The sequence below is a fragment of the Thauera sp. 28 genome (assembly GCF_000310145.2).
Classification (GTDB): Bacteria; Pseudomonadota; Gammaproteobacteria; order Burkholderiales; family Rhodocyclaceae; genus Thauera; species Thauera mechernichensis.
On the sequence record NZ_AMXA01000013.1, the window covers coordinates 1 to 57127 of the forward strand.

General features: G+C 66.8%; 48 protein-coding genes, 1 pseudogene and 2 riboswitches (1 of these 51 cut by a window edge). Of the genes and pseudogenes, 24 read left to right on the forward strand and 25 right to left on the reverse strand.

Annotated elements, in window-relative coordinates:
• Nucleotides 1-289: pseudogene (locus C662_RS10830) on the forward strand (ABC transporter ATP-binding protein); the annotation flags it as partial.
• A 13-nt stretch (nucleotides 290-302) separates the two neighbouring features.
• Here the strand turns inward: C662_RS10830 and C662_RS10835 are convergent.
• Nucleotides 303-1517 (reverse strand): HD-GYP domain-containing protein, encoded by a 1215-nt coding sequence (locus C662_RS10835; protein ID WP_037984489.1) that lies wholly within the window; start codon nucleotides 1515-1517, stop codon nucleotides 303-305.
• A 199-nt stretch (nucleotides 1518-1716) separates the two neighbouring features.
• On the opposite strand from C662_RS10835, the gene thrH reads away from it, so the two are divergent.
• The 6 genes from thrH to C662_RS10865 all read left to right on the forward strand — a co-directional run bounded on the left by thrH (nucleotide 1717) and on the right by C662_RS10865 (nucleotide 7683).
• On the forward strand, nucleotides 1717-2328 hold the full coding sequence (gene thrH, locus C662_RS10840; protein WP_002928719.1) for a bifunctional phosphoserine phosphatase/homoserine phosphotransferase ThrH: 612 nt from the start codon (nucleotides 1717-1719) through the stop codon (nucleotides 2326-2328).
• A 14-nt stretch (nucleotides 2329-2342) separates the two neighbouring features.
• Nucleotides 2343-3218, forward strand: a complete 876-nt coding sequence (purU, locus tag C662_RS10845) for a formyltetrahydrofolate deformylase (protein ID WP_002928722.1) — start codon at nucleotides 2343-2345, stop codon at nucleotides 3216-3218.
• A 110-nt stretch (nucleotides 3219-3328) separates the two neighbouring features.
• On the forward strand, nucleotides 3329-4750 hold the full coding sequence (locus C662_RS10850) for an aspartate kinase (RefSeq protein WP_002928724.1): 1422 nt from the start codon (nucleotides 3329-3331) through the stop codon (nucleotides 4748-4750).
• A 228-nt stretch (nucleotides 4751-4978) separates the two neighbouring features.
• A complete protein-coding gene (locus tag C662_RS10855; protein ID WP_002928725.1) occupies nucleotides 4979-6775 on the forward strand; it encodes an acyl-CoA dehydrogenase C-terminal domain-containing protein in 1797 nt (598 codons plus the stop codon).
• 63 nt (nucleotides 6776-6838) lie between these two features.
• Nucleotides 6839-7330, forward strand: a complete 492-nt coding sequence (locus C662_RS10860) for a thioesterase family protein (RefSeq protein WP_002928727.1) — start codon at nucleotides 6839-6841, stop codon at nucleotides 7328-7330.
• Nucleotides 7331-7338: 8 nt separating this feature from the next.
• Complete coding sequence (locus C662_RS10865; RefSeq protein WP_002928731.1) at nucleotides 7339-7683, forward strand: cupin domain-containing protein; 345 nt, start codon at nucleotides 7339-7341, stop codon at nucleotides 7681-7683.
• 72 nt (nucleotides 7684-7755) lie between these two features.
• On the opposite strand, the gene atzF is transcribed toward C662_RS10865, so the two are convergent.
• The 12 genes from atzF to C662_RS10925 all read right to left on the reverse strand — a co-directional run bounded on the left by atzF (nucleotide 7756) and on the right by C662_RS10925 (nucleotide 22319).
• Nucleotides 7756-9615, reverse strand: coding sequence for an allophanate hydrolase (gene atzF / locus C662_RS10870; protein WP_002928733.1), 1860 nt, complete (start codon nucleotides 9613-9615; stop codon nucleotides 7756-7758).
• A complete protein-coding gene (uca, locus tag C662_RS10875) occupies nucleotides 9612-13214 on the reverse strand; it encodes an urea carboxylase (RefSeq protein WP_002928735.1) in 3603 nt (1200 codons plus the stop codon). The genes atzF and uca overlap by 4 nt, the downstream gene beginning before the upstream one ends.
• A 95-nt stretch (nucleotides 13215-13309) precedes the next feature.
• Nucleotides 13310-13960 carry an urea amidolyase associated protein UAAP2 gene (locus C662_RS10880; RefSeq protein ID WP_002928736.1) on the reverse strand — a complete coding sequence of 217 codons (651 nt, stop codon included), beginning with the start codon at nucleotides 13958-13960 and terminating at the stop codon, nucleotides 13310-13312.
• An 11-nt stretch (nucleotides 13961-13971) separates the two neighbouring features.
• Nucleotides 13972-14715 (reverse strand): urea amidolyase associated protein UAAP1, encoded by a 744-nt coding sequence (locus C662_RS10885; RefSeq protein ID WP_002928741.1) that lies wholly within the window; start codon nucleotides 14713-14715, stop codon nucleotides 13972-13974.
• Between the two features lie 10 nt (nucleotides 14716-14725).
• On the reverse strand, nucleotides 14726-15514 hold the full coding sequence (locus C662_RS10890) for an ABC transporter ATP-binding protein (protein WP_002928743.1): 789 nt from the start codon (nucleotides 15512-15514) through the stop codon (nucleotides 14726-14728).
• The gene (locus C662_RS10895) at nucleotides 15511-16326 is read right to left on the reverse strand and encodes an ABC transporter permease (protein WP_002928749.1); all 816 of its coding nucleotides are present in this window, start codon (nucleotides 16324-16326) and stop codon (nucleotides 15511-15513) included. Before C662_RS10895 ends, C662_RS10890 begins: the two co-directional genes overlap by 4 nt.
• Before the next feature lie 97 nt (nucleotides 16327-16423).
• The gene (locus C662_RS10900) at nucleotides 16424-17500 is read right to left on the reverse strand and encodes a putative urea ABC transporter substrate-binding protein (RefSeq protein ID WP_002928753.1); all 1077 of its coding nucleotides are present in this window, start codon (nucleotides 17498-17500) and stop codon (nucleotides 16424-16426) included.
• Between the two features lie 59 nt (nucleotides 17501-17559).
• Nucleotides 17560-17659: riboswitch (guanidine-I (ykkC/yxkD leader) on the reverse strand.
• A 352-nt stretch (nucleotides 17660-18011) separates the two neighbouring features.
• Complete coding sequence (locus C662_RS10905; RefSeq protein WP_002928755.1) at nucleotides 18012-19238, reverse strand: ammonium transporter; 1227 nt, start codon at nucleotides 19236-19238, stop codon at nucleotides 18012-18014.
• Between the two features lie 117 nt (nucleotides 19239-19355).
• Nucleotides 19356-19694, reverse strand: coding sequence for a P-II family nitrogen regulator (glnK, locus tag C662_RS10910; RefSeq protein ID WP_002928757.1), 339 nt, complete (start codon nucleotides 19692-19694; stop codon nucleotides 19356-19358).
• A gap of 98 nt (nucleotides 19695-19792) precedes the next feature.
• On the reverse strand, nucleotides 19793-21142 hold the full coding sequence (locus C662_RS10915; protein WP_002928761.1) for an ammonium transporter: 1350 nt from the start codon (nucleotides 21140-21142) through the stop codon (nucleotides 19793-19795).
• Nucleotides 21143-21155: 13 nt separating this feature from the next.
• Nucleotides 21156-21494 (reverse strand): P-II family nitrogen regulator, encoded by a 339-nt coding sequence (gene glnK / locus C662_RS10920; RefSeq protein ID WP_002928762.1) that lies wholly within the window; start codon nucleotides 21492-21494, stop codon nucleotides 21156-21158.
• A gap of 63 nt (nucleotides 21495-21557) precedes the next feature.
• Complete coding sequence (locus tag C662_RS10925; RefSeq protein WP_002928768.1) at nucleotides 21558-22319, reverse strand: TorF family putative porin; 762 nt, start codon at nucleotides 22317-22319, stop codon at nucleotides 21558-21560.
• Nucleotides 22320-22590: 271 nt separating this feature from the next.
• On the opposite strand from C662_RS10925, the gene C662_RS10930 reads away from it, so the two are divergent.
• From C662_RS10930 to C662_RS10940, 3 genes are all read left to right on the forward strand, one after another.
• Nucleotides 22591-22848, forward strand: coding sequence for an accessory factor UbiK family protein (locus C662_RS10930; RefSeq protein ID WP_002928770.1), 258 nt, complete (start codon nucleotides 22591-22593; stop codon nucleotides 22846-22848).
• An 89-nt stretch (nucleotides 22849-22937) separates the two neighbouring features.
• Nucleotides 22938-24440 carry a YifB family Mg chelatase-like AAA ATPase gene (locus tag C662_RS10935; RefSeq protein ID WP_002928771.1) on the forward strand — a complete coding sequence of 501 codons (1503 nt, stop codon included), beginning with the start codon at nucleotides 22938-22940 and terminating at the stop codon, nucleotides 24438-24440.
• A 125-nt stretch (nucleotides 24441-24565) separates the two neighbouring features.
• Entirely contained in the window at nucleotides 24566-25759 is a 1194-nt protein-coding gene (locus C662_RS10940; protein ID WP_002928772.1) for a multidrug effflux MFS transporter, read from the forward strand.
• Between the two features lie 15 nt (nucleotides 25760-25774).
• On the opposite strand, the gene C662_RS10945 is transcribed toward C662_RS10940, so the two are convergent.
• From C662_RS10945 to C662_RS10955, 3 genes are all read right to left on the reverse strand, one after another.
• Entirely contained in the window at nucleotides 25775-26167 is a 393-nt protein-coding gene (locus C662_RS10945) for a rhodanese-like domain-containing protein (RefSeq protein WP_002928773.1), read from the reverse strand.
• A 78-nt stretch (nucleotides 26168-26245) separates the two neighbouring features.
• Complete coding sequence (locus tag C662_RS10950) at nucleotides 26246-26971, reverse strand: ABC transporter ATP-binding protein (RefSeq protein WP_002928774.1); 726 nt, start codon at nucleotides 26969-26971, stop codon at nucleotides 26246-26248.
• Complete coding sequence (locus tag C662_RS10955) at nucleotides 26961-27728, reverse strand: ABC transporter ATP-binding protein (protein ID WP_002928775.1); 768 nt, start codon at nucleotides 27726-27728, stop codon at nucleotides 26961-26963. Before C662_RS10955 ends, C662_RS10950 begins: the two co-directional genes overlap by 11 nt.
• Nucleotides 27729-28050: 322 nt before the next feature.
• Between C662_RS10955 and C662_RS10960 the strand changes: the two genes are divergently transcribed.
• From C662_RS10960 to C662_RS10980, 5 genes are all read left to right on the forward strand, one after another.
• Entirely contained in the window at nucleotides 28051-28896 is an 846-nt protein-coding gene (locus C662_RS10960; protein ID WP_232431560.1) for an ABC transporter ATP-binding protein, read from the forward strand.
• Nucleotides 28896-29600 (forward strand): ABC transporter ATP-binding protein, encoded by a 705-nt coding sequence (locus C662_RS10965; RefSeq protein ID WP_002928777.1) that lies wholly within the window; start codon nucleotides 28896-28898, stop codon nucleotides 29598-29600. Before C662_RS10960 ends, C662_RS10965 begins: the two co-directional genes overlap by 1 nt.
• An 11-nt stretch (nucleotides 29601-29611) precedes the next feature.
• Nucleotides 29612-30481, forward strand: a complete 870-nt coding sequence (locus C662_RS10970; RefSeq protein ID WP_002928778.1) for a branched-chain amino acid ABC transporter permease — start codon at nucleotides 29612-29614, stop codon at nucleotides 30479-30481.
• Entirely contained in the window at nucleotides 30481-31428 is a 948-nt protein-coding gene (locus C662_RS10975) for a branched-chain amino acid ABC transporter permease (protein WP_002928779.1), read from the forward strand. Before C662_RS10970 ends, C662_RS10975 begins: the two co-directional genes overlap by 1 nt.
• Before the next feature lie 114 nt (nucleotides 31429-31542).
• Nucleotides 31543-32748: an ABC transporter substrate-binding protein gene (locus C662_RS10980; RefSeq protein ID WP_002928780.1), complete on the forward strand. Its 1206-nt coding sequence runs from the start codon at nucleotides 31543-31545 to the stop codon at nucleotides 32746-32748.
• Nucleotides 32749-32843: 95 nt separating this feature from the next.
• Here the strand turns inward: C662_RS10980 and C662_RS10985 are convergent, their stop codons facing one another.
• The 4 genes from C662_RS10985 to C662_RS11000 form a co-directional block, all read right to left on the reverse strand.
• The gene (locus tag C662_RS10985; protein ID WP_002928783.1) at nucleotides 32844-33572 is read right to left on the reverse strand and encodes an amino acid ABC transporter ATP-binding protein; all 729 of its coding nucleotides are present in this window, start codon (nucleotides 33570-33572) and stop codon (nucleotides 32844-32846) included.
• Between the two features lie 54 nt (nucleotides 33573-33626).
• A complete protein-coding gene (locus tag C662_RS10990; RefSeq protein ID WP_002928785.1) occupies nucleotides 33627-34724 on the reverse strand; it encodes an amino acid ABC transporter permease in 1098 nt (365 codons plus the stop codon).
• Nucleotides 34725-34739: 15 nt separating this feature from the next.
• The gene (locus C662_RS10995; RefSeq protein WP_037982510.1) at nucleotides 34740-35924 is read right to left on the reverse strand and encodes an amino acid ABC transporter permease; all 1185 of its coding nucleotides are present in this window, start codon (nucleotides 35922-35924) and stop codon (nucleotides 34740-34742) included.
• A gap of 89 nt (nucleotides 35925-36013) precedes the next feature.
• The gene (locus C662_RS11000; RefSeq protein ID WP_002928790.1) at nucleotides 36014-37042 is read right to left on the reverse strand and encodes an amino acid ABC transporter substrate-binding protein; all 1029 of its coding nucleotides are present in this window, start codon (nucleotides 37040-37042) and stop codon (nucleotides 36014-36016) included.
• A 509-nt stretch (nucleotides 37043-37551) separates the two neighbouring features.
• On the opposite strand from C662_RS11000, the gene C662_RS11005 reads away from it, so the two are divergent.
• The 3 genes from C662_RS11005 (at nucleotide 37552) to metH (ending at nucleotide 42918) form a co-directional block, all read left to right on the forward strand.
• Nucleotides 37552-38046, forward strand: coding sequence for a hypothetical protein (locus C662_RS11005; RefSeq protein ID WP_002928792.1), 495 nt, complete (start codon nucleotides 37552-37554; stop codon nucleotides 38044-38046).
• An 18-nt stretch (nucleotides 38047-38064) separates the two neighbouring features.
• Nucleotides 38065-38721, forward strand: a complete 657-nt coding sequence (locus C662_RS11010; RefSeq protein ID WP_002928797.1) for a hypothetical protein — start codon at nucleotides 38065-38067, stop codon at nucleotides 38719-38721.
• A gap of 296 nt (nucleotides 38722-39017) precedes the next feature.
• Nucleotides 39018-39092: riboswitch (S-adenosyl-L-homocysteine riboswitch) on the forward strand.
• Between the two features lie 76 nt (nucleotides 39093-39168).
• Nucleotides 39169-42918, forward strand: coding sequence for a methionine synthase (gene metH / locus C662_RS11015; protein ID WP_002928798.1), 3750 nt, complete (start codon nucleotides 39169-39171; stop codon nucleotides 42916-42918).
• A 24-nt stretch (nucleotides 42919-42942) separates the two neighbouring features.
• On the opposite strand, the gene C662_RS11020 is transcribed toward metH, so the two are convergent.
• The gene (locus C662_RS11020) at nucleotides 42943-45558 is read right to left on the reverse strand and encodes a bifunctional diguanylate cyclase/phosphodiesterase (RefSeq protein WP_002928799.1); all 2616 of its coding nucleotides are present in this window, start codon (nucleotides 45556-45558) and stop codon (nucleotides 42943-42945) included.
• 232 nt (nucleotides 45559-45790) lie between these two features.
• Here C662_RS11020 and trxA point away from each other — a divergent pair, with 232 nt between their 5' ends.
• Complete coding sequence (gene trxA / locus C662_RS11025; RefSeq protein WP_002928802.1) at nucleotides 45791-46168, forward strand: thioredoxin; 378 nt, start codon at nucleotides 45791-45793, stop codon at nucleotides 46166-46168.
• On the opposite strand, the gene C662_RS11030 is transcribed toward trxA, so the two are convergent.
• Nucleotides 46159-47091: a LysR family transcriptional regulator gene (locus C662_RS11030; protein ID WP_002928803.1), complete on the reverse strand. Its 933-nt coding sequence runs from the start codon at nucleotides 47089-47091 to the stop codon at nucleotides 46159-46161. The two genes, trxA and C662_RS11030, sit on opposite strands and share 10 nt — an antisense overlap.
• A gap of 157 nt (nucleotides 47092-47248) precedes the next feature.
• Between C662_RS11030 and C662_RS11035 the strand changes: the two genes are divergently transcribed.
• Entirely contained in the window at nucleotides 47249-47656 is a 408-nt protein-coding gene (locus tag C662_RS11035; RefSeq protein WP_002928806.1) for a hypothetical protein, read from the forward strand.
• A gap of 72 nt (nucleotides 47657-47728) precedes the next feature.
• Nucleotides 47729-48202: a phosphate-starvation-inducible PsiE family protein gene (locus C662_RS11040; RefSeq protein WP_002928808.1), complete on the forward strand. Its 474-nt coding sequence runs from the start codon at nucleotides 47729-47731 to the stop codon at nucleotides 48200-48202.
• A 19-nt stretch (nucleotides 48203-48221) separates the two neighbouring features.
• Here C662_RS11040 and C662_RS11045 read toward each other — a convergent pair whose 3' ends face one another.
• A complete protein-coding gene (locus C662_RS11045; RefSeq protein ID WP_002928812.1) occupies nucleotides 48222-49166 on the reverse strand; it encodes a ribose-phosphate diphosphokinase in 945 nt (314 codons plus the stop codon).
• Nucleotides 49167-49387: 221 nt separating this feature from the next.
• On the opposite strand from C662_RS11045, the gene C662_RS11050 reads away from it, so the two are divergent.
• On the forward strand, nucleotides 49388-51004 hold the full coding sequence (locus tag C662_RS11050; RefSeq protein ID WP_002928815.1) for a SulP family inorganic anion transporter: 1617 nt from the start codon (nucleotides 49388-49390) through the stop codon (nucleotides 51002-51004).
• Here C662_RS11050 and C662_RS11055 read toward each other — a convergent pair.
• Both C662_RS11055 and C662_RS11060 read right to left on the reverse strand, forming a co-directional pair.
• Nucleotides 51001-52224, reverse strand: coding sequence for an exo-beta-N-acetylmuramidase NamZ family protein (locus C662_RS11055; protein WP_002928817.1), 1224 nt, complete (start codon nucleotides 52222-52224; stop codon nucleotides 51001-51003). The genes C662_RS11050 and C662_RS11055 overlap by 4 nt on opposite strands.
• Before the next feature lie 5 nt (nucleotides 52225-52229).
• Nucleotides 52230-52850, reverse strand: a complete 621-nt coding sequence (locus C662_RS11060; RefSeq protein ID WP_002928824.1) for a DOMON-like domain-containing protein — start codon at nucleotides 52848-52850, stop codon at nucleotides 52230-52232.
• A gap of 289 nt (nucleotides 52851-53139) precedes the next feature.
• Here C662_RS11060 and C662_RS11065 point away from each other — a divergent pair, with 289 nt between their 5' ends.
• Both C662_RS11065 and C662_RS11070 read left to right on the forward strand, forming a co-directional pair.
• Nucleotides 53140-54306, forward strand: a complete 1167-nt coding sequence (locus tag C662_RS11065; protein WP_002928825.1) for an MFS transporter — start codon at nucleotides 53140-53142, stop codon at nucleotides 54304-54306.
• Nucleotides 54307-54388: 82 nt separating this feature from the next.
• Nucleotides 54389-57127, forward strand: partial view of a bifunctional diguanylate cyclase/phosphodiesterase gene (locus C662_RS11070; protein ID WP_002928826.1) — the 5' portion only. It continues 36 nt past the right edge of the window; 2739 of the gene's 2775 nt are visible here — the first part of the coding sequence; its start codon is at nucleotides 54389-54391; the stop codon falls past the right edge of the window.

Sequence of the window (57127 nt, forward strand, 5' to 3'; positions counted from 1 at the left end):
GCGCAAGGCCGACCGCGCGCAGGCTGCGGCCGACCGCCAGGCGCGGCTGGCGGCGCGCCGCCCGCTGGTAAAGGAAGTGGAGCAGATCGACAAGCGCCTGACCGCGTGGAACAAGGAAAAGGCGGAGATCGATGCGAAGCTTGCCGATCCGGCGCTCTACACCGGCCCGCAGGCAGGCGAGGTGCCGGCCCTCAACAAGCGTCAGGCGGAGCTTGCCGAGCGCATCGAGGAGGCCGAGCTGCGCTGGCTGGAGCTCAACGAGGCTCTGGAGGCGATCCCGGCCGATTGAGGCGCGGCGCCGATCATTGCGGCAGCCAGCGTACCGGGTCGATCTGCCAGCTTTCGAAGTCCTCGTGGCCGACAATGCGGTCCTGCGAACGGCGCAGGTCGATGTTCTGCGGCTTGAGGTAGTGTCCGGCGGTGTGAAAGATCACCTTGACCACAGGCTGCATCGGCTTGTCGTCGTTCTGCGACTGAACCACCGCCAGGCGGCGGCTCTCCAGCCGCACCAGGGCGCCGGTGGGATAGATGCCGACCGAGCGGATGAAGGCCTTGACCATGTCGGGCTTGAAGTGGCCGTCGGTCCAGGTCAGCAGCTTGCGCAGCGCCTCGGTGGGCGCCATGCCCTTGTGATAGACGCGGTTCGAGGTGATGGCGTCGTACACATCGACGATCGAACCCATCTGGCCGTAGAGGCTGATCTCGTCGCCGCGCAGCTTGTTCGGGTAGCCGCTGCCGTCGAAGCGCTCGTGGTGCTGGGCAGCGACGTCGAGGGCGATCTGGCTGATGCCGGGCGAGGCCTGCAGGATGATCTTGCTCTGCACGACGTGGCTCTTCATCTTGTCGAATTCGGCGTCGGTGAGCTTTGCCGGTTTGTTGAGAATCTCGTCGGGCACCTTGGCCTTGCCCACGTCGTGCAGCAGGGCGCCGATCGCGATCTCCCGGATCGTCGGGCGATCGAGTCCGAGGGTGCGGGCGAATGCGACCATCAGCGCACACACCGAAACCGAGTGCTGGAAGGTGTAGGCGTCGTGTTCCTTGAGGCGGGCCAGAGGCGCGAGGGCGTCGGGCTCGCAGAAGATGGAGTCGACGATGCGCTCGACCAGGGGCTCGATCTTCTCGAGCTCGATCTGCTTGCCGAGGCGGATGTCGGTCATCATGTCGCGCACGATGAGGTTGGCTTCGCCCTTGAGCGCGCGTGCGCGTTCGAACTCGCTGCCGGACTTGCGCGCGGTGGCGACGACGGGGGCCGGGGCGGCCTCTGGTTGCGGTGCTTCAGGCCTTGCAGGGGCCGCCTCGACAGCCGGTGGTTCGACCGCGACGACCGCTTCGGGGTCAATGCCGCGCTTGATGTCGATGAGGATTTCCTGGACGCCGGTCTCGCGCACGCGGCGTACCGTCTCCTCGTCGCCGACGAGAAAGCTGTTGCGCAGGAAATTGTGCTCCAGCCAGCTGCACTTGAGGTCGTGGATGTACACGCCCGGCTTCAGGCTGGAGATGGGGATAGGCTTGATCACGTCATCGCGTCCGCGCGAGTTCTTGTGCCCCGGATTATCCAATACGGGCATGCGTTATGGCACTGGTCCGCAGGGCCCCGGTCGAGGAGTATTGCACGGACACCTTGCGGTCGGCTTGCGATTCGTGACCGGCCGACGTCCCCGTGGCCACACACTGCTAGAATCCCGGATTTCCCGAACCTGTTAGCTGGAGTGCGTGGTGCGTATCGTCTGTCTCGACCTCGAAGGTGTGCTCGTCCCCGAAATCTGGATCGAATTCGCCGAACGTACCGGCATCCCCGAGTTGCGCCGTACGACTCGCGATGAGCCCAACTACGACACCTTGATGAAGTACCGCCTGGACATCCTGGCGCAGAAGAAGCTCGGCCTGCCCGATATCCAGGAGGTCATCGCCAGCATGGGGCCGATGGAGGGGGCGCGTGCCTTTCTCGACGACCTGCGTGACGCCTATCAGGTGGTGATCCTGTCCGACACCTTCTACGAGTTTGCCAAGCCGCTGATGAAGCAGCTCGGCCTGCCCACGCTGTTCTGCCACAGCCTGGAGGCCAACGCCGAGGGCATCCTGGTGAACTACCACCTGCGCATGCCGGACCAGAAGCGCGAGGCGGTCAAGCGCTTCAAGGAGCTCAACTTCAAGGTCGTCGCTGCAGGCGACTCCTACAACGACACCGCGATGCTTGGCGAAGCCCATGGCGGCATCCTGTTCCATCCGCCCGAGAACGTGGTGCGCGAGTTCCCGCAGTACCCGGTGGTGCGCGATTACGCTGCACTGCGCACCGAGATCGACCGCGCATTTGCCCGCGCCGGCTGAGCGTGTTGCCCGATATGCACCGCGAACGCTTCTACACCCTCTCCGCCTCCTGCCCCGACCGTGTCGGTATCGTCGCCCGGGTTTCCGGCTTCATTGCCGAGCACCAGGGCTGGATCCTCGAGACCTCGCTGCATGCGGAGCCGCCGCTGGAGGCGGGTGAGGTTGGGCGCTACTTCATGCGCATCGAGATCAAGGCCGACTCCCTGCCCTTCCATCTTGCCGAATTCCGAGAGCGCTTCCGCCCGCTTGCCGAAGAACTCGAGATGGAATGGAAGATCTCCGATTCGGCGGTCAAGAAGCGGGTCGTGGTGCTGGTGAGCAAACAGGAGCACTGCCTGTACGACCTGCTCGCGCGCTGGCAATCGAAGGAGCTCGACATCGAGATTGCGTGTGTGGTCTCCAATCACGACACCTTCCGCGGCTTCGTCGAGTGGCACGGCATTCCCTTCCATCACGTGCCGGTGACGGCCGACAACAAGTCGAACGCCTACGCCGAGGTGCGGCGCATCTTCGAAGAGGTGCGTGGCGACACCATGGTGCTGGCGCGCTACATGCAGATCCTGTCGCCCGAGCTGTGTGCAGCCTATCCGGGACGCATCATCAACATCCACCACAGTTTCCTGCCCAGCTTCGTCGGTGCCAAGCCCTATCACCAGGCTTACGCCAAGGGCGTCAAGCTGATCGGTGCCACCTGCCACTACGTCACTGCCGACCTCGACCAGGGGCCGATCATCGAACAGGACGTGATCCGCATCGACCACTCCGATGCGGTCGAGGACATGGTGCGCTACGGCAAGGACATCGAGAAGACCGTGCTCGCCCGCGGCCTGCGCTACCACCTCGAGGACCGGGTGCTGGTGCACGGCAACAAGACCATCGTGTTCCGTTGAAACCTGCGCGCTGTTCGCACCGAGCCCCGCGCGGGGCCTGTCCTTTATTGCGCTGAAACAATACGATAACGGGTTTGGATCGGCCCGCAACCAGAACTGGAACTCACTTCATGCAAAGCCCTGGCAATCAGATGATCTCGGTGGAGAAGATCGGCGGCACCTCGATGTCCGCATTCGGCGACGTGCTGCGCCACATCATGCTCTACGACAGCGCCCGGATCTACGGCCGCATCTTCGTGGTGTCGGCTTACTCGGGTGTGACCAACCAGCTTCTGGAGCACAAGAAGACCGGCCAGCCCGGCATCTACGCCCTCTTTGCCGACGGCGCTGACTACCATGCCGCGCTCGACGGCCTGGCCGTCAGCCTCAAGCAGCTCAACGCCGGCTTTGCCGAGCTGGGCCTGCCGCTCGACGTGGCCGATGCCTTCGTCGATGAGCGCATCGGCGAGGTCAAGAAGTACCTCGACGCGATGCACCATGTGCTCGCCAGCGGCTACATCCGTCGCGAGGACGTGCTGCTGGCCGCGCGCGAGGTGCTGGCCTCCATCGGCGAGTCGCACAGCGCCTTCAACAGCGTCGAGATGCTCAAGGCCAAGGGGATCAAGGCCATCCTGCTCGACCTCGCCGGCTTCCATGACGACGAGGCGTGGACCATCGACGAGCGCATCCACAACAGCTTCAAGGGCCTGGACATCGCCGGCAACGTGATTGTTGCCACCGGCTACACCAAGGGCACGGAAGGCATCATGCGCGAGTTCGACCGCGGCTACTCCGAGGTCACCTTCAGCAAGATCGCGGTCGAGGTGCGCCCGGCAGAAGCTGTCATCCACAAGGAGTTCCACCTGTCCTCGGCCGACCCCAACATTGTCGGCCTGGAGAACGCGGTGGTCGTGGGCGCCACCAACTACGACGTCGCCGATCAGCTCGCCGATGTCGGCATGGAGGCGATCCACCCCAAGGCGGCCAAGCCGATGGAACTTGCCGGTATTCCCATCCGCCTCAAGAACACCTTCGAGCCCGAGCATCCCGGCACGCTGATCACCAAGGACTACGTCGGCGAGCGCGCCCGTGTCGAGATGGTGACCGGCAGCGACAAGGTCACCCTGGTCGAGATTCACGATCCGAGCATGGTGGGTACGGTCGGCTTTGACCTGGGCATCATGGAGATCTTCTGCCGGCACGGCATCTCCTACATCCTCAAGGCCACCAATGCCAACTCCATTGCCCATGTGCTGTGGGAAAGCTCGGTGACGCCGGCGCTGGTCGCCGAACTCGAGGCGCGCTACGAGGTGGTCACCGTCAAGCCGAGCGCGATCGTGTGCGCGATCGGTTCGAACATCAGCATTCCGGGCGTGCTCGCGCGCGCCGCCCAGGCCCTGGCCGATGCACAGGTGAACGTGAACTGCGTGTCGCAGACGCTGCGCCAGGTGAACATGCAGTTCATCATCGAGCGCAGTGACTACAAGAACGCGATCATCGCCCTCAACCACACGCTGTGTGTCAGCCCGGGAGTGCCGGTCCCGCGTGCTTGAACCCCGCACTGCAGCCTGGACTGCAGTGGCAAAGCGGCATGATCGAGGCGACCTGCGGGTCGCCTCGATCGTTTCCGGGGGCGGGGAGTGCAGAGGCAGGCCGCAGAGGCGGCGGAGTTCAAACGATCGTTTGACTCGGGCTTATGTCCGTATAAAATAAAACGAACGTTTGATTGAGTCTGCCCTCGTGCAGGCCGGTCGCCCGACACCACCCGGAGGAGATACGCAATGCCCCAGTACGCCCCACCCTTGCGCGACATGCAGTTCGTGCTGCACGAGGTCATCGACGCCGTCGGCCAGCTCCAGGCCTGCCCGCCGCACGCCGAGCTCGATGTCGACACCTTCAACGCCGTGCTCGAGGAGGCGGGGAAGTTCGCCGCCGAGGTGACCTTTCCGCTCAACGTCGGAGGCGACAGCGAAGGTTGCAAGCTCGATCGTGCCACGCACGAGGTGCGCGCACCCGCCGGTTTCAAGGAGGCCTACGCGCAGTACGTCGCCGGCGGCTGGCCTTCGCTGGCCTGCGATCCCGAGCACGGCGGCCAGGGCCTGCCCCTGGTCCTCAACCAGTGCCTGTACGAGATGCTCAACAGCGCCAACCAGGCCTGGACGATGTATCCCGGCCTGTCGCACGGCGCCTACGAGGCCCTGCACGCGCATGGCTCGCCCGCCCAGAAGGCGCTGTACCTGCCGAAGCTGACCAGCGGCGAATGGACCGGCACCATGTGCCTGACCGAGCCACATTGCGGTACCGATCTCGGGCTGTTGCGCACCAAGGCCGAGCCGCAGGGTGACGGCACCTACCGCATCAGCGGCGAGAAGATCTTCATCAGCGCGGGCGAGCACGATCTCGCCGCCAACATCGTGCATCTGGTGCTGGCCCGCCTGCCCGACGCGCCGGTAGGCAGCAAGGGCATCTCGCTCTTCATCGTGCCCAAGTACCTGATCAACGACGACGGCTCCCTCGGCGCGCGCAACGGCATCTTCTGCGGCGGCCTGGAGCACAAGATGGGCATCCACGGCAATGCCACCTGCCAGATGGTGCTCGAGAACGCGATCGGAACGCTTGTGGGCGAGCCCAACAAGGGCTTGCAGGCCATGTTCGTGATGATGAACGCCGCCCGCCTCGGCGTAGGCAACCAGAGCCTGGGGCTGACCGAGGTTGCCTTCCAGAACGCGCTTGCCTACGCCAAGGAGCGCATCCAGATGCGCAGCCTCACCGGTCCCAAGGCCACCGACAAGCCGGCAGACCCGATCATCGTGCATCCCGATGTACGCCGCATGCTGCTTACCGCCAAGGCCTATGCCGAAGGTGCGCGCGCGCTGCTGTGCTTCTGCGCGGTGCTGTCGGACAAGGAGCTGCACCACCCTGACGAACAAGTGCGCCAGGACAGCGCCGAGCTGCTTGCGCTGCTGACCCCTATCGCCAAGGCCTTCGTCACCGACAACGGCTTTGCCGCCACCAACGAGTGCATGCAGGTCTTCGGTGGCCATGGCTACATCAAGGAGTGGGGCATGGAGCAGTTCGTGCGCGATGCCCGCATCAACATGATCTACGAGGGTACCAACACCGTGCAGAGCCTGGACCTGCTCGGACGCAAGGTGCTTGGCAACAACGGCGCCACACTGCAGAAGTTCGGCCGCATGGTGGGCGCGCTGCTGCGCGAAGAGGGGGGCAATGAAAAGATGTCGGAGTTCATCAGCCCGCTCGCGCAACTTGCCGAGCAGATGATCAAGTTCACCACCGAGATCGGCGCCAAGGCCTTGCAGGACCCGGATGAGGCGGGAGCCGCCGCGGTGCCTTACCTGCGCGTGGCTGGGCACCTGGTGTTCGGCTACTTCTTCGCGCTGATGGCCGCGGTCGCGCTCAAGAAGCTCGCCGCCGGCAGCACCGACCCGTTCTACACTGCCAAGCTGCAGACCGCACGCTTCTACTTCGCCCGCCTGTTCCCGGAGACGGCGATGCTGATGCGTGCGGCGCGTGCGGGCAGCGCGGCGCTGATGGATACGGATGCCGCACTGGCCTGATGCCGGGTAACCGGGGGGCCTCCGCCCTCCGGCCCGTAGCACTCGAGGAGGGATGGCTTACAGATGTCGAAGAGCACGAGTACAAACGAAAGCCCGGTTCAGTTCGAGCCCGAGTTCATCGCCGGTGTGCGCGAGATTTTCGAGCGCAATATCGCATTCAATGCGCTGATGGGCCTGCGCATCGAGGACATCGATGGGGTACGTGCCACCGGGCGAATCGAGATGCGCCCGGAACTGGTGGGACACTTTCTGCACAACCGCATCCACGGCGGGGTCATATCGGCCTGCCTCGACGCCATGGGCGGCCTGGCGGTGATGGGGGCGATCGGCGCCCGTCATCTGGACGAGCCGGTTTTGCAGCGCCTGCACCGTTTCTCCCGTCTTGGAACCATCGACCTGCGGGTCGATTACCTGCGCCCCGGCATCGGTGAGTCCTTCCGCATGGAGGCCGAGGTGCTGCGCCTGGGGTCGCGCGTCGCCTCGACGCGGATGGGCTTTCTCGCCGCCGATGGCAAGCTGCTCGCCACCGGCTCGGCGGCCTACATCGTGTCGTGAGCGGTGCGATGAGTGCGCCTGTTGCCACCATCCAGCGCGGCAAGCTCGCTGCCGCGCTGCCGCCGCCAGCCGGGGGCGAGATCTTCCAGACCCTGTTCGCCAACCCGGCCTGCCGGATCGAGCGCATTGTCTCCCATGGCCATGCAAGCGCCTCCGGCGAGTGGTACGACCAGGCCGGGGACGAGTGGGTAGCGCTGCTCGCTGGCGAGGCCGTGCTCGAGTTCGACGGCGGCGACACGATCGCACTCACCGCAGGCGACTGGCTTGCCTTGCCTGCGCACTGCCGGCACAGGGTGGCGTCAACCAGTGCGGATGCGCTATGGCTGGCGGTGCATTGCACAGCATCGGGCTGAGTCGCGCAGCCCGTTGGGGGGCGGAGCGACGCCGGCCGTCTCCGAGGCCGAGACGGCCCGCTGCATCTCTCCTTACCGACTTGCCAGGTAACCCCGCCAGCCACCGAAGTGGCTGATCTCGGTCGCACCGGCGATGCCTGAGGGCTCGCAGATGAAGCCGATCTCCCAGCGGCCGTCCGCCAGTTCGACCTTGCCGAGCCCGAGCGGGCTCGGGATGCCGGCCAGGAAGCTGCCGAACTCGGCAGCGGGCAGTTCCCACACCTCCACCTCAATGGCGCACCCGTCTTCGGCCACCCTGACCATCCCCGGGCGCAGCGGTGGGCCGCCGGCCAGCGCGTAGAGCCGGTAGTGCGGACTGCTGACAGTGCGTTCGAGCAGTCGCGCACCGCGTGTGGTGAGCTGGTGGTTCAGCGGCAGGCCTTGCAGGTGGGCGCCGCACACGACGATGGCGAGCCGGTCGTGCTGGGCGCGGCCGACGGGGCGGGGGGTGTCGAGCGCGTGCCCCCCGGTGAGCGGCAGCTCGGCCTGGACGCGCTGGAAAGCGTCGGCGAGCGAGAGCAGGTATTGGTCGGTGAAGGCGCGGCCGAACAGGGTAACGCCCCAGGGCAGCGCGTTCTTCATTACTGCGCTGGGCACGGCCACGGCCGCGTAGTCGAGCAGGTTCATGAAGTTCGTGTAATGGCCGAGGTCGCTGTTGCGCAGCACCGGTTCGGCTGCGAGCTCGGCCAGTGTCACCGGGCGACCGATGGTGGGTGTGAGCACGCAGTCGAGCTCGGCGAGCAGTGCGTCACAGCGTGCCTTGTAGGCCTGCAGACGGTACTGGGCCTCGAAGGTCTGGACTGCGGTCGCGCCTGGTGCCTTGGCGAGCACAGCCCGGATCACCGGTAGCACGGCGTCCGGCGTGCGCTCCATGAGCGGGCCGACCACACTGTAGCGCTCGGCCACCCAGGGGCCCTCGTAGAGCAGGCGGGCAGCCTCGAGGAAGGGCGTGAAGTCGATCTCCACGGCCTCGCCGCCGATTGCGCGCAGCCGCTCGATGGCGCTGGCGAACAGCGCCGGCCCCTCCGTGCAGCCGAAGAACTCGAGGTCCGCGGGGCGCGGCACGCCGAAGCGGAAGGGCAGCGGCGTGCCGAAGGCGGCGGCGTGGTTCCAGGACGGGTTGTGGCGGCTGTAGGGGTCGAGCGCATCAAGGCCAGCGCACAGACCCAGCAGGCGGGACGCCTCGCTGGCGGTGGCGGTGAAGAAGGTGACGCAGTCCAGTGTGCGGCAGGCCGGCACGACGCCGGCGGTCGACAGCAGGCCGCGCGAGGGCTTGGTGCCGACCAGGTTGTTGAACGCGGCCGGCACCCGGCCGGAGCCCGCGGTGTCGGTGCCGAGCGCAAAACTCGCGACGCCAAGGGCAACGGCCAGCGCCGAACCGGCACTCGAGCCACCCGCGGGGTAGTCGGGCAGCACCGCATTGCGGCAGGCACCATAGGGTGAGCGGGTGCCGTTGAGCCCGGTGGCGAACTGGTCAAGGTTGGCCTTGCCGATGGGGATGGCGCCGAGCGCGACGAGGCGCTCGACCACGGTCGCCGAGCGTGCCGGCGTGTAGGCGAACGCCGGGCAGGCTGCCGTGGTCGGGATGCCGGCAAGGTCGATGTTGTCCTTGATGGCGAAGGGGATGCCGAACAGGGGCAAGTCGGCTGGCGACTGATGCTCGAGCGCGGCGAGGTAGGGCTCGAGTTCGGCTTCGTCGAGCACGTGGATGAACAGCCGGTACTCCGCGTTGAGCGCGAGCGCGCGGGTGCGCAGCGCGCCGATCAGGCCGCGCGGCTCGATGCGGCCGTCGCGATAGGCGGCAAGCAGGGCGTCGAGACGCAGGTCGAAGGGGTGGCTGAGGGAATGGCCGAAGGGATCGCCGAGGGCTTGGTCGAACTGCGGGGTGTTCATGCTTCCTCCAGGATCAGGACGCGTTGGCCGGCGCGTACCGGCGAGCCGGGCTGCACACGGACCTCTTTGACGATGCCGTCGCGTGGCGCGGTGAGGGGGATCTCCATCTTCATCGACTCGAGCACGACCAGCGTGTCGCCTGCGCTGACGCGCTGGCCGGCCTCTACCCGGACCTGCCACAGGTTGCCGGCGATGTGGCTCTCGATACCGTGCTCGCCGTGGCCGAGTGCCGCATCCTCGCCCAGGTCGGGGGCGACGTCCTCAGCCTCGAAATGGGCCTGGCCGCTGGCGATCCAGCGTTCGCGCTCGGCGTCGAAGGCGGCGCGCTGCTGGGCGCGGAAGGCGGCGATGCCGTCGGCTTCGCGGGCGAGGAAGGCCTGGTAGTCGGAAAGGCGCAGCGTGCTCGGCTCGATCTCGATCGTGTGGCGGCCGAGCGGGAAGTCGTGGCGGATGCGCAGCAACGCCTCGGCCGACACCGGGTGGAAGCGGATCTGGTCGAAGAAGCGCAGCAGCCAGGGCTTGCCGTCGAAGGCCGCCACCTGGCGGTAGCGGTTCCACATCTGCAGCGTGCGGCCGACGAACTGATAGCCGCCCGGCCCTTCCATGCCGTAGATGCATAGATAGGCGCCACCGATGCCGACCGAGTTCTCGGCGGTCCAGGTGCGCGCCGGGTTGTACTTGGTGGTGACCAGGCGGTGACGCGGGTCGAGCGGCGTGGCCACCGGCGCACCCAGGTAAACGTCGCCCAGGCCCATCACCAGATAGCTCGCCTCGAACACCGCGCGCTGCACTGCGTCGAGATCGGGCAGGTCGTTGATGCGGCGGATGAACTCGAGGTTGCTCGGGCACCAGGGGGCGTCCTTGCGCACCGTGGTCATGTATTTCTCGATCGCCAGGCGGCAGGCGGGGTCATCCCAGGACAGCGGCAGATGCACGATGCGCGAGGGCACTTCCAGATCGTCCTGGGCGCAAACGCCCGCCCAGAGTGCTGCGATGCGTTCGAGCAGTTCGGCCAGCGGCAGGGTCTCCGGCCGGTAGTGCAGTTGCAGTGAGCGGATGCCGGGGGTGAGATCGACCAGGCCGTCCAGCCCAAGGGCCTCGATCGCCTGCATCAGCGCGTGGGCGCGGAAGCGCAGCACGAGGTCGAGTTCGGCCGGGCCGATCTCCAGCAGCAGGTGGGTGTCGCCGGAAAGGCGCGCCACCAGCCGGGTGTCGGCTTCGCCGAGTTCGAGCACGATGGGCGAAGCGGGCGTGATGGGCGCGCTATATGCCGGGTAGGGCTGGGCGAGGGTGTGCGCCTCGGCCTGCCGGGCACCCGCGAGCTCACGAGCAGTAGCGAGTGCCACCGGCACGAAGCGCAGCTTGTCGCCGGCCTTCAGCTGGCCGAGCTGCCACAGGTCGGCCTCGATCACCGTCACCGGGCAGACGAAGCCGCCCAGGCTGGGGCCGTCGGGGCCGAGGATGACCGGCATGTCGCCGGTGAAGTCCACCGCGCCGACCGCGTAGGGGTTGTCGTGGATGTTGGACGGGTGCAGCCCGGCCTCGCCGCCGCTGTCGCGTGCCCATTCCGGCTTGGGGCCGATCAGGCGCACGCCGGTGCGGCTGGAGTTGAAATGCACCTCCCAGTCGGTGGCGAAGAAGCGCTCGATGTAGGCTGGGCTGAAGTACTCGGGCGCGCCGTGCGGACCGTAGATCACGCGTAGCTCGCGTATGGCCGGCAGGGCCGGGGTCAGCGTGGCGGGCAGGCTGCTGCCGGCGGCGGACTCGCTCAGCGGGAGCAGGTGCAGTACGTCGCCGCCGCGCAGCGCGCGGCCGCCATGGCCGCCGAACTGGCCGAGGGTGAAGGTGCTTTGGCTACCCAGGTAAGCCGGCACGTCGAGGCTACCGCGCACGCACAGGTAGCTGCGGGTGCCGCTGCCGGCGATGGTGCCGAAGACCAGGCGGCTGCCGGCCGGAATGAAGATGGCCGTGTTCATCGGTTGCGGCTGGTCATCGAGGGCGAGCGGAATGTCCGCGCCGGTGACTGCCACCACGGCATCGCAGTTGAAGCGCAGCACCGGCCCACTCATGGTGATTTCGAGCGCAGCGGCGCCTTCCGGATTGCCAAGCAGGCGGTTACCCAGGCGCAGGGCGCGGTCGTCCATCGGACCGGAGGGAGGCACTCCCACGGCCCAGTAGCCCAGCCGCCCCGGCCAGTCCTGTACCGTGGTCTGGGTGCCGGCAGTGATGAACTCGATGCTGTGGCTGCGGTAGCGCAGGCCCTCCAGGCACCGCGTCCACGGCTGGCCGCTGGCAAAAGGCGCATCGGCGAGGATCTGGCGCAGGTAGTCGCGGTTTGTCTCGACACCATACAGGCGGCTGGAGGCGAGTGCCTCGTCCAGGCCAGCGATGGCCGCCTTGCGGTCGTCGGCGTGGGTGATCAGCTTGGCGATCATGGGATCGAAGTACGGCGGGATCTCGCAGCCGGCCTCCACCCAGGTGTCGATGCGCAGCGCCTGGCCGTCGGCGGGCGGAAAGGCCACCGCCGTCAGCAGGCCGGGGCAGGGCTGAAAGTCGCGGCCCGGGTCTTCGGCGTACAGTCGCGCCTGGATGGCGTGGCCGCGCGGCCGCAGGCCGGCCGCAAGCTCGGCCAGCGGCGGCAGTTCGCCGGCGGCGAGTTGCACCATCCACGCCACCAGGTCCACACCCCAGACTTGCTCGGTGACGCCATGTTCCACCTGCAGGCGGGTGTTCACCTCGAGGAAGTAGAAGGCGCCGGCCGCGCTGTCGTACACGAATTCCACCGTGCCGGCTGAGCGATAGTTCACCGCGCGTGCCAGTCGCACCGCGGCTTCGCACAGCGCCTCGGCCGTGCCTGCAGGCAGGTTCGGCGCCGGTGTTTCTTCCAGCACCTTCTGGTTGCGGCGTTGCACCGAGCAGTCGCGAACGCCGAGCGCGATCACTTCGCCAGCGCCGTCGCCGAACACCTGCACTTCCAGGTGGCGGGCGCGTTCGATGTATTTCTCGATGAAAACCCCGGCGTCGGAGAAGTTGTTCTCGCCCAGGCGGCGCACCGCGTCGAACTGCTGCGCGAGCTCAGCGGCGTCCCAGCACACGCGCATGCCGATGCCACCGCCGCCCGCGGTGCTCTTGAGCATGACCGGGTAGCCGACGGTGGCGGCGGCGGCGAGGGCCTCGTCCACCGAGGCGAGCAGACCGGTGCCTTCGAGCATGGGCACGCCATGGGTCTTGGCCAGCGCGCGTGCGGTGTGCTTGAGGCCGAACACCCGCAGTTGTTCGGGGGTGGGGCCGATGAAGGCGATGCCGGCAGCCTCGCAGCGTTCGGCGAAGGCGGCGTTCTCTGACAGAAAGCCGTAGCCGGGGTGGATGGCGCCGACGCCGCGCTCAAGGGCGATGGCGAGGAGCTTGTCCACCGCAAGATAGGTCTGCGCCGCCGCGCCTTCACCCAGGCTGTGGGCCTCGTCGGCTTCGATCAGATGGCGGCTGGCGGCGTCGGCTTCGGAATACACCGCCACCCCGGTCGTGCCCAGGGCCTTGAGGGTGCGCAGGATGCGGCAGGCAATCGCGCCGCGGTTGGCGATCAGGACTTTGTCGAACATGGTTTCACCCGATGGAGTCGAGCTGCGGCGGGTCGTCCCGCCCGGATCGGTGCCGCGGGGGTCGTCCCCCGTGGGGCTGCAGGCAGCCAGGGGTGTCAGCGCGCGGCGGCGTCCCAGATCAGGACTTCGGCCGGGGTGGGGTTGTAGCCGTTGCACGGGTTGTTCAACTGCGGACAGTTGGAAATCAGCACGATCACGTCCATCTCGGCGCGCAGTTCCACATACTTGCCGGCGGCGGAGATGCCGTCTTCGAAGCTCAGCCCGCCTTCCGGCGTGACCGGCACGTTCATGAAGAAGTTGATGTTGGCACCGATGTCGCCCTTGTCCAGACGGCCGTCATGCAGGCAACCGCACAGGAAGTTGTCGCGGCAGGCGTGCATGTGCAGCTTGTCGAGCGCGTAGCGCACGGTGTTGCTCTCCTGCGCGCAGGCGCCACCCAGGGTGTCGTGGCGACCGCAGGTGTCGGCGACGATGGTCAGCAGCGGCTTGCCCAGGTTGGAGTACAGCACCGTGCCGGTACTCAGGTAGATGCTGGCCTGGCGGCGCAGGGTGCGCTGGGGGTCGTAGCGCTCGCGCGGGTTGGCCGCGCTGTAGAACAGGGTGTCGACGGCCTGGTTGCCCTCCAGGTCGAGTAGGCGGATGGTCTGGCCGGCCTTGACTTCGCCGACCCAGGGCTCGCCGGCGGGGATCAGGTGACGGGCGACGGCGGTTTCAGGAGTGAGTGCGCTGGCGGTGAGTGTGCTCATGGTGGCGGCCCTCACAGGTAGAGGTTTTCGGTGTTGATGAAGCCGCGCACGTTCTCCGGGCGCGAGGTCCGGCAGTGCTCGGCAATGGCCGGGTCGGCCTGCATCCAGCTCAGGCGTACCGGCCTGGGCGCGTAGTCCGGCGATGGATCCATCGGATGCTGCAGGGCGGTCATCACCACCAGCGTGTCCATCGGCGCGTACAGCTCGATATGGTCGCCGGGCTTGCTGTTGCCGGGCACGAAGTGCATGCCGCCCGCCGCATCCACGCTGACGCGGGAGAACAGGTTCAGCACCATCAGCAAGTCCTCCAGCCCCATCCCCCATTTGCCCAGCTCCACCAGCAGGTTGTCGGTGCCGTTGCGGTGGCAGGCGTTGCGCAGCGTCTGGTAGGGGCCATCGCCGTACTTCGCGCGCACTTCGTCGGCATTGAGCACGCCGCCCAGGCTGTCGCTCCAGCCCGTGGTGTCGGCGGTGATGGCCGCCAGCACGCGGCCCATGTCCGAGTACAGGCAATGGCCGCGGGTGAGTTTGGCGGTGTGCTGGCACTTGAGCGAGTCGGGCAGGTTCAGGCGTTCGGTTTTCTCGAAAGCGTTGAACAGCAGCATGCTGACGTTGGCGCCGCCCTCGATATCGGTGAGGCGCAGCAGCCGGCCGCGGCGCAGGATGAAGGAGCGGTGGCCGCCACCGGGCAGGACTTCCTCGTGCAGCGCGGGGTAGGGCAGCGGGCTGGCGTGGGGCGTGAGCGTGTTGGTCATGGGGAACTCGTCATGCGGTCTTGAGCGCGCCGGTCACATGGGCGGGCAGCGCGGCGACGGCCTCGCGGGTGGCGCGGCGGTCGAGGTTGAGGGGGAGGTCGTAGGTGATGCGGGCGCCGTAGGCGCCGGGTGCCTGCGGGTCGTTGCGCACCTTGTCGAACACCAGCAGGCGGGTGCCGAGGGTGAAGCCCTCGGACAGGTCATGAGTGACCATCAGCACGGTGAGCCCCGTCTCCTGCCAGAGCTCGAGCAGCAGCGCGTGCATGTCCTTGCGGATGCCGGGGTCGAGCGCCCCGAAGGGCTCGTCCAGCAGCAGCATGCGCGGCTTCATGATCAGCGCCTGGGCAATCGCCAGGCGCTGCTGCATGCCGCCGGACAGCTGGCTGGGGTACTTGTCGAGCGCGTGGTCGAGGCCGACGCGGCGCAGCAGCTGCGCGGCCTGCGTGCGCGCCTCGGCCTTGGCGCGGCCGAACAGGCGACCAAGCAAGGGGGCGCGCGGCAACTCCAGCCCGAGGGCGACGTTGTCGAGCACGCTCAGGTGCGGCAGGACCGAGTAGCGCTGGAAGACGATGCCGCGGCTGGGGTCGGGTTCGGCCACCAGGGGCTTGTCGTCGAGCAGGATCTGGCCCCTGTGCGGGCGCTCCTGGCCGAGCAGCATGCGCAGGAAGGTGGACTTGCCGCAGCCGGAGGCACCGACCAGGGCGCAGAACTCGCCCTGGTCGATGTCCAGGCGCAGATTTTCGAGCACCGTCTGGTCGCCATACTGCTGCCAGACATTGCGGACCTGGATGAAGCTCATGCTCGACCTCCTTCGTACCAGGGGAAGGCGGCACGGGTCAGACGCTTCAGGCCGAGATCCATCAGCCAGGCGAGCAGCGTGATCCATGCCACGTAGGGCAGGATCACGTCCATGGCCAGGTAGCGGCGGACGAGGAAGATGCGGTAGCCGAGGCCGTCGGTGGAGGCGATCGCCTCGGCGGCGATCAGGAACAGCCATGCAGAACCGAGCGCCAGCTGCAGCGCGATCAGCAGGCGCGGCAGCAATTGCGGTAGCACCACGCGCAGGATCAGCGTCCAGGTGTTGGCGCCCAGGGTCTGGGCCTTGATCAGCAGCTCGGCGGGGATCTCTCGCGCACGCTGTTCGAGGTCGCGGGCGATCACCGGGGTGATGCCGAGCACGATCAGCATTACCTTGGATAGCTCGTCCAGGCCGAACACGATGAACAGCACCGGCAGGATGGCCAGCGGTGGAATCATGGACACCACGGTGAGCAGCGGCGACAGCGCGGCGCCGAACAGCGGTAGGCTGCCGGCGAGGATGCCCAGGCTGAGGCCGAGTGCAGCAGCAATGGCCAGCCCCATGGCGAGCCGCTTCAGGCTCGCGGCCGTGTCGTCCCACAGCAGGTAGCGGCCGCTGCGCGGATCCTCCTTGAAGGCCATGCGCTCGACAGCGTCGGCCATCTGCACCACGCTGGGCAGCAGCTTGTCCTGCGGGTTCTCGGCCAGGCGTGCGGCCGAGCCGGCGAGGTAGGCGACCAGCAGCAGGGCGAAGGGCAGCATCGCCAGGCTGATCCGCCAGCTGGGGCCGGGTTTTCGGTTGATCAGGCGCATCGGGGGCTCCGTGGCTCCAAGGCTAGGGGGCGGCCGCCGCCTGTGCCATGCAGCCGGGGCTGCAGGCACGCGGGGCAAGCGTGCCGGGGCGGAAGCGTTAGTCGAGCTTGCCGTCGGCGGCCATCCGCATGTAGGTCGGGTCGAAGCGCAGCTTCACGTTGGCGGCGTTGCCGGTGGTGCCGCCAGGGAAGCTCATGCCCACTGCGTCGGCGCTGCGCGCGCCCTCGCCGAGCAGGCCGTGTTTGAAGCTGAACTCGGCGACCTTGGTCATGGTTGCCGGCAGCGCCGCGCTTTCGGTGAAGGCCAACGCCTCGGCGGCGGAGTAGAACATGCGGGTGGCGGCGAGTTGGGCTTCATAGCCGGCGAGGTCGGTGCCCGCCGCTGCGGCCATATGGGTGCGCGCCGCCTCCCCGGCGGGGGTGTCGGCACTCATGACCGACATGACCTCGTACCAGGCGCCGGCCAACGCCTTGCCAAGAGCCGGGTTGTCGCCCAGGGTGCGGGTATTGACCACCATCAGGTCGATGATCTCGCCGGGGATCTGGCTGGAGTCGAACACCTTGCTGACCTTGGGCATGGCGGTGACCTCGGCGAGCAACGGGTTCCAGGTCGCCACCGCCTGTACCCCCGAGGTGGCGAAGGCGGCTACCAGGTCGGCATCGGAGGTGTTGACCACCTTGATGTCGCGCTCGCTCAGCCCGACGGACTCGAGCCCGCGGGCGAGCAGGTAGTGAGAGACCGAGAGCTCGACCAGGTTGACCGGCAGGCCCTTCAGATCGGCCAGTGTCTTGCCCTCGCCCTTGAGCACGATGCCATCGTTGCCGTTGGAGAAGTCGCCGACGATCAGCGCGGTGGAGTCGACGCCGCCTGCGGCCGGGATCGTCAGTGCATCCATGTTGGTCATGGCGCAAGCGTCGAAGCCGCCCGCGGTGTACTGGTTGATCGACTCGATGTAGTCGTTGACCTGAACGACGTCGACCTTGATGCCGTATTTGTCCGCCCACTTGGCCATGATGCCGCTCGAGGCCGCGTATTCCCAGGGCATCCAGCCAGCGTAGATCGTCCAGCACACCTTGAAGCTGGATTTGGGCGCGGCCTGGGCGGGCGTTGCCACGGCGAGGGACAGCGTAAGCGCAGCCGCTGCGGCTGCTGCAAGGGTGCGGAACTGGGTCATGAGAACCTCCGTGCGGTTATCGGGTCGGGCGGGAGCGGCACATCACCGGTGACGGTGCGTTCTCCCGGGCTTTTATCCCGCCGTGTAACCTCGCCAGAGGTCGATGACTCTCGGACCAGCCACCCGCTCGCGCGGGCCGGAACCCTAGTCATCCATTCCAGATTGTGCTGTGCGACGTCCGTGCTTAGGCGCCGCTCCTGCATGGTCAACGTAAAGCGAGGATCGTGCCAGCTCCCAAGTCCCTGTGTTTGCTGGGCGTTTCGTGCCTAACATCGGTCAAGATCAATACTGGCTGCACTGATTTGGTGCATCGTGCTCGAGCATGGTGCCGGCTGGTGTTTGCACCACGCCGGGATCTGCCCGCATCGAGGTGTACCTTGCGCATGCCGGGTGTCGCAGCCGGCAGCTCGGCGAGTGCAGGGGGAGGAAAAAAAACGGCGCCCCGCAGGGCGCCGCTCGAAACAGGACCGGAGGAGAGCGGTCCCGCAGGTGAAGTGCTTGGCCTTGCGGCTCAACTGCGATAAGCGGACTCCCCGTGCGCCGTGATGTCCAGGCCCTCGCGCTCCTCTTCTTCGGGCACGCGCAGGCCGACCAGGATGTCCGCGATCTTGTAGGCGATGAAGGCGACCACTGCCGACCACACGATGGTGACGATCACGCTCCAGGTCTGGATCCAAACCTGGGCGCCCATGGCGAAGTCCTCGCCGCCGGTGCCGCCCAGGGCGGGCGCAGCGAACACGCCGGTGAGAATCGCGCCGACGATGCCGCCCACGCCATGCACGCCAAACACGTCGAGGGCGTCATCGGCGCCCAGCATGTGCTTGAGGCCATTGACGCCCCACAGGCAGATGAAGCCGGACAGCGTGCCGATCACGATCGCGCCCATCGGGCCCACCGAGCCGCAGGCAGGGGTGATGGCGACCAGGCCGGCGACCGCGCCCGAGGCCGCGCCCAGCATCGAGGGCTTGCCCTTGAGCAGGGCCTCGGCCAGCGACCAGGCCAGCACCGCGGCGGCGGTGGCGAACAAGGTGTTGATGAAGGCGAGCGCCGCGCCCGAGGTGGCCTCGAGGTTGGAGCCGGCATTGAAGCCGAACCAGCCCACCCACAGCAGCGAAGCGCCGACCATCGTCAGCGTCAGGCTGTGCGGTGCCATCGATTCGCGACCGAAGCCGATGCGCTTGCCGACCATGTAGGCGCCCACCAGGCCAGCGATACCGGCGTTGATGTGCACCACCGTGCCGCCGGCAAAGTCGAGCGCACCGTCCTCCAGGAGGTAGCCGCCCGGACCCCACACCATGTGGCAGATCGGCAGGTAGCAGAAGGTGAACCAGATCACCGAGAAGATCAGCACCGCCGAGAACTTCATGCGCTCGGCGAAGGCGCCGACGACGAGTGCGCCGGTGATGCCGGCAAAGGTGGCCTGGAAGGCGATGAAGGCGAATTCGGGCAGCTTCACGTTGTCGGTGAAGGTGTCGGCGAGCGAGTCGATGGTGACGCCGGACAGGAAGACCTTGTCGAGCGAGCCGATGAAGGGGGTGCCCTCGGTGAAGGCCAGGCTGTAGCCATAGACGGCGAACAGCAGTGCGTTGAGCGAGAACACGGTCATCACCTGCATCAGCACCGACAGCATGTTCTTGGCGCGCACCAGGCCGCCATAGAACAGCGCCAGGCCGGGCAGGGCCATCATCAGCACGAGAAGCGTCGCGGTCATGATCCAGGCGACATCGCCCTTGTGCACCTCGACGGCGGCTTCGGCCGCCTCCTGGGCGAGGGCGCCGCCGGAGACGGCGGGCAGGCCGACAAGAAGGCTTGCAGACAGCAGCGTATGGATTGTTTTCATTTTGGGTGTGCTCGCTTACAGGGCGTCGGTACCGGTCTCACCGGTGCGGATGCGGATGACCTGCTCGAGATCGAAGACAAAGATCTTGCCGTCGCCGATCTTGCCGGTGGCGGCGGACTTCTCGATGGCTTCCAGAGCCTGGTCGAGCACGTTGTCGTCGACAGCTGCCTCGACCTTCACCTTGGGCAGGAAGTCGACGACATACTCGGCGCCACGGTAGAGCTCGGTATGGCCCTTCTGGCGGCCGAAACCCTTGACCTCGGTGACGGTGATGCCCTGCACGCCGATGGCCGACAGTGCTTCGCGGACTTCGTCGAGCTTGAAGGGCTTGATGATCGCGGTGATGAACTTCATGGTCTTCTCCGGTGCGCGGGCGGGGCGCCGTAGCGCCCCGCCCTGCGGTTTGCGAGCCGGCAGGCGACGCCTGCCGGGTGAGGCTTGCTGGCTGATGCTTACTTCGTCACGAACTCGGGGTAGGCTTCCTGACCGCACTCGGTGAGGTCGGTGCCTTCGTACTCTTCCTCGGCCGTGACGCGAATACCCATCACCGCCTTGAGCACGCTCCACACGATCAGGCTGCACACGAAGACCCACACGAAGATGGTCAGGGCACCGACGATCTGGCCGATGAAGCTGACGTCGCCGTTGGTGACCGGCACCAGCAGCAGACCGAGCAGGCCGCAGCTGCCGTGCACCGAGATGGCGCCGACGGGGTCGTCGATCTTGAGCTTGTCGAGGAAGGTGATCGACAGCACCACCAGCACACCGCCTGCGGCGCCGAACAGGGTTGCCACCAGCGGGGTCGGGGTCGAAGGCTCGGCGGTGATCACCACCAGGCCGGCGAGCGCGCCGTTGAGCAGCATGGTCAAGTCACCCTTGCCGAACATCAGCTTGGAGACGATCAGTGCGGCTACCGCACCACCGGCTGCGGCAGTGTTGGTGTTGAGGAACACCATGGCCACCGAGTTGGCGTTGGCGATGTCGCCCAGCTTCAGCACCGAACCGCCGTTGAAGCCGAACCAGCCCATCCACAGGATGAAGGTGCCGAGCGTGGCCAGCGGCAGGTTGGCGCCGGGGATGGCGCGTACCTCGCCGTTGGGGCCGTACTTGCCCTTGCGGGCGCCGAGCAGCATCACACCGGCGAGCGCGGCAGCCGCACCGGCCATATGCACGATGCCCGAGCCGGCGAAGTCCGAGAAGCCGAGGTCGCCCAGGTTGTACAGGCCGAGGACGTCGTTCTCGCCCCAGGTCCAGGAGCCTTCCATCGGGTAGATGAAGCCGGTCATGACGATCGCGAAGGCCAGGAAGGCCCAAAGCTTCATGCGTTCGGCAACGGCGCCGGAGACGATCGACATCGCGGTGGCGACGAACACGACCTGGAAGAAGAAGTCGGAAGCGCCGGAGTAGATCGAGTCGCCGCCGAAGCCGTCCTCGCGCTCTGCGAAGGCCTGGAAGGCTTCATCGACGAGCTTGTCACCGCCGTCGATACCTGACAGGAAGATGCCGCCGCCATACATGATCGCGTAGCCGCAGATCAGGTACATGATGCAGGAGATGGCGAACAGGGCGACGTTCTTGGTGAGGATCTCGACGGTATTCTTCGAGCGCACCAGGCCGGCCTCGAGCATCGAAAAACCCGCTGCCATCCACATCACGAGGGCGCCGCACACCAGGAAGTAGAAGGTGTCCATGGCGTACTGCAGCTCGAAGACGTGCTTGAGTACCTCTGATTCGCTGGCCACCGCGGGGCCGGCAAGGCTGGCGGTCGTGGCCACCAGCAGGGGGGTCAGGATTCGCTTCATTGCATGTTCTCCCTTAGAGCGCATCTGTGCCGGACTCGCCGGTGCGGATGCGAATGGCCTGTTCGAGATCGAAGACGAAGATCTTGCCGTCGCCGATCTTGCCGGTGGCGGCGGACTTCTCGATGGCTTCCAGCACCTGGTCAAGGATGTCGTCGGTCACCGCGACCTCGACCTTTACCTTGGGCAGGAAGTCGACGACGTACTCGGCGCCACGGTAGAGCTCGGTGTGGCCCTTCTGGCGGCCGAAGCCCTTGACCTCGGTGACCGTGATGCCTTGCACGCCGATGGCCGAGAGTGCTTCGCGCACTTCGTCGAGCTTGAACGGCTTGATGATGGCAGCGATGAGTTTCATGGGGCTTGCCTCTGTCATGGTTCTCGCAAACGGCCCGGAAGCGGGTGTCCGGGCCGCGAGGGATCAGAATTCCTTCGTGAAGGACAGCACGTAGCGGTCGCCGGCCGCGTTCTTGCCATTGCTGCCGAAGCAGTAGGGCTGACCAAGTGCGCAGCTGCCATTGGCGTCGGAGTCCGAATAGCTGAATGCAACGGTGCCGAAGCCGACGTCCTTGCTGATGCCCAGGCCCCAGTCGGTGTAGGTCGCATCGCTGTTCTTGCGGATGCGCTGGTGGCCGACGTGCGCCGACAAGGTCCAGGTCGGGGCGACCTCGTACTCGGCGTTGAGCTCCAGATAGTTGCTGTTGCGGGTCTTCTCGCCATTCGTGCCCGTCCACCCGAACAGGTGCTTGGAGACGGCGTGCGAGTACTTCAGCTCTAGGAACTGCCAGCCCAGCGACAGGTAGACCTCGGTCGAGTCCGGCGACGGCGTGCCGGCGATCTTGTCGCCCGGGTAGTAGTACTGGATCACGCCGACGTCGTAAGACAAGGGGCCTGCTTCGCCCGCATAGCCGACGTAGAGGTCGAGCTCGAGGCTGTTGTTGGTCTTGGCGATGTCGTCGACCCAACCGACGTTCGAGCCCCAGGTGCCGATGTAGAGCCCGCTCTCGTGCGCGTAGTCGAAGCCGCCCTGCAGTGCCGGCTTGCCCTGCGACTGGGTGATGCCGCGGAAGACGTAGTCCGTGGTGATGGTCAGGTTGGCGCTGATGGGGCCGTCGCCGGCATGGGCGACGCCTGCGAAGGGCAGTGCGGCAAGAAGGGCGGTGGTGAGAAGGGACTTGCGCATGATGAACTCCTGAGCGGGTTTCGGGTTTTGACGCTGATCCCAAAGCACGGCGTGTGCCAGCAAACTGAAGTGATTGTTAAATATGAAGTTATCAGGATGATTGGGGGGGCGCAGCCGTTGTTTTGCTGCGCTGCCGCACGGATTCATGCACGAGAATGGCTCGGTATGCACCGACTTGGTGCATCGAGCCGGGCCGTGACTGCCAGCTTCTGGTGCATCGCGGGCGGCGTGCTAGACTTCGCGCCATTCCTCACGTTTCAGGCAGGCCACCATGAGCACTCCCCGCATCCTTGACGAAATCGGCGCCAAGCTCTCCGAGCTCGCCGCCAACAGCCCGGTTCGCGACATCGAGAAAAACGCCAAGGCGCTCATCGGCAGCGCGTTCGGCAAGCTGGAACTGGTGACGCGGGAGGAGTTCGAGGTGCAGCGCGAGATGCTCGCCCACAGCCGCCAGAAGCTCGCCGAACTTGAACAGCGGGTGGCAGAGCTCGAGCGTCTGCTTGCCGCAGAGGCAGACCGCAGCGTTTGACCACAGTCCGGATCGATCTGTCCGGAATAGTTTTTTGTCATTTTTTGCTTCTCCGCTAGACTGGCGCTCCGTCCAGTCCGGAGAACCGCATGTCCCTTGCGCTGGTGCGCAGTCGAGCGCTCGACGGCCTCGAAGCCCACGAGGTCATGGTCGAGGTGCACCTGGCCAACGGCCTGCCGGCATTCAACCTCGTCGGTCTGCCCGATACCGAGGTGCGCGAGGCGCGTGATCGTGTGCGCGCCGCGATCCAGACCTCGCAGTTCGAATTCCCTCAACGCCGGATCACCGTCAATCTCGCGCCTGCCGACCTGCCAAAGGAGGGCGGGCGCTTCGATCTCGCCATTGCCGTTGGCATCCTGGCCGCGTCCGGTCAGGTGGCTGATGGGAGCCTTGACGGCATCGAGTTCTGTGGCGAGCTGTCGCTGACCGGCGGCCTGCGCGGGGTGCGTGGTGTGCTGGCGGTGGCGCTGGCCGCAGCACGTGCGCGCCGTAAGCTGGTGCTGCCGGCCGACAATGCTGCCGAGGCCGTGCTCGCCCAGGATGCCTTCGTGCTGGGGGCTGCCAGCCTGCTTGAGGTGTGCGCTCACCTCAATGGCCATACCGTGCTGCAGCGTGCGGCATCACGGCCTCCCGAGACAGCGTTACGCGACGGCATGCCCGACCTCGCCGACGTGCGTGGTCAGTTGCAGGCGCGTCGCGCGCTTGAGGTGGCAGCAGCAGGTGCGCACTCGATCCTGCTTTTTGGCCCGCCCGGCACGGGCAAGTCGATGCTCGCTCAGCGTCTGCCGGGGCTGTTGCCGGTGATGACCGAGGCGGAGGCGGTCGAGAGCGCCGCGCTGTTCTCGCTCGAAGGGAGCTTCGATCCCGCGCGCTGGCGCCAGCGGCCCTTCAGGGCGCCCCACCACACCGCTTCGGCTGCCGCGCTCGTCGGCGGCGGGGCGATGCCGCGGCCAGGCGAGATCTCGCTGGCAAACCACGGCGTGCTCTTCCTCGACGAGCTGCCGGAGTTCGATCGCCGTGTGCTCGAGGCTTTGCGCGAGCCGCTCGAGAGCGGCACGGTGACGGTGTCGCGTGCGCGCAAGCGCGCTGAGTTTCCAGCCCGCTTTCAGCTCGTGGCCGCGATGAATCCGTGCCCCTGCGGCTATGCCGGCCATCCGCATCGCGCCTGCGTGTGTACGCCTGAGCAGGTGGCGCGCTATCGCGCGCGCATCTCCGGCCCGCTGCTCGACCGCATCGATCTCAGCGTTGAAGTGCCTGCGATCGCGCACGATGAGCTTGCCAGCGCCAGCCCGGGGGAGGATTCGGCCGCGGTGCGCGCACGCGTGGCGACGGCGCGCTCGCGTCAGTTCGAACGCCAGGGCACGGTCAATGCCCGCCTCGAACCGGGGCAGGTCGAGCGCTGGTGCACACCGGACGCCGCCGGGGCGAGCCTGCTCAAGCAGGCAATGAGCCGCCTCAACCTGTCCGCGCGTGCCTATCACCGCATCCTGCGCGTCGCGCGCACGCTCGCCGACCTGGCTGGCCTGGCTCAGCCCGGATCCGCGCAGGTGGCCGAGGCCATCCAGTACCGGCGCAGCGTCGATGGGCGCTGATCGCGGGCGCCCGCCCCCGCACTGGGTTAAGCTGGTGTCCTTGTTCCCGAACCGACCTGGATGCCGTAGGCGCACTGCCTCACACGGGCTGTGTGCTTCCTTCCCGCATCCGGCTGACTCCTTACATGCCTGCCAACGCACTCTGGTTGCCCTGGCTGCTCGCGGCATTGTCCGCGATCGGCCCATTCTCGATCGACACCTACCTGCCTGCCTTTCCGCGGATCGGCGCCGATCTCGAGGCGACAGCGATCCAGGTTCAGCAGACCCTGAGCGCCTACATGCTGGGGCTGGCGGGCATGGTGCTGTGGCACGGTGCGCTGGCCGACCGCTATGGGCGCCGGCGTGTGCTGCTCGTGCTGACCGCGGTGTTCGCCCTGGCCTCGATACTGTGTGCCGCCGCGCCCAGCATCGAGTGGCTGTGGCTGGGGCGCGTCCTGCAGGGCGTATGCGGCGGCGCTGGCGTTGTCGTGGGCCGTGCCGTGGTGCGCGATGTTCATGAGGGGGCGCAGGCGCAACGTCTGATGGCGAGGGTGATGCTCATCTTCGCCCTTGCGCCGGCGATCGCGCCGTTGGTGGGCGCCGCCCTCCTTGCGCTCGCCGGCTGGCGCTCGATCTTCATCTTCCTGGCCGTGTTCGGTATCGCGCTCACGCTGGCGACCTGGCGCCTGCTGCCCGAGACCTTGCCGGTGGCGGAGCGCCAGTCGCTGCACCCGGCGCAACTGTTGCGCGGCTACCGGGCGGTCTTCGGCAGCCCGGCCTTCGTGCTGCTCGGCTTGACCGCCGCACTCAATTTCTGCGGCTTTTTCCTCTACGTCATGTCCGCACCCGTGTTCATCCTTGAGCACCTTGGCCTGGGTACGACGGGGTTCATCTGGCTGTTCGGCCCCGCCGTGGGCGGAATGATGCTCGGCTCGCTGCTCTCGGAGCGCATGGCCGGGGTCTGGCGGCCGGGGCGCACCGTTGGGGCGGGTTTTGCCCTCATGTTCGCGGCCGTGCTGGCAAACCTGCTCGTGTCCGCGGGCTTGCCTGGGGCGGAGCGTTGGATCGTGCTTGCGGTCGGCCTCTATTGCTGCGGCATGTCGATTGCCACGCCGACACTGAACATCCTCGCCCTGGATCTGTTTCCGGCGCGTCGCGGCATGGCGTCGAGCTGCCAGAGCTTCATGCAGATCGGCATCAATGCGCTGCTGGCGGGCGTGGTGGCGCCATTGCTGTGGACGAGTACGCTCAGCCTTGCCACAGGCATGGCGCTGTTCGTGGGGCTCGGTGTGTCGTGCTGGCTGCTGTGGATGTGGCGGAGGCGCCAGGCGACGCTGTGAGTGCGGGCCGTGCGCTCAGCACTGCGCCCAGGGCAGGCCGTCGAAGCGCCAGCCATTGACCGAGTTGCGGTGGTGGTTGGCGTCGAGTTCGCCTTCGAAGCCATGGCTGACGTTGTAGACGGTGGTGAAGCCCGCCTGTTCGAGCGCCTCGCCCGCGACTTCTGAGCGATTGCCGGAGCGGCAGATGAGCAGGATCGGGCGGTGGCCGCCGTTGCCGGCGAGTTTCTTGACCTCGCCCACGAAGTTCGGATTCACCTCCCAGTCTGGGCCGTCGTTCCACGACACATGGATGGCGCCCACCGGATGGCCGACGAAGAGGTATTCGATCTCGCTGCGGACGTCGATGAGCAGTGCGTCCGGCCTGGACTGCAGCAGCGCATGGGCTTCCTTCGGCGTGATGTGTTGCATTTGCAGGGCTCCGGCTCCGTGGGTGAAGGATTATATTCTGAACAACGGATACGGGTCGCGGCGCATCCACGTCCTGCACTAGTCGCCGCCGAGATAGGCGCGACGTACGCGCGTGTCCTCGAGCAGGGACGGGCTGCGCCCGCTGAGGACGATGCGGCCGTTCTCCATCACGTGCCCCTGCGCGGCGAATTCGAGCGCGAGGCGGGCATTCTGCTCGACGAGCAGGATCCCCAGTCCGGCTGTCGACACCGAGTCCAGCACCTCGAACACGGTGTCGACGATGCGTGGCGCCAGCCCCATTGAAGGCTCGTCGAGCAGCAGCAGGCGCGGGCGCGACATGAGTGCACGGGCGATGGCGAGCATCTGCTGCTCGCCGCCGGAGAGTGTGCCGGCGGTCTGGTGCAGGCGCTCGTGAATCCGCGGCAGCATGGTGAAGACCTTGTCGAGGTCGGCCTCGATGCCGTGGCGATCGTTACGCGCATAGGCGCCCAGGCGCAGGTTCTCGGCCACCGTCAGGCGCGCGAACAGCCCTCTCCCCTCGGGCACCAGGGCGATGCCGCGGCGCACGCGCGCGTGGGCTTCCAGCTTGTCTATGTCTTCGCCCGCAAAGCGCAGCCTCCCTGCAGCCAGCGGCGTGGCCCCGGCAATGGCGGCCAGGGTGGAACTCTTGCCCGCGCCATTGGCGCCGATCAGGCAGTGGCGATCGCCTTCGCAGATGGTGAATGAGACCCCTTTCACCGCCTCGATGCCGCCGTAGGCGACGGTCAGCGCGTCGACCTGCAGCAGCGTGCGGTCACCTTGCATGACTGCCTCCCAGGTAGGCGGCAATCACGACGGGGTCGTGCCGCACCGCTGCGGGTGTGCCTTGCGCGATCAGCCGACCGAAGTCGAGTACGGCAATGCGGTCGCACGCTGCCATGACCAGGCTCATGTCATGCTCGATCAGGACGATGGTGACGCCGTCGGCCCTGATGCGCTCGAGCAGGCGTTTCAGTACGCCCGTCTCGGTGGCGTTCATGCCCGCCGCGGGTTCATCGAGCGCGAGCAGGCGTGGCTGGCCGGCGAGCGCACGGGCGATCTCCAGCCGGCGTTGGTCGCCATAGGACAGCGTGCCGGCAGCGGCGTCGGCAAGGTGCGCGATGCCCACATAGTCGAGCCAGCGCAGGGCGCTGGCGCGGCAGGCCGCCTCCTCGGCACGCGCCGCGCGCGTTCCCGCCAGGGTGGCCCATAACCCGGTCCGCGCTCGGGCGTCGGCGGCGACCATGGCGTTCTCGAGCACGCTCAGCTCGCGGAACAGGCGGGTGTTCTGGAAGCTGCGGGCGATGCCGCAGCGTGCAACGGCATGCGGCGGGCCTGCAGGCAGGCGCTCGCCGCCAAGCGTGAAGTGGCCATTGTCGGCACGTTCACTGCCGGTGAGCAGGTTGAACAGGGTGGTCTTGCCGGCGCCGTTGGGGCCGATCAGTCCGAAGATCTCACCCTGTTCGACTTCGAACGAGATGTCGTCCAGCGCTTGCAGGCCGCCGTAGCGCTTGCTGACCTTGCACGCGTGCAGCAGGCTCATGCGCCGCGACTCCGCGGCGGGCGCGGGCAGGTCGCAAGGGGGCGGCATGCGCCGGGCTTGCCCGTGGTGGTGGTACGCATGGCGGTCGGCAAGAATGGAAGCGGCATCGAGGTGGCCAGCGTTCAGGGGCGTGGGGCGTGCGGATGCACGGGTCTGGCAGCGGCATTCTCTTGCGGTTGGCCCTGACTTCTCGCCCCCTGGGGCTTGTTGTAGAGTCGTGAATCGTAACCGGATGGTAAAAAGACTTTGCCGTCGTGACCAGCGTGAGCAGTCGCAGCGGCCTTTCGCCGCCCCATCGGGGCGAGCTACGCGCAAGCAAGGAATGCTTATGCTTGAAGTGGATGGGTTGGTCAAAGCCTTCGGCGGCTTTCGTGCCGTCGACGGCTGTACGATGAGGGTGAACGAGGGCGAGATCCTTGGGCTCATCGGCCCCAACGGCGCTGGCAAGACGACCCTGTTCAACCTCATCGCCGGCGCCTTGCAGCCCACGGCCGGCACGATCCGCTTCCTGGGCGAGGATGTCACCCCGCTGTCGACCGACGCGCTCTTCCACAAGGGCCTGGTGCGCACCTTCCAGATCCCGCACGAGTTCGGCCGTCTCACTGCGCGCGAGAACCTGATGATGGTGCCGCCCGCGCAACCGGGGGAGGATCTGTTCGCCAACTGGCTGTCCTGGGGCAAGGTGCAGCGCGTCGAGGAGGCCGTGCGCCGCAAGGCAGACGAGACGCTCGCCTTCCTCGAACTCAGCCACGTCGCCGACGAGCGTGCGGGCAACCTGTCCGGCGGCCAGAAGAAGCTGCTCGAGCTGGGGCGCACGATGATGACCGACGCCAAATTGGTGCTGCTCGACGAGCCTGCTGCGGGCGTCAATCGCACCCTGCTGCGCAAGCTCGAGGAGAAGATCCTCATCCTCAACCGCGACTGGGGTTACACCTTCATCCTCATCGAGCACGATATGGAGATGATCGAGAAGCTGTGCCAGCCGGTGGTGTGCATGGCCGAAGGTAAGGTGCTGATCCAGGGCGACTTCCATACCGTGCGCTCGGACGCCCGCGTGCTCGAGGCCTATCTCGGCGAGACGCCCTCGGCCATCGAGCGCAATGAGTTCGAGCACGACCCCAAGGTCGAGCAGCTGCGCGAGCAGGAACTCCACAAGGAGGACCTGTGATGCCCTTGCTCGACATGAAGGACGTGCGTGGCGGCTATGGCGACGCCGACATCCTGCAGGGCGTGTCGATCACGGTGGCCGAGCGCGAGATCGTCGTCATCGTCGGCCCCAACGGGGCCGGTAAATCTACCGCCATGAAGGCCGTCTTCGGGCTGCTCAACGTGCGTGGCGGGGCGATCGTGTTCGACGGCGAGGACATCACCGGCTGGGCGCCCAACCGCATCGTGCAGCGCGGGGTTTGCTACGTGCCGCAGGTGGACAACGTGTTCCGCGAGATGACGGTGCACGAGAACTTCGAAATGGGTGCCTTCCTGCGCGGCGGCGACCTCTCGGCCGCCTACGACCGCGTCTATGGCCTCTTCCCCGACCTCAAGGCCAAACGCAGGAACCTGGCGGGGGATCTCTCCGGCGGCCAGCGCCAGATGGTGGCGATGGGCCGCGCGCTGATGCTCGACCCCAAGCTGCTGCTGCTCGACGAGCCCACTGCCGGCCTCTCGCCCAAATACATGGAGCAGATCTTCCAGATCACCCGCGACGTACGCGACGCCGGCGTGTCCATCCTGCTGGTCGAGCAGCACGCCAAGCAGGCGCTGGCCTTCTGCGACCGCGGCTACGTGCTGGCAACCGGCGCCAACCGCCACGAGGGCACGGGCCAGGCCCTGCTCGCCGATCGTGAAGTGGCCGAGATGTTCCTCGGCGGCTGACAGGACGAATCATGCCCCTGCTCGATTTCCTCAACTTCTACCTGGTGCCGGGCATCGTCCTCGGCTCCATCTACGCGGTCGGCGCCATCGGCATCACGCTGGTGTTCGGCATCCTGCGCTTCGCCCACTTCGCCCATGGCGACATGGCCACGCTGGGCGCCTTCATCGCGCTCGCCCTCGTCGCCGGTGGCATGGACCCATGGACGGCGCTGCCGGTGGCGATGGCGGCGACCGCGGTCGTGGCCATCGGCGTGGACAAGGCCTTCTACGACTACCTCAAGGCGCGGCCCAAGATCGTTACCGTGATGGCCTCGCTGGGCGTGGCGCTGATGCTGCGCTCGGTGGTGCAGGTGGTGTGGGGCGTGGATCCCAGGACCTACGCCACCGGCATCGTACGACCGGATTCCTACTTCGGCATCCTGCTGCGTCCGCGTGAGCTCTACACCCTGGCCTCGGTGGTGCTGATCGTGGTCGGCCTCGCGCTCTTCCTGCGTCACTCCAAGTGGGGCAAGGCGATGCGAGCGATGTCCGACAACCCCGATCTGGCCCGTCTGTCCGGGGTGGACAACCGCAAGGTGACGATGCTGACCTGGGCCATCGTCGGCGCGCTGTGCGCGGCCTCGGGCTTCATGCTCGGCATCAACACCGAACTGCACTCGATGATGGGCTGGCAGCTGCTGCTGCCGATGTTCGCCGCCGCCATCGTCGGCGGGGTGGGGCGGGTCGAGGGCGCGGTGCTCGGAGGCCTGGTGGTGGGCATCGCCGAGGAGCTGTCGATCTTCATCCTGCCGGCGCAGTACAAGGCGGCAACCGCCTTTGCGCTGCTGTTGCTCATCCTGCTCGTCCGCCCGCGCGGCCTGCTCAACGGCAAGGTGCTCTGATGGATCTGCTCGGTCTCGCCAACTACGCGGTCTTCATGGCCATCCTCATTGGCATCTACGCCCTGCTCGCGCTCGGGCTCAACATCCAGTGGGGCTTCACCGGCCTGTTCAATGCGGGCATCGCCGGTTTCTTCGCCATCGGTGCCTACACTTCGGCCATCCTCACCAGCCTGCCGGCAGCGCACCGCCTGGGCGGCTTCGAGCTGCCGATGGTGCTGGGCTGGGTGGCTGCGATGCTTGTCGCCGCCGCCATCGCCTGGCCGATCGGCAAGATCTGCCTGCGCTTCCGCTCCGACTATCTGGCGATTGCCACCATCGGCATCGCCGAGATCATCCGCCTGGTGATCCGTACCGAAGGTTGGCTCACCGGCGGCGTGCGCGGCATCACCGGAATCCCGCGGCCCTTCGGCGAGCTGCCCTACATGCAGTCGCAGCTGGCCTTCCTGGCGATCGTGGTGGTGCTGGTGCTGCTTGCCTACATGCTCGTCGAGCGCCAGGTCAATGCGCCCTGGGGCCGCATGATGCGGGCCATCCGCGACAACGAGAACGCCGCCGCTGCCATGGGCAAGCGGGTGGCGGACCGCCGCCTGCAGGCCTTCGTCTTCGGTTCGGCGCTGATGGGCCTGGCGGGCGCGTTGTTCGTGCATTTCAATCGCTCGATCACGCCTGAGGCGATCGACCCGATGATTGCCACCTTCCTGATCTGGATCATGCTCATCCTCGGCGGCTCCGGGAACAACCGCGGCGCCATCCTTGGCGCGGCGGCGATCTGGATCATCTGGTCGGTGTCCGAACTGCTCACCGACCGTCTGCCCACCGAGGTAGCGATCCAGGCCAAGTACGCACGCGTGTTCATCATCGGCCTGACGCTGCAGCTGGTGCTGCGTTTCCGGCCGGAGGGCATCGTGCCCGAGCGCCAGGCTGGTGCTGCATCGTCCCGACGATGAAGCCCGCCTGGCCCTGGTGCCTGACCGCTTTGCTGTGACCCCTTCCCTGACCGGGGCCGCGCTGCGCCCCATTCAGACAACCCGTGCCCCCGGCACATTCTGGAGGTGACCCTAGTGAACAAGAAGACGCTCGCAACCCTCGTCGGCTCCCTGCTCGGTGCGGCCGTGCTGGCAAGCCCCGCGCACGCGCAGAACGTCAAGATCGGCCTGCTCGGCGGCATCTCGGGCCCGATCGCGGCAATGGCGCCGTCCATGCTCGACGCCTCGCGCCTGGCCATTGCCCAGGTCAACGAACAGGGCGGCATCCTCAACGGCGGCAAGCTCGATGTCGTGGTCGGCGACAGCGCCTGCAATCCGCAGAACGCCACCGACGCCGCCACCAAGGCGGTCAACATCGACCGCGTCATCGCCACCGTCGGTCCGCACTGCTCGGGCGCGGTGCTGGCCGCGGCCAACTCGGTCACGGTGCCGGCAGGCGTGCTGATGGTGACGCCTTCGGGGACCTCGCCCGAGATCACCAAGATCAACGACAAGGACCTCGTCTATCGCACCGTGCCGTCCGACGACTACCAGGGCCGTGCACTCGCGCGCACCCTCAAGGCGCGCGGCATCGACAAGGTGGCGGTGGCCTACCTCAACAACGACTACGGCAAGGGCTTGGCCGAGTCCTTCAAGGCCGAGTACGAAGCCAATGGCGGCACCATCGCCGGCTACTCCGGGCATGAGGACGGCAAGGCTTCCTACCGCTCCGACCTCGCCCAGCTCGCCCGCGGCGGTGCCGACACCCTGGTCATCTTCGACTACGGCGATGGCACCGGCCTCACCATCCTGCGCCAGGCCCTGGAGAACAACTTCTTCAAGACCTTCATCGGTGCCGACGGCATGAAGTCCGAGGCCGTCATCCGTTCGCTTGGCGAGCAGAACCTGGGCGGCTTCTTCGCCTCGGCGCCGGTGGGCGAGGCCTCGGCCTCGCTCGATGCCTTCCGCGCCGCGTTCTCGGCCGCCGGTGGCAACCCCGACGCGATCTTCACCACCACCTCGTACGACGCCGCCTTCCTGGTTGCGCTCGCGATCGAGAAGGCCGGTGGCGACAAGGCCAAGCTCGCCGAGTCGCTGCGCGCCGTGGCGTCGGCGCCGGGCGAGCCGATCATGGCCGGCGAGTGGGCCAAGGCCAAGCAGCTGATCGCCGAAGGCAAGGACATCGACTACAAGGGCGCCGCCGGCGACCACGAATTCGATGCCGCCGGCGACGTGCCGGGCAACTACGCCTTCTTCAAGGTCAGCGGCAGCACCTACGAGGCGATCGCCGACATGAAGTAAGCCAGCATCCGTCGAAGGATGTGCGAAGGCCGGCCGGGGTAACCCGGGCCGGCCTTCTCGTTGGGCTGTCGGTGTCGATCGATCGCTGGTCCGGCTCAGTGATTGAGGATCTGGCCGAGGAAGGTTTTGGTGCGCTCGTTCTGAGGGTTGGAGAAGAAGGTCTCGGGCGGCGCCTGTTCGATGATCTCGCCGCGGTCCATGAAGATGACGCGGTCGGCCACGGTGCGCGCGAAGCCCATCTCATGCGTCACGCACAGCATGGTCATGCCGCTGTCGGCGAGCTGGATCATGGTGTCGAGCACCTCCTTCACCATCTCCGGGTCGAGCGCGGAGGTGGGTTCGTCGAACAGCATGATCTTGGGCTTCATGCACAGCGCGCGCGCGATCGCGACCCGCTGCTGCTGGCCGCCGGAGAGCTGGCCGGGGTACTTGCCGGCCTGCTCGGGGATGCGAACGCGCTCGAGGTAGTGCATCGCCACCTCTTCGGCTTCGCGCTTGGGCATGTTGCGCACCCACATCGGCGCCAGCGTGCAGTTCTGCAGCACGGTGAGGTGCGGGAACAGGTTGAAGTGCTGGAACACCATGCCCACCTCACGGCGGATGGCCTCGATGTGCTTGAGGTCCGAGGTCAGCTCGACGCCGTCGACGACGATGCGGCCCTTCTGATGTTCCTCCAGGCGGTTGATGCAGCGGATGGTGGTCGACTTGCCCGAGCCGGACGGCCCGCACAGCACGATGCGCTCGCCCTGCCTGACGGCGAGGTCGATGTCCTTGAGGACGTGGAATTCGCCGTACCACTTGTTCACGCCCTCCATGCGGATCATGATGTCCTCGCCGGGGGTGCGCGTGTTCGTCTTTTCGGTCATGACGGGGCGGTCCTATCGTTTGTGTCCGGTATGCAGGCGTCGTTCAAGATGCATCGAATAGCGCGACATGCCGAAGCAGAAGATCCAGTACACCGCAGCGGCGAAGACGTAGCCCTCGGTGGAGAAGCCCAGCCAGGCGGGGTCGACCGTGGCCTGATGGATGCTGTTGAAGAGGTCGAACAGGCCGATGATGATGACCAGGCTGGTGTCCTTGAAGAGCGCGATGAAGGTGTTGACGATGCCCGGAATCACCAGCTTCAGCGCCTGCGGCAGGATCACCAGCCCCATCAGCCGCCAGTAGCCGAGGCCGAGCGCCCGGCCGGCCTCGTACTGGCCCTTCGGGATGGCCTGCAGGCCGCCGCGCACCACTTCGGCGATGTAGGCGGCCTCGAACAGCGTTACCGCGATGAGTGCGCGCAGCAGCTTGTCGATGCTGACCTGCTCGGGCAGGAACAAGGGCAGCATCACCGAGGACATGAACAGCACGGTGATGAGCGGCACGCCGCGCCAGAACTCGATGAAGGTGACACAGATCACCCGGATTGCCGGCATCTCCGAGCGCCGGCCGAGCGCGAGCAGGATTCCGATCGGCATTGCCCCGGCGATGCCGACCACCGCGATCACCAGGGTCAGCATCAGCCCGCCCCACTGGCTGGTCTCGACGACGTCGAGCCCGGGCCCGCCGTAGAGCAGCCAGAACGCCAGCCAGGGGTAGACGAGCAGGTAGCCCACTCCGTACACCCACTTCTTCGGCATCGCGCGGAAGAACAGTGGGGCGGCACCGATGATGGCGAGGATCACCGTGAGGTCGACCCGCCAGCGCAGCTCCGCCGGGTAGAAGCCATACATGAACTGGCTGAAGCGACTCTGGATGAACACCCAGCACGCGCCGCCGGCGCTGCAGTCGCTGCGGCTGGAACCGCTCCAGGTCGCGTCGAACAAGGCCCAGTTCAGCACCGGTGGCAGCGTCAGCCAGAGCAACCAGATCGAGGCGAGCGTGAGCAGGGTGTTGAAGGGGCTGGAGAACAGGTTGGCACGCAGCCAGCCGATGGCGCCGACCGACATCGCTGGCGGTGGCAGGCTGGGCTTGAAGTGGTGTGTGGTGCTCATCGGCGTGTCGCTCCCTCAGCGTTCGACCAGCGCGATGCGCTTGTTGTAGATGTTCATCAGGATCGAGATCGCAAGGCTGATTGCGAGATAGACGGACATCGTGATGGCGATGGTCTCGATTGCCTGTCCGGTCTGGTTGAGCGCGGTGCCGGCGAACACCGAGACGAGGTCGGGGTAGCCGATCGCAGCGGCCAGAGACGAGTTCTTGACCAGGTTGAGGTACTGGCTGGTGAGCGGCGGGATGATCACCCGCATCGCCTGCGGCAGGATGACGAGGCGCAGCGTCGGCCCCGGGCGCAGTCCCAGCGAGCGCGCGGCCTCGGTCTGGCCGTGACTGACGGCCTGGATGCCGGAGCGCACGATTTCGGCGATGAAAGCGGCGGTGTAGATCGAAAGTGCCACAGTGAGCGCCACGAGCTCGGGGATCACCACCCAGCCGCCACGGAAGTTGAAGCCGGTCAGCACCGGCACGCTCCAATGCAGCGGTGTTCCGGCAAGGCCGATGGCGGCCGCGGGCACGACGACCAGCAGCGCGATGCAGGCCGCGAGCAGCGGGAAGGCCTGGCCCGTTGCTTCCCGCCTGGCCTTGGCCCAGCGTGCCAGCACGACGCAGGCGAGGATGGCAAGCGCCAGCGCGGTGACGAAGGCCCAGAACCCATCGGCTGCGCTCGGCGAAGGCAGATAGAGCCCACGGATGTTGAGGAAGATCGCGTCGCCGACCGCATGGCTGTCGCGTGGCGGTGGCATGGCTCGCAACACCGCGAAATACCAGAAGAAGATCTGCAGCAATGGCGGGATGTTGCGGAAGATCTCGATGTAGATGGCAGCCAGCCGGCTGATCAGCCAGTTGGGTGACAGACGCGCGATGCCGACGATGAAACCGATCATCGTGGCCAGTACGATGCCGAGCACGGCGACGAGCAGGGTGTTGAGCAGGCCGACGAGGAAGACGCGGCCGTATGTGTCGCTCTCGGTGTAGGGGATGAGGGCCTGCAGGATGCCGAAGCCGGCCGAGCGATCGAGGAAGTCGAAGCCCGAGGTGATGCCGCGCTGGGCCAGGTTGGTCTGGGTATTGTCGAACAGGTACCAGCCGATCGCGATCACCGTTGCAATCGCGAGGACCTGGAACACCAGGCCCCGGACCTTGGGGTCGTTGAGCATGGAGGCCCGCGGCGGCGGGCTGCTTGCCGGAGTATGCATGCGACGCTCGGTTGGTGAAGGTTGGGCTGCAGTCGAGGCCCGGGCGCCGCTGCCGCGGCGTCCGGGTCATGAGGCATCAGCTGAGGCGTTCAGCGTACCGGCGGTGCGTACTGGAGGCCGCCGGCGTTCCACAGCGCGTTCTGGCCGCGTGCGATCTTGAGCTCGCTGCCCATGCCGACGTTGCGCTCGAACATCTCGCCGTAGTTGCCGACCTGCTTGACCATGTTGACCACCCAGTCCTTCGAGACCTTCAGGTCCTTGCCGTAGTCACCGTCGGCGCCGAGCAGGCGACGGACGTCGGGGTTGGTCGAGCTGGCGGCTTCCTTTTCGACGTTAGCCGAGGAGATGCCTGCCTCTTCGGCGTTGAGCAGGGCGAACAGCGTCCAGCGCACGATGTTGAACCACTCGTCGTCACCCTGGCGGACCAGTGGCCCGAGCGGCTCCTTGGAGATCACCTCGGGCAGCACCACGTAGTCTTCCGGGTTAGCGAGCTTGATGCGCTGGGCGTAGAGCTGGGACTGGTCGGAGGTCAGCACGTCGCAGCGGCCGGCCTCGAGCGCGACGATGGTCTCGTCGGACTTGTCGTAGGTGATCGGGGTGTATTTCATGCCGCTGCTGCGGAAGTAGTCGGCGAGGTTGAGCTCGGTCGTGGTGCCGGCCTGGATGCACACCGCAGCGCCGTCGAGTTCCTTGGCACTCTTGACGCCGAGTTTCTTGTTCACCAGAAAACCCTGGCCGTCGTAGTAGGTGACACCGGCGAAATGCAGGCCCATCCCGGAATCGCGCGAGCTGGTCCAGGTGGTGTTGCGCGACAGTACGTCGACCTCGCCGGACTGCAGGGCCGTGAAGCGTTCCTTGGCAGTCAGCGGGGTGAAGCGCACCTTGCTGGCATCGCCGAACACGGCTGCGGCGACGGCACGGCAGACGTCCACGTCGATGCCCTTGTAGTTGCCCTGCGCGTCGGTGAAGGAAAAACCGGGAAGACCGTCGCTGACACCGCACTGGACGTAGCCTTTCTTCATGACTGCGTCGAGCGTGGTGCCGGCGCTGGCATGAGAGGACAGGCCGAGCGTCGTTGCGGCGAGGATGGAAAGAGCTGCAGTTCTTACAGGCTTCATCAAACACCTCCTGAAGGGATGGGGTACCGACTGAGCAAGGACACTCCCGGCCGCCTTGGGCGTGTTGATTCCGGGGGGTGTTTCAAAGTATTTCGCGTGCAGTCGGGCTTCCGCAAGATGGCTAGGGAAACTACGGATACAGGCCAGGACTGGGCCGCGTGACGTCCTTTGCAGGAATTGTGCCGAATCTTGTGCAATGCAATAAGTCTTTGATATGGCGTTGATATTACGATTGGGAATGTCGTGCCTGGAGCTCTTGAGCCCCTTCGTGGCGCATGGACAGGGTTCGCCGCACCATTGCTGGGCACGTCTCACGGCGGCCTGCAGGTCAGCGCTACGCTTCGGATCGCACGTGCACGCAGTGCGGTGCAAAATGCCGATCGAGAGTGCGTTGCGAAGATCCGCAGGCAAGTGTGCTTCCCGCCTGCATGCATCGTCCGAGGGGGCGGATCTGGGTGGCGAGTGCGCGGTAACATGGCGGTTCCGCTGCCTTGCCAACCGGAGCCACCATGAAACGCCTGCTCGCCTGGATCTGCGGCCTGTTGTCCGCCATCGGCATCACCGCCTGCGACTACATCAACGTCAAGGAGCTCAAGCCCGGCGTGTCGACCGCGGTGGAGGTGCGCGAGCGCTTCGGTCCACCGCACATGGAGTGGCGCAACGAGGACGGCTCGCTGACCTGGGAATACAGCCGTCAGCCCGAGGGAATCGAGTGTTTCATGATCACCATCGGCCCGGACCAGATCCTGCGCAGCATCGATCAGGTGCTGAACGAAGGCACCTTTGCCAGGGTCGAACGCGGCATGAACGCGGATCAGGTTCGCCGCCTGCTCGGCAAGGCGGCCTCCAGTCAGTTCTTCGCGCTCAAGCAGGAGACGGTGTGGGAATGGAAGATTGACCATGGCGAGGCCAGCGGCGGCGATGCGGTCTTCTTCACCGTCTCCTTCAACACCGACGGACGGGTGACGGGAACGGGGCGATACACGCGCTACCGCGGCCGCTGACGAAGCAGGGAGGCAAAGATGGCAAACAGCAATGGCGGGGCAACCGGCATCGGTGGTAGTCCCATCTCGGCGTGGCCCTGGCCGGTGGCGCGCGCCCTGGCCTGGGCGATACTGGCCGTGCTTGTGATGCAGCTGGCCGGTTGCGCCGCATTCGCACCACCGCGCCCATACACGACCGAGGCCGAAGCGCTGGCCGAGCGTGGGGAGCCGACGCGGCGCTGGTCCAACGAGGACGGCACAACCACACTGGAGTATGCGACTCAGCCCAATGGCTGGTCCTGCCTGATGGTCGAGGTGGACGCGGGCGGTGTCGTGCTGCGTCAGTGGGATGCGCTCGCGCCCGAGAACCTGGCACGCGTCGAGCGCGGCATGGACAAGGAGCAGGTCTCGCGCCTGCTCGGCACGCATCGTTCCGAGCAGCGTTTCCGCAACTCCGGCGAAGAGGTGTGGGACTGGAACGTCCGCAATGACGGTCCGGGCATTGCGACCCTGTTCAACGTGCACTTCATCGACGACAAGGTCGTGCGCACCAGCCAGACCTATGTGTACCCGCGCGACGGTGTGCTCTTCGGCGGCTGGGCAGGCTACTACGGCCACCCCTGGGGGTGGGGCATGGGCTGGGGGTATCCGCGCCCGTTCTACCGCCATCCATTTGCGCATCCCTGGTACTGGTAGGGGCGGCGGCGTGTGAGCGTGCTGGTTCCTGCCGACTCCCGCGCGAGATCTCCTTCAACAACTCGCGGCTTGCGCCGCTCCTGCGGCAGAAACCGACGCGCGGGGGCCGTAGGAGCGGCGCCAGCCGCGAGGGTGTGAAGGCGACAGGGTCCCGGGGATTCTCCGAAGAGCTCGCGGCGGGTGCCGCTCCCACGGTGAGCACCCCGCCGCTTTCGCGCCAGCATGTCGGCAGCGGCGACCACCCGGTCGCGCTTGCCTCCTTGGCAGTGCCGCGGCACTGCGGCTAGAATCGCAGCCTTGCCGAGGAGCGCTGCGACCCACCGAACCTGTGCGGGCCAGGCTCGGCAACCGATCAACGGCGCTCACAAACCTTCAGCCGGTTTGTGGCGCCGTTCGCTTTTGTGCGTGGCGTTGCCCGGCGACCGTCGAACGACCGAGGACCGACCCATGCAAGCCGATCGCAGTACCGAACTCCGCCAGCTTCTCGCCGACCGCATCCTGATCCTGGATGGCGCGATGGGCACCATGATCCAGCAGGAAAAGCTGGGCGAGGCGGACTACCGCGGCGATCGCTTCCTCGACCACCCGAAGGACCTCAAGGGCAACAACGACCTGCTGGTGCTCACGCGCCCGGACGTGATCGCAGGCATCCACCGCGCCTATCTCGAGGCCGGCGCGGACATCATCGAGACCAACACCTTCAACGCCACCCGCGTGTCGCAGGCGGAGTACGGGCTGGAGGCGCTGGCCTACGAACTCAACGTCGAGGGTGCGCGCCTGGTGCGCGAGCTGTGCGACGAATACACCGCGAACAACCCCGCCAAGCCGCGCTACTGTGCCGGCGTGCTCGGGCCGACCTCGCGCACGCTGTCGATCTCGCCCGACGTGAACGACCCCGGCTTCCGCAACATCAGCTTCGATGCGCTTGCCGACGACTACTACGACTCGGCCAAGGCCCTGCTCGAAGGCGGCGCCGACATCCTGCTGATCGAGACGGTGTTCGATACGCTCAACGCCAAGGCCGCGGTGTTCGCGATCGAGAAGCTCTTCGACGATCTCGGCAAGCGCTGGCCGGTGATGATCTCCGGGACCATCACCGATGCCTCAGGCCGCACGCTGTCGGGCCAGACCGCGGAGGCGTTCTGGAATTCGCTCAGCCACGCGCAGCCGATCAGCTTCGGCCTCAACTGCGCGCTCGGCGCCGACCAGCTGCGCCAGTACGTCGAGGAACTGTCCAACGCCTGCGACACCCACGTGTCCGCCCACCCCAACGCCGGCCTGCCCAACCCGCTGTCGCCCACCGGCTACGACGAGACGCCCGAGCACCTCGCCAGCCAGATTTGCGAGTGGGCGCAGAGTGGCCTGGTGAACATCGTCGGCGGCTGCTGCGGCACCACGCCGGCGCACATCGCGGCGATTGCCGAAGCCGTTGCGGGCCTCGCGCCGCGCGTCGTGCCCACCATCGAGAAGAAGCTGCGCCTGTCGGGCCTCGAGCCCTTCAACGTCGGCGGCGACGCCCTGTTCGTCAACGTCGGCGAGCGCACCAACGTTACCGGCTCCAAGGCCTTCGCGCGCATGATCCTCGAAGGCCGCTTCGACGACGCGCTCGCGGTGGCGCGCCAGCAGGTCGAGAACGGCGCCCAGGTCATCGACATCAACATGGACGAGGCGATGCTCGATTCGGTCGCCGCCATGGAGCGCTTTTGCAAGCTCATCGCTACCGAGCCCGACATCTCGCGCGTGCCGATCATGCTCGACTCGTCGAAGTGGTCGGTCATCGAGACCGGCCTCAAGTGCATTCAGGGCAAGGGCGTGGTCAACTCGATCTCGATGAAGGAGGGCGAGGCCGAGTTCCTGCGTCAGGCCCGGCTCGCGCGCCGCTATGGTGCCGCGGTGATCGTGATGGCCTTCGATGAGCAGGGCCAGGCCGACACCTTCCGCCGCAAGACGGAGATCTGCGAGCGTGCCTACACGCTGCTGGTCAAGCCCGTTGCCGAAGGCGGCGCCGGCTTCCCGGCCGAAGACATCATCTTCGACCCCAACATCTTCGCCATCGCCACCGGCATCGAGGAGCACGACAACTACGCGGTCGACTTCATCAACGCCGTGGCCTGGATCAAGGACAACCTGCCTTACGCCAAGACCTCTGGCGGGGTGTCGAACGTGTCCTTCAGCTTCCGCGGCAACGACCCGGTGCGCGAGGCGATCCACACCGTGTTCCTCTACCACGCGATCAAGGCCGGGCTGTCGATGGGTATCGTCAACGCCGGCCAGCTCGGCGTATATGACGAGCTCGACCCGGTGCTGCGTGACAAGGTCGAGGACGTGGTGATGAACCGCCGTGCAGGGGCGGGCGAGGCGCTGGTCGAGCTGGCGCAGACGGTGAAGGGCCAGGCCAAGGAGTCCACCCAGGACCTCGCCTGGCGCGCGTGGTCGGTGGAAGAGCGCTTGAGCCACGCGCTGGTCAAGGGCATCACCGAGTTCGTCGTCGCCGACACCGAGGAGGTGCGCGCCAAGCTCGAGGCCGAAGGCAAGCCCCCGCTGGCGGTCATCGAAGGCCCGCTGATGGCGGGCATGAGCGTCGTCGGCGACCTCTTCGGCGCGGGCAAGATGTTCCTGCCCCAGGTGGTGAAGTCGGCGCGGGTGATGAAGCAGGCCGTCGCCCACCTCATTCCCTACATCGAGGCCGAGAAGCTGCGCACCGGCGCCAGCAGCAAGGGCCGCATCATCATGGCCACGGTGAAGGGCGACGTGCACGACATCGGCAAGAACATCGTCGGCGTGGTGCTCGGCTGCAACGGCTACGAGGTGATCGACCTCGGCGTGATGGTGCCGGCAGCCAAGATCCTGGAAGCGGCCAAGGAACATGGCGCGCAGGCCATCGGCCTATCAGGCCTCATCACGCCCTCGCTGGAGGAGATGGCCCACGTTGCCGCCGAGATGAAGCGCCAGGGTTTCGAGGTGCCGCTGCTGATCGGGGGTGCCACCACCAGCCGCAACCACACCGCGATCAAGATCGCGCCGCACTACGACCAGCCTGTCGTGTACGTGCCCGACGCCTCGCGCGCGGTCGGCGTGGTCACCGCACTGCTGTCCGAGGGCCAGAGCGAGGCCTTCAAGGCCGAGGTCGCTGCCGACTACGAGAAGATCCGCGTCCTGCACGCCGGCAAGAAGGGCATGCAGCTGGTCGGCCTTGAGGCAGCGCGTGCCAACGCTTTCCGTACCGATTGGACGGCCGAGCGCGTGGCCGCGTGCAGCACTGCCCACCAGGCCGGATTCACGCCCTACCAGCCCCCGCGACCCAACATGCTCGGCGTGCAGGCGATCGACGTCGAGCTCGGCGAGCTGGCGAGCTATATCGACTGGGGCCCTTTCTTCCAGACCTGGGACCTCGCCGGCCGCTTCCCCGCCATTCTCGATGACGAGGTGGTGGGCGAGACCGCGCGCAACGTGTTCGCGGATGGCAAGGCCATGCTGGACAAGATCGTCGCCGAGAACTGGCTGCAGGCCAAGGCGGTGTTCGGTCTGTTCCCGGCCAACGCGGTCGGTGACGACATCGAGATCTACACCGGCGAGGACCGCAAGCACCTTGCCATGGTGTGGCACGGCCTGCGTCAGCAGCACGAACGCCCGGCGGGCAAACCGCACTGGTGCCTGACGGACTTCGTCGCACCCAAGGAGTCGGGCGTGCCGGACTGGATCGGCGCCTTCGCGGTGACTGCTGGCCTGGGCATCGAGGCCAAGCTCGCCGAGTTCGAAGCGGCGCACGACGACTACCACGCCATCATGCTCAAGAGCCTGGCCGACCGCCTGGCCGAGGCCTGCGCCGAATGGCTGCATGAGCGCGTGCGCCGGGAATGCTGGGGCTACGCGGCCGATGAGACGCTCGACAACGAGGCGCTGATCGCCGAACAGTACCGCGGCATCCGCCCGGCGCCGGGCTATCCGGCCTGCCCCGACCATACTGTGAAGGGCCCGCTGTTCGAACTGCTCGGCGCGCGCGCGCGCATCGGCATGGATCTCACCGAAAGCTATGCGATGACGCCGGCAGCGGCGGTGAGCGGCTTCTACTTCGCCCACCCCGAGAGCCACTACTTCGCCATCCCGAAGATCGGCCGCGACCAGCTCGAGGACTGGGCGCGCCGCACCGGCATGGATGTGGAGGAGGCGGCGCGCTGGCTGGCGCCCTTGCTTTGATGCGCTGAGAGGCCCGACGCCGTGTCAGGCGGCGGGCGGGTGGGGCTCCAGGCGGGTGCCGAAGACTGTGCCGGGTTCGGGGCGGCCGATCAGGTAGCCCTGGAAGCGGTCGCAGCCTGCGGCCGCCAGCATGTCGAACTGCGCCGGCAGTTCGACCCCCTCGGCGATCACGCGCAACTCCATGGTATGGGCGAGGGCGATGATGGTGCGCGCGATCGCCGCGTCGTTGGGGTCCGTCAACACATCGCGGACGAAGGAGCGGTCGATCTTGAGTGCGGTCAGTGGCAGCCGTTTCAGGTAGCTCAGCGACGAGTAGCCGGTGCCGAAGTCGTCGAGGGCAAAGCCGATGCCGAGCGCCCGCAACTGCTGCATGCGCTCGACCACCGTTTCAGTGTCCTCGAGCAGCATGCTCTCGGTGAGCTCGAACTTGATCCAGGCGCCTGGAATGTTGCGGGCGCCGAGTATGTCCGTCACCGTCGCGACGAAATCGGCATGGTGAAACTGGCGCGCGCTGACGTTGATGGCGATCTGGAGCGCGTGTTGCGGATAGGTCGCCGACCACGCCAGCAGTTGATCGCAGGCGGACTCGATCGCCCATGTTCCGAGGGCAATGATCAATCCGCTTTCCTCGGCCACGGGGATGAACTCTGCCGGTGGTACCTGCCCACGCTCGGGGTGACTCCAGCGCATCAGCGCCTCTGCGCCGACCAGCCTGCCGTCGACATCGACCACGGCCTGGTAGTGGAGATGGATCTGGCCCGCTTCCAGGGCGTGGCGCAGATCGGCTTCGAGGCCGGCGCGCGCGCTCAGCTTCACCGCAAGCTCGGGGCCGAAGAAGCTCAGGCAGTTGCGGCCCAGCGCCTTGCTCTGGTACATCGCCATGTCCGCATGCTTGAGCGCGGTTTCGGCAGTCCCTGCTTCCTGGCCGAACAGCACGGCGCCGATGCTGGCGGAGATATCGGCGTTGAACTTGTGTACCTGGTAAGAGTGCTCGATCACCTGCAGGATCTTGCGCCCGATCTCGCCCACCTGCTGCCGGGCTTCGTCGGGGTCTTCGCTCAAGTCCTCCAGGATCACGACGAACTCATCGCCGCCCAGGCGGGCGACGGTGTCGCCGCTGCGAACCGCCTGCGAGAGCCGCCGGGCGACCTCGCGCAACAGTTCGTCGCCATGGTCGTGGCCGAGGGTGTCGTTGAGCACCTTGAAGTTGTCGAGATCGAGCAGCAGCAGCGCGCAGTGGCTGGTGCGGCGCCTGCCGGCCTCGAGGACATGGGCGAGACGGTCCATCAGCAGCCGCCGGTTGGGTAGCTGGGTGAGGGGGTCGAAGTAGGCGAGGGCGTGGATGCGATGCTCGGCCGTCTGCAACTCCTCCACCTGCAGTTGCAGCTGACCGGCCTGGGTGGCCAGCGCCGTCTGGTTGCGGCCGAGCAGGGTTCGCATCTCGTCGAGCGTGGTGCTCAGTTGGGCGAGCTCGGCGATTCGCGTGCGCAGTGGGGGCGGCCGGGAAAAGTCGAGCGCTCCGATGCGCTTGCCCTGCACTGCGAGCATCTCGAGCGGTGCAGCGATCGTGCGTGCCTGCCGCTGCGCGATGACGGCGGCGACGCCGATCAGAATGCCGAGTGTCGCGGCGATGGTGAGCCCGATGAGCGACCATGCCGGCTCGAACTCGCGGGCGGGGGCGAGAGTGAGTACCCAAAGGCGCTGCTCGCCCACCTCGTACGGTGTCATTGCCGCAATCCAGTCCTCCCCTTCCGAGTTGAAGCGGCTCGCCGAGAAGCGCGTACGGCCAGCCTGGCGCCACAGCGACAGCGCGTCGTTGATGCTGGGCTGGCCTAGCGCACTGGCGGGGAGCATCAGTGTGCCCAGCCAGTCGCTCTCGGCGATGTGGTCGGGGCGGCGTGGCAGCGCCAGCACCAGCTCTCCCTCGGTGAGCACGAGCGTGCTGCCGCTTGCACCGATGCGTGCCTCTCGCGTGCGCGTCGACAGTTCGGCAAGCAGGATGTCGAGACCGATCGCCCCCTGGCTGCCATCGCTCAAGCTGACGGCCTGGGAAACCGTGATGCCCGGCTGGCCGGTGGTGTAGAAGGTGTATGGAGGCGTCCAGTAGCGCACGGTGCCTGGGCGGACGGCGCCCTCGTACCAAGGCCGCGAGCGGGCGTCGTAGTCGAGCGTCTGCCAGTGCTCGCTACGATTGCCGGCAACGTCCTCCTCGACGATGAGGTGTTCGCTGCCCGTGCCTGGAAGGTCGGTGCTGCGACTGCGCCACCGTCCGTCAGGCAGGCGCAGCAGCATCCAGCCGCGGCCCTCCTCGTTGCCGATCACGATCGAGCTGATGTTGCGGACATGGCTCAGCAGAGGCTTGAAGTAGCGTTCGGCGGCCTGCGTGTCATCGAAGGGTGCTTTCTGTCCTGCAAGCCACTCGGCTGCCGAGGGCAGGATCTGGCTGGGCAGTTCGACCGTCTCGCGCAGCGTGTTTTCGACCAGGTCGGCGACGCGGGTGAACTCGCTGGCAGTCAGGCGTTCGTGCAGTGGCAGCACGATGAGCCCGACCACGGCAGCCATGACCGCCAGCAGGCCGCCCGTGACGAGCAGCAGCAGGCGTTTGAAGATGACGTCGCGGAGCGTGGCGGGGCGGGACATGCGGATTGCCGGATGAATATGCGGATTCAGTGTTTCTTGTCCCCATTATGGGCGCTGTCGCGCGGAACGTCATGCTGCTTGCGTGCCCGGCAGTGCATCTGGGGCAAACGAACCGATCGACCCGTGGCGCGTGGCTGGCGCCGCTCCTGCGAAGACCCATCGCGGTGGGTGAGCGAGGGAGCGGACGGGCTCGCGTGTATCATGCGGGTTTGACTTTCCTGGAATGGCTGTCATGTCCACGCTCGAGATCACCGCCGACAACTTCAACGACACGGTCGAACAGAACGCAATCGTGTTCCTCGACTTCTGGGCCGCTTGGTGCGGCCCCTGCCGCAACTTTGCACCCGTGTATGAGGCTGCGGCCGAGGCCAATCAGGATATCGTCTTTGGCAAGATCGACACCGAGGCGCAGCAGGATCTTGCCGCCGCATTCCAGATCCGCTCCATCCCCACCATCGCCGTGATCCGCGAGGGTGTCATGGTGTTCCGCGAGTCCGGTGCCCTGCCGGCGAGCGCGCTCGAACAGGTCATCCAGGGCGTGCGCGGCCTCGACATGGAGCAGGTGCGCGCCGAGATCGCAGCCCAGCAGGCAGGCCAGGCTCAGGGCTGACCTGCACCGCCGGCCGCATCGTCGTCGGGCGATGCGTTGTCGAGGATGGCTTTCATGGCCCGGTGCGACAGCCTGCGTTCGGTGGTGATCGCGTACACCCGCGTGCGTACCTCCGCCATCTCACCGAGGCGCATCACACCATACTGTGCGCGCACGTAGGGTTCGATCATGGTCGGTGCTGCGAACAGTCCGGCGCCACCCTGGCCGAAGGCTTTCAGCAGTGCGCTGTCGTCGAACTCGGCGATCACGTCGGGCTGCAACTGGCGCTCCTCGAACCAGCGCAGCATGGCTGCGCGGTGGGCGACGTCCTGCCCCGGTAGCAGGAAGGGGGCGCCGTCCAGCATCGCGGGGAAGGTCCCCTGCAGGGTGGGCACCAACTTTGGCGCCGCGAATACCGTGAGCCCGCTTTCGGCGAGCAGGGTGCTGTGGCCGCGCACGCCGACCTCGGCAGGCATCGCGCGATCGGCGATGATCAGGTCGAGCCGGCGCAGCGCGAGCTCGCCCAGCAGCTCGGTCAGTGGCGCCTCGCGGCACACCAACCGCCCCGGCCGGTCGACGCGCAGCGCCGGCTCGATCAGGCGGTGGGCCACCGACTTGGGCATGCTGTCCGGGATGCCGATCCGGAACGGCAAGTCGCGGCGCAGCCCGTCGTCGCGCACGATCTCCACCACCTGCTCGCCCAGCGCGAAGATTTCTTCGGCGTGGCCGAGGATGCGCTCGCCCGCTTCGGTGAGTTCGAGCCGGCGACCGGCACGCCGGAACAGGGTCACGCCGAGCGTAGCCTCGAAGGTCGCGAGTTGGGCGCTGATCGAATGCGGTGCCAGGTTCAGCATCCGCGCCGCACCTGCGATCGAGCCCACACGGGCCACCATCCAGAAGTAGCGCAGGTGCTTGAAGTTGAGATCGATATTTGCGTTCGCCATGAGGTTCCATCCAAAAAATCGATTTCTGGCCTAATGGTAATCGACTTTTTATGAGAACTGTTCTCCGTTAAGGTCTGACTCACCTGCAACACGCAGTGCATTCCGACCGGGAATGTCAGGCGGTTGCAGTGCTTCCGACACCACAGGAGACATCGCCATGCGCCACTACGAAGCCGACAGCACGCCCGCCGCCGCCCGCATCCTCGCCCTGACCGTACTGGCCGACGGCGGCCTGGATCGTGATGAGATCGATGCCGCAATGCGGACGGATCTCGCCCGCCGCCTGGGGATCGGTCAGCTCGAATTCGAACGCATCCTGCGCGAGTATTGCGACGACCTCATGCTGGGTGCGCACTACATGGATGGCATGCGGCTCAGGCTGGCCGACGAGGTTCTCGATCTGGTTCTGGAAGACATCTCCGAACCCGCCCTGCAGCAAGCCTTGCTGCGCGCGATGCAGGACATCGTCAGCGCCGATGGCGTCGAGACGCTCGCCGAGATCGAGGTTCTCGGGCGCGCACTGGAGAAGTGGGGAATGAAGACATCCCCTGGAAAACTCAACTGAGCGCCGCACGTCCGGCCTGCAGGTCCAACAGGGGGCAGGCCGGGCGCGGGCGGCAGGCATGGAGAGATCATCATGTCAGACAACAGGAACATGCGCGCCTCCGAGCACGACAACCACCTCGGCGAGCGTGTCGACGACCCCCTGATCGACCGCCTGCATTGGGTCATCCGCCAGGCGATCCGCGTGCTCGCGGTGCTGATGGTCGCAGTGATCCTGTGGACGGTAGCCGACGTCGTGCTCGTGCTCTACGAGAAGCTGTCCTCGCCGCCATTCCTGCTGCTCGATCTAAACGACATCTTCGTCGTCTTTGCGGCCTTTCTCGCCGTCCTGATCGCGATCGAGATCTTCGTCAACATCACGCTCTACCTGCGCGACGATGTCATCCACGTCAAGCTGGTGATCGCGACCGCGCTGATGGCGATCGCGCGCAAGGTGATCGTGCTCGACCTCAGTACGCTCGAGCCGATGTACCTGTTCGCCATCGGCGTCATCGTGCTGGCGCTGGGCGTGACCTACTGGATGGTGTCGCTGCGGCCCGACAAGTAAGCGGTCGGGGCGCGTACGCTCACTCGAACAGGGCCCCTACGCTCTGGCCGCTGTGGATGCGCTCGATGGCGGCAGCAAAGAGCGGTGCAACATTGAGCACGGTGAGCTTGTCGAGGCGTTTTTCCGCCGGCAGGTTGACGGTGTTGGTGACGACGATGCTGTCGAGCGCGGCGTTGCGCAAGCGTTCGATGGCTGGGCCACACAGCACGCCGTGGGTGGCTGCCGCATGCACGCTCTTCGCGCCTGCCGCCTTGAGCGTGTCGACCGAGGACACCAGTGTGCCGCCGGTGGCGATCTCGTCCTCGAAGATCACCACGTCGCGGCCGGCGACCTCGCCCACCACATAGCCCTGCTTGACCGTGGTGTCCGATACCCGACGCTTGTCGATGATCGCCATCGGGATGCCCAGCTTCTCCGAAAAACGCCCGGCCCGCTTGGCGCCGCCCGCGTCGGTGGCGACCGCGACCATGTTGGACAGGTCATAGCGGTTGCGGAAGTGCTCGACGATGAGCGTCACCGCGGTCAGGTGGTCAACCGGCACGCTGAAAAAGCCGTGCACCTGGTCGGCATGCAGGTCCATGGTGAGCACGCGATCGGCGCCGGCCGTGTGTAGCAGGTCGGCAATGAGACGGCCGGTGATCGAGATGCGTGGCGCGTCCTTCTTGTCCGAGCGTGCGTACGAGTAGTAGGGGATCACGGCGGTGATGCGCTGGGCCGAGGCGCTGCGCAGCGCGTCGAGTGTGATCAGCAACTCCATGATGTGTTCGCTCACCGGTTCGGTGAAGGACTGGAACACGAACACGTCGCGCTCGCGCACGTTGTCCTGGATCTGCACCCGCAGGTTGTCGTTGGAGAAGCGCGAGATGTCCAGTTGCCCGAGCCGCATGCCCAGGCGCTGGCTGATGTCGCAGGCGAGGTCGCGGCTGGCGCTGCAGGCAAAAATCTGGAGTCCGTGCTTGATCATCGTGGCGATTCTCCGGTCGCGTCGGTCCGGGCGTGGCCGCGCGTCCTGGTGTAGTGGGCGGGGTGGCGTTCGCGTTGGGGCGGTGTCCTCCGCAATGCTACGACAAGACGCCCCTGCAGGCTTGCATCGGCGCTTCTTTTGCCACATCGTGGCGAAAAGAACGAGGCGGGGGGAGACAGCAACCGAGCAATCGGCCGCACCCGCCAGGCTGTCGATCGGGCATGGGTGAATCGATGGAGCAGGGGGCTTCCGCGCTGGCGCGGCTGAGGGGGGATTTCTTCGGGGGACTGACGGCTGGCGTGGTCGCGCTGCCGCTCGCGCTGGCGTTCGGTGTCGCCTCCGGCGCGGGTGCCGCGGCCGGCCTTTACGGCGCGATCGTGCTCGGTCTCGTCGCGGCCCTGCTCGGTGGCACGCGGATGCAGATCTCCGGGCCGACGGGGCCGATGACCGTGGTGTTCGCATCGGCACTCGTCGCTGTAGGTGGCGATCTTGGCATGGCGATGGCGGCCGTGCTGGTGGGTGGGATCGTGCAGATCGGCCTCGGCCTGGTGCGTGCCGGGGCGCTCGTGCGCTTCATTCCCTACCCGGTCGTGTCCGGTTTCATGAGCGGCATCGGCGTCATCATCATCGCGCTCCAACTGGCGCCCTTGCTCGGCGCGCCGCCGTCGTCCTCGCCACTGGGGGCGATCCTCGGCCTGCCCGGCGTGCTCGGCGCTTTCAACGGGGAGGCGCTGCTGCTCGGCCTCATGACCCTCGTCATCGTGTTCCGGACACCGATGTCGATCAGCCGCATCGTGCCAGCGCCGCTGGTGGCGCTGCTGGCGATGACCGCGCTGTCCGCCCTCGCCGGCTTCGAGGTCGCGGTGATCGGCGAGATCCCGGTCGGTCTGCCCGAGCTTGCGCTGCCCAGCTTCAGCCTGGAGACGTGGACGACCATCCTGGTGCTTGGCATCACGCTCGGCATGCTCGGTTCCATCGACAGCCTGCTGACCTCGCTGGTCGCCGATTCGGTGACACGCACCCGCCACCACTCCAACCGCGAGCTCATCGGCCAGGGCGTCGGCAACATGCTGTGCGCGTTTGCCGGCGGCCTGCCCGGCGCGGGCGCGACCATGCGTACCGTGGTGAACATCAAGTCGGGCGGGCGGGGACGGCTGTCGGGGGTCGTGCACGCGCTGTTCCTGCTCGCCCTGCTGCTCGGGGCCGGTCCGCTCGCGAGCGAGATCCCGCTCGCGGTACTGGCCGGGATCCTGATCAAGGTCGGGGTGGACATCCTCGACTACCGCTTGCTCAAGCTGCTGCGCAGTGCGCCGCGCGCCGACGTCGCGGTGATGGCGGCGGTATTCCTGCTGACTGTGCTGGTGGATCTGATCGTCGCCGTGGCCGCCGGTGTCATGCTGTCGATGGGGCTCATCATCCACCAGCTGGTCGCACAGGCGAGCCTGCGCATCTGGCCGGTGCCGCGCGAGGCCGGCGAGGGCGAGGGAGGTCGTGACGCCGACATGGAAAGCGGCGTGCGCGTCATCGAGGTCGGCGGTCCTTTCTTCTTCGGCTCCACCAGCCAGTTGCTCGACCGTGTGGACCAGGTGATCGGCACCCGGGTCGCGGTGTTCGATTGCAGCCGGGTGCCCTTCATGGACCTGTCGGCGCAGTTCGCACTCGAGGAGATGGTCGATCGCCTCAAGGCGCAGTCGATCGCCGTGCTCGTCGTCGTGCCGCCGGCGATTCATGCCCAGCTGTTGCGCCTGCACGCGCCAAACCTGCCCGCGGCCCTGTTGCGTCACGACCTTGCTGCGGCGCTAGGCGAGGCGCGTGCGCTGGTTGCCCCCGCTGCCTAGCCCGGGTAGAGCATGAAGGGCGCGCGCGTCTCGAGCCAGGCCGCCTCGTCGGCGCAGGCAAGGGCGTCGAGGTCCTGTGGGCGTGCGGCGGGGTCGTCCACCCACTCGCGCAATACCGGCGAACCGTTGATGAGGTCGATGGCGAGGCGGTCGAACTCGTATTCGTAGCCGAAGTCGCGCCACAGCGCATAGTCGGGCTGAAGCCGGCGAATGGCCTTGAAGGCCAGCGCCTGTAGCCGCCACGGGCGGAAGGCATGGTGCGCGTAGTGTTCAGGCGCCTCGACATGGATCTGCACGCCGTTGCACAGGCGGCCCGCATGCTTGTGGAAGGTAGGCTCGAACCAGCAGTCTCGCAGCACACAGCCGCGCAGCCACTCGGGTGCGAGGGTACGCATCTCGGCGATCAGTGCGCGTGCGTCGAGATCGGGGGCGCCGAAGATCTCCAGCGGGCGTGTCGTGCCGCGACCTTCGGACAGGGTCGTGCCTTCGAGCATCACGGTGCCGGCATAGCAGCGCGCCATCGACAGGTTGGGCGCGTTCGGGCTGGGGTTGATCCAGCTGCGTTCGCCCAGCGGCCAGCCGTAGCCGGGCGCTGCCTCGGGCTGCCAGCCCTGCATCGGAATCACGCGGCAGTCGACGTCGAGGCCCAGGGTGGCCACGAACCAGTTGGCGAGTTCGCCCATGGTCAGGCCGTGACGCATCGGCAAGGCACCGGCGCCGACGAAGCTCTCCCATCCAGGCTGTAGCGTCGTGCCTTCGACCGGCCGTCCGGCCGGGTTGGGGCGGTCGAGTACCCACACCGACTTGCCATGCTTCGCCGCTTCTTCCAGCACGTAGCGCAGGGTGGTGATGAAGGTATAGATGCGGCAGCCGAGGTCCTGCAGGTCGACCAGCAGCACGTCGAAGCTGTCCATCATCGCTGCGCTCGGCCGGCGCACTTCGCCGTACAGGCTGAACACCGGGATGCCATGCAGCGGGTCGCGATAGTCGGCCGACTCCACCATGTTGTCCTGCTTGTCGCCGCGCAGGCCATGCTGCGGGCCGAAGGCGGCCGATAGCGTGATGTCGGGCAAGGCACCGAGGGCGTCGAGCGAGTGCTTGAGGTCGCGGGTCACCGATGCCGGGTGAGCGAGCAGGGCGATGCGACGGCCGGCGAGCGGGCGGCGTAGCGCCGGCTCGGCGAGCAAGCGGTCGAGGCCGAACTGGATGGATTGGGGCATGCGGATCAGGGCTGGGAGCGCGTTGCGGTGGCCAGCGTGAGGACGAACGTGTCGCGGGCGTGGAAGTCGGGCTGAGCGGGGGCATGGCGTACCGCCCAATACTCGAGTTGACCGTCCTTGCGTTCAATGACGGCAGCCAGGCTGACCTGGAGGTCGGTGCCCGGCGGCACCGCCGGCAGCAGTCCGGCCGGGACGCGTGCCTGCAGCACCAGGCTGCCCGCGTCGTGGGTGCACTGGATTTCGGGTGCCTGCTCGGCGGCAAAGCCGTCGACGCGCTGGCGCCAGCCCTGGAACGCGTACACCGCCCACTGGCCGCTGGGCGAGAAGTTGTACTCGCGGTAGGTCGGCTCTCCGGGCACCCCGAGGAAGACTTCGAAGCAGGTGTGCTGCCATAGGCCGTCGGCCGCGACAGAAGGCTGCGGCGCGGGAACGACGAGGCGGTCGATGCGGCTGTCGTCGAGACGGAACTCGAACACTGCACCGCCTTCCGGTGCGGCGTACATGGTGGCGAGCAGGTGGCCGACCGGGCCGCTGCCGGCAACGGCTGCATCTGGGCTGCTGGGGTGGGGGCGCAGGCCTACCGTGATGGTCGGAACCTTGGGGCGCTCTGAGGGGCTGTGGGACACGGTCTTCGGGCAGTGGGCGGCAAAGGCGCAATGTTAGCCGCTGGGCCTGCGCACGGATACAGCCCGCTCCGGGTGTGTCATCGATCACGCTCGGAAACACTTTTCGATAGCCTGGATGTTGCAACGCACAAATCCCTTGTGTAATATCGCACCTGTCTCCTCCACTCTCCTCGTGATGTGGATTCAGGCCCAGGCTCGAAAGCGCCTGGGCCTTTTTTTACGCCCGGCCCGGCGGGCAAGGGGTTTCCCCGCTTGAGAAGACGCCTGTTCTCGCGGCAGACTCCGCTCCATGCCCGCGTCGCCACTTGCCATCATCGTCCTTGCCCAGCTGTTCGGCACCTCGCTCTGGTTTTCCGCCAACAGCGCGGGCGGCGATCTCATGCTGGCCTGGGGCCTGAACAGCGCCGACATCGGCCGCCTGACCAACGCGGTCCAGTTCGGCTTCATCGTCGGCACGCTCGTGTTTGCGCTCACCGGCCTGGCCGACCGTTTTGCCGCCAGCCGCATCTTCGCGTGCAGCGCGCTCGTCGGCGCCGCGGCCAATGCGGGTTTTGCGTTGTTGGCGCAGGGTCTGGACGAGGGGCTCGCATGGCGTTTTGTCGTCGGCCTGGCGCTTGCCGGGGTCTATCCGCTGGGCATGAAGCTGGTGGTGAGCTGGGTGCCGGAACAGGCTGGCGCCGCGCTGGCCTGGCTGGTCGGCATGCTCACGCTGGGGACCGCGCTGCCGCATGGCGTGCGCGCGCTCGACGCCGGTTGGGGTTGGCAGCCCACCATCCTCGTGTCATCGCTGCTGGCGGTGGCGGCAGCGCTCATGATCTGGCGACTTGGCGACGGGCCTCATCTCGTGCGCCGGCGCGGCATGCCGCACCTGCGCCTGGGTGAGGTCGTCCTCGCCTTTCGTGCGCCGCGCCTGCGCGCATCTGCGCTGGGCTATTTCGGCCATCAATGGGAACTCTACGCGTTCTGGACGCTGGTGCCACTGCTGGTGACGGCGGCATGGGACGGCAAGGGCGGCGGGTCGGCGTTCGCGTTCGTGGCGATCGGCATCGGCGCTGCGGGGTGCGTGCTCGGCGGCATGCTCAGCCGCCGTGTCGGCAGCGCACGCGTGGCGGCGCTGGCATTGGCCGTATCGGCCCTGTGCTGCGCGCTCTATCCGCTGGCGAGCACCGCGCCGGCCGTGCTGGTGGGCGCGCTGATGCTGGTTTGGGGGGCGAGCGTGGTGGCCGATTCACCGCACTTCTCCGCACTTTCTGCGCAGGCTTGCCCGCAGCAGATCGTGGGCAGCGTGCTTGCGCTCCAGAATGCGGTAGGCTATGCATTTACGATGGCGTCCATCGAGCTTGCAACGCGCTTGTGGCCCTTGCTTGGCGATCGCGTCGCGTGGTTGCTCCTGCCCGGGCCGCTGCTCGGCCTGTTGGCGCTCCGGCCGTTGTGGCGACGCGGAGCATTGCGATGAACGAACTCCCCATTTTGGGTATGTTTCGCGCTATGGTTCGAGCTCCGACAGGCCGAGCGGGCGCATACATGCTTGCTGAGAAATGCATTCCCATCACCTGAGCTCCTTGAGTTCCCGACTGTGGCTCGTCATCGCGCTGGCGGTGCTGCCGCTGTTCGTCATGTTCGTGTTCGACTACCTCGGTCAGCGTGATCTGACGGTCAGTCAGGCCGAGCGCGACATGGCGCGCATGCTCGAGGCTGCGAAGCAGGAAGAGGCAATGGCCCTGCGCGCGGTGCGCAGCACGCTCGGCATCATGGCGAACTCCGACAACCTCGCCAGCCTCGATGCCGAGGAGTGCAGCGGGATTGCCTCGCGGCTGCTGTCGACACTGTCCGATTTCAACAATCTGGGGGCTGCACTGCCCGATGGCACGCTGTTCTGCAGTGGCTTGCCGCTGCAGGGCGGGGTCCGGCTCGACGATCGCCAGTGGTTCAAGGACGCGTCCGCCGGCAGCGACATCAGCGCTGGAGAGTATGCCGTCGGTCGTATCTCGGGGCGGCCGTCGATGGTATTCGGCTATCCGCTGCGTGACGGGACGGAGTTGCGCGCGGTGTTGTTCGCATCGCTCTCACTGGCCTGGTTCGACCGCCTGGTTGCGGCCTACCGACTTCCTGAGGGCTGGGAGGCCATCCTGCTCAGCGACGCGGGCGAAGTGATTGCGCGTTATCCGGATGGCCACCCCTGGAAGGGCGTGCGCCTGCCGGAGGAGAGGCATGCCGCTTTCCTCGGCATCAAGACCGCAGCAGGTGGGGTCGGCGAGGTGGAAGGGCTGGAAGGCGCATTGCGCCTGTATGGCGTGCGGGGCGTGAGTTTCGCCGGTGACATGGTCGATGTCGTGATCGGGGCACCTCTGGGGCGATCCCTGGCCGACGTTGACCGGGCCTTCTCGGCACGGGTCGCGCTGCTTGCCCTGGTCGCCCTGATCTCGGCGCTGGCGGCGCGCTACGCCATCCGCGCCCTGATCGAGCGCTGGGCCGGCAGTACCCGCGAAGTGCTCGCGCGCATCGCCGAAGGCGCGCCGGCAACCTCCATAGCGCAGCCATCGGACGTGTTCGAGCTGAGGGCGGTCGAGGAGGGCATCGAGCGCATGGCCGTCGAGCTCGCACGCCGCGAGGCCGAACTGCGCCGCCTGTCGATGGCGGTCGAGCAAAGCCCCGAGAGTGTGGTAATCACCGACCCCCACGGCCGGATCGAATACGTCAATGACGCCTTCTGTCGCGTGACCGGATATGCGCGTGAAGAACTCATCGGCCAGAACCCTCGCATTCTCAACAAGGGGAGGACGTCCGAGGATACCTACCGCGAGCTGTGGGCGACGATCCTGCGTGGCGAGGTGTGGCGCGGCGAATTCGACAACGTACGCAAGGACGGCTCCAGCTACACCGAGTTTGCCACGATCGCACCGATCAAGAATGCCGACGGCGTCATCACCCATTTCGTTGCCGTGAAGGAGGACATCACCCTGCGCCGGCAGTCCGAGGCCCTGGTGCACCGGCTCGCCTATTACGACGCGCTCACCGAACTGCCCAACCGGGCGCTGATGCGTGACCGCCTGCAGCACGCCGTGTTGTCGAGTGCGCATACCGGCGACTATGCGATGCTGCTGTTGCTCGACATCGACCGCTTCAAGCAGCTCAACGACACGCAGGGCCATGCTGCGGGAGACCGTCTGCTGCAGGCGGTGGCGCGGCGCTTGAGACAGGTCTTGCGTGAGGAAGACACCGTTGCCCGCCAGGGCGATGACGACTTTGCCGTCATCGTCGAGCATCTCGGCCGCGGCAAGGAGGAGGCGCTGATACGGGCGGAGGGCATTGCCAAGGAGATTCAGGCCGTCCTCGGGGCGCCCTATGACGACCTCGACGACAGCGGTCGTCCGCATTACATGTCCTTCAGCATCGGCATCACGCTGTTCCAGGGGCGCCAGTGGGCGATCGAGAACCTGCTCAAGCAGGTCGAGGTGGCGCTTTACATGGCCAAGGAAGAGGGGCGCAACACGACGCGCTTCTTCAGCCCGCAGATGCAGGCACGGGTGCAGGCCCACGCCGAGATGGAAGCTGCGCTGCGCCAGGCCCTGGACGAGGGCGTCTTCCAGTTGTTCTACCAGCCTCAGTTCTGCCGCGACGGCAAACTCGTCGGCGCCGAGGTGCTGGCGCGTTGGCCGGTCGAGGGCGGGCGGATGGTGTCGCCGGCGGATTTCATCCCTGTTGCCGAGGACACTGGCCTGATCGTGCCGCTCGGCGGCTGGGTGCTCGACACCGCCTGCCGGCAGCTGGCGGCGTGGCAGGCGCAGCCGGGTACGCGCACGCTGAGCCTCGCCGTCAATGTAAGCGCGCGCCAGTTCCACCAGCCGGACTTCGTGCCCCAGGTCACGTCAGCGATGCAGCGCCATGGCATCATGCCTTCGGCACTCAAGCTCGAGCTGACCGAGAGCGTGATCCTTGGCGATATTGATGAGACGGTCGCGCGCATGGCGCAGCTGCGGACGCTGGGCGTACGTTTCTCGCTCGACGACTTCGGTACGGGCTACTCTTCGCTGTCCTACCTGCGCCGCCTGCCGCTCGACCAGATCAAGATCGACCAGTCCTTCGTGCGCGACATGCTCGACAATGCCGGCAGCGAGACGATCGTACTTGCCATCCTGGGCATGAGCCGCTCGCTCGGCCTGGAAGTGATCGCCGAGGGCGTGGAGACAGAGGCGCAGCACGCCTTTCTGCTCGAACATGGCTGCCAGCGCTTTCAGGGCTACCTGCTCGGCAAGCCCTTGCCGCTTGCAGCCTGG

Excerpts from the sequence above, each read along its gene's own strand:
- C662_RS10965 (WP_002928777.1), top strand. The coding sequence starts at position 28,896 with ATGCCCTTGCTCGACATGAAGGACGTGCGTGGCGGCTATGGCGACGCC.
- C662_RS10900 (WP_002928753.1), bottom strand. The coding sequence starts at position 17,500 with ATGACCCAGTTCCGCACCCTTGCAGCAGCCGCAGCGGCTGCGCTTACG.
- C662_RS10975 (WP_002928779.1), top strand. The coding sequence starts at position 30,481 with ATGGATCTGCTCGGTCTCGCCAACTACGCGGTCTTCATGGCCATCCTC.
- C662_RS10930 (WP_002928770.1), top strand. The coding sequence starts at position 22,591 with ATGAGCACTCCCCGCATCCTTGACGAAATCGGCGCCAAGCTCTCCGAG.
- C662_RS10960 (WP_232431560.1), top strand. The coding sequence starts at position 28,051 with ATGCTTATGCTTGAAGTGGATGGGTTGGTCAAAGCCTTCGGCGGCTTT.
- glnK (WP_002928762.1), bottom strand. The coding sequence starts at position 21,494 with ATGAAACTCATCGCTGCCATCATCAAGCCGTTCAAGCTCGACGAAGTG.
- atzF (WP_002928733.1), bottom strand. The coding sequence starts at position 9,615 with ATGAACACCCCGCAGTTCGACCAAGCCCTCGGCGATCCCTTCGGCCAT.
- C662_RS10855 (WP_002928725.1), top strand. The coding sequence starts at position 4,979 with ATGCCCCAGTACGCCCCACCCTTGCGCGACATGCAGTTCGTGCTGCAC.
- C662_RS10895 (WP_002928749.1), bottom strand. The coding sequence starts at position 16,326 with ATGCGCCTGATCAACCGAAAACCCGGCCCCAGCTGGCGGATCAGCCTG.
- C662_RS10860 (WP_002928727.1), top strand. The coding sequence starts at position 6,839 with ATGTCGAAGAGCACGAGTACAAACGAAAGCCCGGTTCAGTTCGAGCCC.
- metH (WP_002928798.1), top strand. The coding sequence starts at position 39,169 with ATGCAAGCCGATCGCAGTACCGAACTCCGCCAGCTTCTCGCCGACCGC.
- C662_RS10990 (WP_002928785.1), bottom strand. The coding sequence starts at position 34,724 with ATGAGCACCACACACCACTTCAAGCCCAGCCTGCCACCGCCAGCGATG.
- glnK (WP_002928757.1), bottom strand. The coding sequence starts at position 19,694 with ATGAAGTTCATCACCGCGATCATCAAGCCCTTCAAGCTCGACGAAGTC.
- C662_RS10915 (WP_002928761.1), bottom strand. The coding sequence starts at position 21,142 with ATGAAGCGAATCCTGACCCCCCTGCTGGTGGCCACGACCGCCAGCCTT.
- C662_RS10995 (WP_037982510.1), bottom strand. The coding sequence starts at position 35,924 with ATGCATACTCCGGCAAGCAGCCCGCCGCCGCGGGCCTCCATGCTCAAC.
- C662_RS10970 (WP_002928778.1), top strand. The coding sequence starts at position 29,612 with ATGCCCCTGCTCGATTTCCTCAACTTCTACCTGGTGCCGGGCATCGTC.
- C662_RS11045 (WP_002928812.1), bottom strand. The coding sequence starts at position 49,166 with ATGATCAAGCACGGACTCCAGATTTTTGCCTGCAGCGCCAGCCGCGAC.
- C662_RS10985 (WP_002928783.1), bottom strand. The coding sequence starts at position 33,572 with ATGATCCGCATGGAGGGCGTGAACAAGTGGTACGGCGAATTCCACGTC.
- C662_RS10955 (WP_002928775.1), bottom strand. The coding sequence starts at position 27,728 with ATGAGCCTGCTGCACGCGTGCAAGGTCAGCAAGCGCTACGGCGGCCTG.
- C662_RS10945 (WP_002928773.1), bottom strand. The coding sequence starts at position 26,167 with ATGCAACACATCACGCCGAAGGAAGCCCATGCGCTGCTGCAGTCCAGG.
- C662_RS11010 (WP_002928797.1), top strand. The coding sequence starts at position 38,065 with ATGGCAAACAGCAATGGCGGGGCAACCGGCATCGGTGGTAGTCCCATC.
- C662_RS10850 (WP_002928724.1), top strand. The coding sequence starts at position 3,329 with ATGCAAAGCCCTGGCAATCAGATGATCTCGGTGGAGAAGATCGGCGGC.
- C662_RS11065 (WP_002928825.1), top strand. The coding sequence starts at position 53,140 with ATGCCCGCGTCGCCACTTGCCATCATCGTCCTTGCCCAGCTGTTCGGC.
- C662_RS10950 (WP_002928774.1), bottom strand. The coding sequence starts at position 26,971 with ATGCAAGGTGACCGCACGCTGCTGCAGGTCGACGCGCTGACCGTCGCC.
- C662_RS10885 (WP_002928741.1), bottom strand. The coding sequence starts at position 14,715 with ATGACCAACACGCTCACGCCCCACGCCAGCCCGCTGCCCTACCCCGCG.
- C662_RS10880 (WP_002928736.1), bottom strand. The coding sequence starts at position 13,960 with ATGAGCACACTCACCGCCAGCGCACTCACTCCTGAAACCGCCGTCGCC.
- trxA (WP_002928802.1), top strand. The coding sequence starts at position 45,791 with ATGTCCACGCTCGAGATCACCGCCGACAACTTCAACGACACGGTCGAA.
- C662_RS11055 (WP_002928817.1), bottom strand. The coding sequence starts at position 52,224 with ATGCCCCAATCCATCCAGTTCGGCCTCGACCGCTTGCTCGCCGAGCCG.
- purU (WP_002928722.1), top strand. The coding sequence starts at position 2,343 with ATGCACCGCGAACGCTTCTACACCCTCTCCGCCTCCTGCCCCGACCGT.
- C662_RS10865 (WP_002928731.1), top strand. The coding sequence starts at position 7,339 with ATGAGTGCGCCTGTTGCCACCATCCAGCGCGGCAAGCTCGCTGCCGCG.
- C662_RS11040 (WP_002928808.1), top strand. The coding sequence starts at position 47,729 with ATGTCAGACAACAGGAACATGCGCGCCTCCGAGCACGACAACCACCTC.
- C662_RS10940 (WP_002928772.1), top strand. The coding sequence starts at position 24,566 with ATGCCTGCCAACGCACTCTGGTTGCCCTGGCTGCTCGCGGCATTGTCC.
- C662_RS11005 (WP_002928792.1), top strand. The coding sequence starts at position 37,552 with ATGAAACGCCTGCTCGCCTGGATCTGCGGCCTGTTGTCCGCCATCGGC.
- C662_RS10925 (WP_002928768.1), bottom strand. The coding sequence starts at position 22,319 with ATGCGCAAGTCCCTTCTCACCACCGCCCTTCTTGCCGCACTGCCCTTC.
- C662_RS11030 (WP_002928803.1), bottom strand. The coding sequence starts at position 47,091 with ATGGCGAACGCAAATATCGATCTCAACTTCAAGCACCTGCGCTACTTC.
- C662_RS11050 (WP_002928815.1), top strand. The coding sequence starts at position 49,388 with ATGGGTGAATCGATGGAGCAGGGGGCTTCCGCGCTGGCGCGGCTGAGG.
- uca (WP_002928735.1), bottom strand. The coding sequence starts at position 13,214 with ATGTTCGACAAAGTCCTGATCGCCAACCGCGGCGCGATTGCCTGCCGC.
- C662_RS11035 (WP_002928806.1), top strand. The coding sequence starts at position 47,249 with ATGCGCCACTACGAAGCCGACAGCACGCCCGCCGCCGCCCGCATCCTC.
- C662_RS11000 (WP_002928790.1), bottom strand. The coding sequence starts at position 37,042 with ATGAAGCCTGTAAGAACTGCAGCTCTTTCCATCCTCGCCGCAACGACG.
- C662_RS10935 (WP_002928771.1), top strand. The coding sequence starts at position 22,938 with ATGTCCCTTGCGCTGGTGCGCAGTCGAGCGCTCGACGGCCTCGAAGCC.
- C662_RS11020 (WP_002928799.1), bottom strand. The coding sequence starts at position 45,558 with ATGTCCCGCCCCGCCACGCTCCGCGACGTCATCTTCAAACGCCTGCTG.
- C662_RS10890 (WP_002928743.1), bottom strand. The coding sequence starts at position 15,514 with ATGAGCTTCATCCAGGTCCGCAATGTCTGGCAGCAGTATGGCGACCAG.